Below are 56,163 nucleotides of genomic sequence, written 5' to 3'. Positions count from 1 at the left end.
GGCGCTCGGGTCGTTCGTCGCCGGGACCCTCGCCACCGTGGGCCTGACGCTGCTCGCCCCGGTGCTCGCGCAGTTCGCCGTGAATCTCGGGCCCGCCGACTACGTGGCCCTCATCGTCGTCGCCTTCGTGACGGTCGGTGCGCTGATGGGGTCCTCCGTGCCGCGCGGCCTGCTGTCGCTCGGCGTCGGCCTGTTCCTCGGCCTGGTCGGCACCGACTGGCTCTCGGGCCAGCAGCGGTACACGCTCGGCCTGCTGCCCCTGGCGGACGGCATAGACGTGGTGCTCGTGGCAGTGGGGCTCTTCGCGGTCGGCGAGACGCTGTACGTCGCGGCCCGCCTGCGGCACGGCGCGATCGACGTGATCCCCGTGTCGCGCGGGTGGCGCAGCTGGATGACGAAGGACGACTGGCGTCGCTCGTGGAAGCCCTGGCTCCGCGGCACGGCCATCGGCTTCCCGATCGGCACGATCCCCGCCGGCGGTGCGGACGTGGCGACCTTCCTGTCCTACGCGACCGAGCGCAAGCTCTCGCGCCGCAAGGACGAGTTCGGCCGTGGGGCCATCGAAGGCGTCGCGGGCCCGGAGTCGGCGAACAACGCGGCCGCCGCGGGCGTGCTCGTGCCCCTGCTCACGCTCGGGCTGCCGACGACGGCGACGGCGGCGATCATCCTCACGGCGTTCCAGACGTACGGTCTGCAACCCGGGCCGCAGCTGTTCACCGGACAGGCGGACCTCGTCTGGGCGCTGGTGGCGAGCCTCTACATCGGCAACGTGATCCTCCTCGTGCTGAACCTGCCGCTGGTGGGCATGTGGGTGAAGCTCCTGCAGATCCCGCGCCCGTATCTGTACGCGGGCATCCTCCTGTTCGCCGCCTTCGGCGCGTACGCGCTGAACTTCGCGGTCGTCGACATCCTGATCCTGCTGATCATCGGCGTCCTCGGCTACTTCCTGCGGCGGTACGGGTTCCCGGTGGCACCGCTGGTGGTGGGCATGATCCTCGGGCCGATGGGGGAGGAGCAGCTGCGGCGCGCGCTGCAGCTCAGCCAGGGCGACCTGACGACGCTCATCGCGCAGCCGTTCTCCGCGGTCGCCTACGTGATCCTCGCGCTGCTCATCGCCGGCGGGCTGTGGCTGCGGCGCCGGCAGCGCCGGTACGAGCAGGCGCTCACGGAGTCCATCGCGGTGCCCGTCAAGGCGGACTCGGAGGTCTGACCCGGCACGATTCGAGCGGGGGAGAGGCCGGGAGTAGGCTGATCCGGTGAACGATGCGACGGTCCTGAAACGCGGGCCCCGCGCCTACGCGGCATTCATCGGCATCGGCCTTCTCGCCGGCCTCCTCTCCGGTCTCTTCGGCGTCGGCGGGGGCACGGTCATCGTCCCGCTGCTGGTGCTCCTGCTCGCATTCGACCAGCGGCTGGCGGCCGGGACGTCGCTGGCGGCGATCGTCCCGACGGCGGCGGTCGGCGTCATCTCCTACGCGGCGTCGGGCTCCGTCGCCTGGATCCCGGCGCTGATCCTCGCCGCCGGGGCCGTGGTCGGCGCGCAGATCGGCACCCGCCTGCTCCCGCGGATCTCGCAGACCGCTCTCCGCTGGGGCTTCGTCGGCTTCCTCGTCGTCGTGATCGTGAGCCTCTTCCTCGTGATCCCCTCGCGCGACGCCGTCTTCGAGCTCACCTGGCTCACCGGGATCGCCCTGGTGGTCGTGGGAATCGGCACCGGCGTCCTGGCCGGGCTCATCGGCGTGGGCGGCGGCGTCATCGTCGTCCCGGTACTCATGCTCGCGTTCGGCACGAGCGACCTCGTCGCGAAGGGCACCTCGCTGCTCATGATGATCCCCACCGCGCTCTCCGGCACGGTCGGCAACCTCCGCAACCGCAACGTCGACCTCCTGGCCGCGCTGCTCATCGGCGTCTCGGCGTGCACCACCACGGCGCTCGGCGCCTGGCTGGCGACCATCGTCGATCCGACCGTCGGTAACCTCCTCTTCGCCGCGTATCTCGTCGTGATCGCGGTGCAGATGGCACTCAAGGCCATCCGCGGGCGTCGGCGCGGCTGAAGCTGCGGCCGCCGTTCCTGCGGCGCGAGCCGACCGCTGAAGCGCGGCAGGCCCGTCCCTTTCCTGACTCGCGCGAACGATTTCCGCCGCGCCTCTTTACAGGCGTCGCTGCGGTCGCTATCGTCAGTCATCACATGACGTCATATAACGAGTCATGATGTTTGATCGAAGGTCATCAGAAGGGACCATCTTGTCTGCCACCGCTCTGTTCGTCGACTCCGCCGCTATCGAGAACCAGCTCGCTGCGGCCCGCCAGGCGATCGCGACCCGAGACACCATCTCGCGCGTCGTGCTCACCGCCTGCGGCGGCTCCTTTGCCGTCATGCAGCCCATCGAGTACCTGTTCGGCACCAAGGCGGTGTCGCTCGAGGCGACCGCACTCAATGCTGCCGAGTTCACCAGCCGCGCCTCGTCGCGGGTCGACGCCGACACCCTCGTCGTACTCTGCTCGCACTCCGGCACCACGCCGGAGACGGTCGCCGCGGCGAAGCATGCACGCGAGCGCGGTGCGCTCACGGTCGCCTTCACGTTCGACCCGACGTCGCCGCTCGCCGCGGCATCGGAGCACGTGGTGGCATATCAGCACGGCGAGGGGAAGAGCGAGGCCTACGTCGGTCCCGCGCTGCTGCTGCGCCTGGCGGCCGGCATCCTGGACGACCGCGAACAGGCCGGTATCGCCAGTGTCGTAGACGAGGCCGTTGCCCAGCTGCCGACCCTCGTGCCGGCCGCGCGCGAGGCGCACTCCGCTGCCGCCGATGCCTGGGGGTACCGCCACCGTCGCGAGCCCCTGATCTACACGATGGCGGCAGGCTCCAACTACGGCTCCGCCTACTCGTTCGCCATCTGCCTGCTGCAGGAGATGCAGTGGGTGCACTCCGCCGCCATCCACGCCGGTGAGTACTTCCACGGCCCCTTCGAGATCACCGAGGAGGATGTGCCGTTCATCGCCCTGCTCGGACTCGACGAGACGCGGGCCGTCGAGCAGCGCGCGGTGGACTTCGTCACGAAGCACTCGGACCGGGCGCTCGTCCTCGACGCCCAGGAGTTCGGCCTGGACGTCGTCGCTCCGGAGGTGCGCGGCATCTTCGCCCACCTCCTCTTCAACGTCGTGCTCCGCGCGTACGCGGATGCACTCGCCGACCACCGAGGACACCCCCTCAGCGTGCGCCGCTACATGTGGCGCATGGAGTACTAGGAACGAAAGGATCGCAACGATGCGAACATCAGCCCGGATCGGCGTGGCGGCTGCGGCCGCCGCGGCCCTCGTCCTGCCCCTGGCCTCGTGCGCCGGAGGCGAGAGCGAGGCGTCGGACGGCCAGGTGGAGATTAGCTTCTTCCACCGCTGGCCCAACGAGCCGAAGAACTCGTACTACAACGACATGGTGGCGGAGTTCGAGAAGGAGAACCCCGACATCAAGGTCTCCGTCGAGAGCGTGCTCAACGACGCCTACAAGGACAAGGTGAAGGTCGTCGCGGGCTCCGCCAACGCTCCCGACGTCCTGTTCACCTGGAGCGGTTCGTTCGTGGACGAGCTCGTCTCCAATGACGCCCTGCTCGATCTCGGGCCGTGGCTCGAGGAGGACACGGACTTCCGCGACAGCTTCTACCCGAGCCAGCTGGAAGCCTTCGAGGTGGACGGCACCTCCTACGGTCTGCCGGTGGGGATGCAGTCGAAGCTGTTCTTCTACAACAAAGACGTGTTCGAGGAGCTGGGTCTCGAGCCGCCGGCGACGTGGGACGAGTTCATCGACGTCCTGGAGACGATCCAGGACGCCGGCATGACCCCGATCGAGTACGGTGCGCAGGAGCAGTGGACGATCGCGCACTACGTCGGCACGCTGAATCAGCGTGTCGTCGATCCGGAGGTGTTCGCAGCGGATCAGGATCCGGCGACCGGCGCGTTCACGGACGAGGGGTATGTCCGGGCGCTGGAGCGCTTCCAGGAACTCGCCGAGTACATGAACGACGACCTCACGGCCGTCGGTCATGAGATCGCGCGTAACGCCTGGATCGCGGGGGAGGCGCCGATCATGTACATGCAGAGCGCCGAGGTGGGGTACTTCGGCGACGCGCAGTTCGAGTACGGCACGTTCAACTTCCCTGCGGTCGAGGGAGGCAAGGGCGATCCGGCGGAGCTGACCGGGGCACCGGAGGGCTTCGCGATCTCGAAGACCACGGAGCACCCCGAGGAGGCGCAGCGGTTCCTCGAGTTCCTGCTCAGCAAGCAGAGCGGTATCGCCTATGCGGAACGCGCGGGCGAGCTGAGCCCGGTCAAGGGGGCCGTGGAGGAGGCCGACGTGCCCGAGATCTCACGGGAGCTCGCCCAGGGGATCGTCGACGCCTCGGCGATGACGACCTGGCTCGACAACGCCTACGATCCGCAGATCGTGCAGGCGTACCTGTCCGAGACTCAGCTGATGCTCAGCGGCCAGCAGACCCCCGAGGGGGTCATGGCCGCCGTGCAGGAAGCCGCGAAGCGCGTGCGCGACGCCTCCTGATCCGCACTGGGGCCGCCGGCATCCTCGGCCGGCGGCCCCTCCCACCTTTCGGAAGAGACACCGTGATGAGAACACGCTCTCGAGCCTGGTCGAACCTGCTTTACGTGCTTCCCGCGATCATCCTGATCGGGGTGTTCGTGTACTACCCGCTGGTCGCCAATGCGGCCTTCGGCTTCTTCTCCTTCAGCGCCGGCAGCGGCGAGATGCGCTTCGTCGGCCTCGACAACTTCGCGCGGCTCTTCGGTGATCCGATCATCGCGACGGCCCTGGGCAACAACATCCTGTACGCGATCGTCTCGATCGTGTGCCAAGTGGGTGGCGCCCTCGTGATCGCCGCCTGGCTGACCCGGCTGCTCGGTGCGCGCATGGGCGCATTCCTGCGCAGCGTGTACTTCCTGCCCGCCGTGATCTCGATGACCGTGATCGCGCTGCTGTTCACGTTCGTGTACAACGCCCGCGGCGGACTCCTCAACGCTCTGCTGGAGGCGATCGGACTCGGCAGCCTGCAGACGGCGTGGCTCGCCGATGTCGATACGGCGATGGGAGCGGTCATCGGCGTCTCCCAGTGGCAGAGCATCGGCTACGTCTGCATGCTCTACGTCGTCGCACTGCAGCAGATCCCGGAGGAGTACTACGAAGCCGCGTCGCTGGACGGCGCCGGACGGGTTCGCCAGTTCTTCAGCATCACCGTCCCGCAGGCCAAGGAGATGATCTTCGTCGCGATGATCCTCACCGTCTCCGGCGCTTTCACGGTGTTCAACGAGCCTTACATCCTGACCAAGGGCGGTCCGGGAAACACCACCCAGGTCCTCGCGACCTATATGTACAACCAGGGTTTCTTCCAGAACGAGATGGGCTACGCCTCGGCGATCGCGAGCCTGATCTTCGTGATCACGCTCGTGCTGTCCGTCGTGCAGATGGTCTCGTTCCGAAGCGGGAGGCAATGACATGAACAGTACCCGGCTTCGTCCGGCGGAGCGTATCCGCCGTGCCCCGGTCCAGGTGATTCTGGCCGTCTACGCCGTCGTGATCGCCTACCCCCTGCTCTGGATGGTGATCTCTTCGTTCAAGTCCTCATCCGAGATCTTCGCCGATCCGTGGGGGCTGCCGTCGGTCTGGCTCGTCCAGAACTATGCCGCCGCCTGGGATCGCGGGATCTCCGACTACTTCCTCAACTCCGTCGTCGTCACGGTCATCTCCACCGCCGCGACCGTCGCACTCGCGGCGCTGTGCGCCTACGGCATGGTGAGGCTGTCGAGCCGCGTGGCGAACGTCGTACTGATCGTGGCGATGGGCGGGCTGGTGGTGGCACCGCAGGTGAGCCTCATCCCGCTCTACCGCCTTCTCGACACGATGGGACTGCTGAACACGTACTGGGCGATGATCCTCCCTTATGTGGCGTTCCGTCTGCCGATGGCGATCCTGCTCATCCGTTCGGTCTTCCTCGGCATCCCCCGCGAGCTCGAGGACGCCGCGACCATCGACGGCTGCCGCTCGTTCGGCGTCTTCCGGCACGTCTACCTGCCGCTGAGCGCGTCCGTGCTGACGACCGCCGCCGTCCTCACCGGTTACTTCGCCTGGAATGAGTTCCTCTTCGCGATCGTCTACATCGATGCTGATGCGCTCCGCACCATCCCCGCGGGACTCATGTCGTTCCGCGACTCCCTCTCCACGGAGTGGGGTGTGCTCCTGGCAGGATTGACCATCGCGGCCCTGCCCATCGTGGTGGTGTTCCTCGCGCTGCAGCGGTACTTCGTCGCCGGCGTCGCGGCGGGGAGTGTGAAGGGATGACGATGGATACGGATCAGCTCCGGGATGCGCTCGCCGCGGTCCCACCGCCCTCGCTGGTCGGCGTCGGGGACAACGTGCTCGACTGCTATCTGCATGAGGACCTGGCCTACCCCGGGGGCAACGCCCTGAACGTCGCCGTGTACAGCCGGCTCTTCTTCGGCGGCACAGCCGGATTCGTCGGGATCATGGGAGACGACCGCTTCGCGGACCACGTGCGGGGCGTCCTCGACGAGGTCGGAGTGGACGGCGCCCGCATCAGACGCGTGCGCGGCGCGAACGGCATGGCTTTCGTCGCGTTGGACGAGGACGGCGACCGGCGCTTCGTCGCCTCGAACCGCGGGGGAGTCCAGGCCGAGCTGCGGCTGCGTTTGAGCGAGGCCGATCATGAGTACCTCTCCGGCTTCGACCGCGTGCATACCTCGGTCTACTCGTCGTTGGAGCCGGAGCTTCCGGCCATCGCGGAACGGGGGAGCCGCGTGTCGTACGACTATTCCGACGACGCGTCGCCGGACGTGATCCGGGCGACAGCTCCGCACGTCGACGTGGGGTTCTTCTCCGGAGGCCACCGCAGTGATTCCGAGATCGACGCCCTCGGCCGCTTCGCCGTGGCCTGCGGTATGGGGTCGGCCGTGGTGACACGGGGTGCCCGCGGCTCTGTCGGCTTCGACGCCACTTCCGTGCGGCGCACCGGTATCCGCGAGGTCGACGCCGTCGATGCGCTCGGCGCCGGGGACGCCTTCCTCACCGGGTTCCTCGCGGCGCGGGCGGGCGGGGCCGATCTCGCCGAAAGCCTCGATATCGCCGCCGTCAGCGGAGCGCTCGCCTGCACGTTGCGCGGGGCGTTCGGATACCCTGTGCATGCGGGGGACGACGCACGCGCGCAGATGCTGCGACGATACCCGGCGCCGTAGAGGAGGACTCCGACGTGACTCAGCTGTCGTCAGCCGTCGGTTCGACCCCGCTGCACGAACAGGTGCGAAGCCTGCTGATGCGGGAGATCGACGCCGGGACCTATGCCGAAGGCGAGCGGCTTCCGTCCGAACCCGAGCTGTGCGAGCGCTTCGGTGTCAGCCGGATCACCGTGCGGCGGGCGGTGGCCGACCTCGAGGGCCTCGGCATCGTGCGTCGGCAGCAGGGCCGTGGGACCTTCGTCGCTCCGCGACGCGAGGTGATCGGCGCCATGACCCTCGGTGGCTTCGCGGACACCGTGGTGGCAGACGGGGTCAAGTCCCGACGCATCATGCGCGCCGAGACGACCCCCGCCGACGAGAAGCGCGCGCGCCGCCTCGGCGTCCCCGTCGGCGACCCGGTGTTCCGGTTGGTACGCGTCTTCGCTCTCGACGGCATCCCGCTCTCCATCGATGACAGCCGGTATTCTCTGACGCGCTTCCCGGATTTCGATCGGCACATCGACCACGACACCTCCACGTATCAGGTGCTCCGCGACGTGTACGGCGTCGAGTTCTCGGAGATGTACCGCGAGATCGACGTCGGCTTCACCACCGCGCAGACCGCGGAGTGGCTGGCCCGTCCGGAGCATGATCCGCTCATCGTCGTCCGGAAGCGCGCACTCGACCGGGCTGGTGAGGTCGTTCACACGTCACGGGTGAAGGTCGTTCCGAGTCGGATGACGCTGAACATGGTGGTTCGCTCCCAGGGGTGAGGCCCGCCCGGGTCTCGCGATGCCGCATATCGTCCGGGTTTCCGCCGGCCCCGCCCGGACCGGACTGTCGGCGTGCCTCGGTAGGATCGACGGGTGGCAGTGAACCAAGAACTCGTCGGCCGGGAGTTCCCGCCGACCGCCCCCTACCTCGTCGGGCGGGAGAAGGTGCGCGAGTTCGCGCGCGCCGTCTTCGCCGACGCCCCCCAGCACACCGACGTCGAGGCCGCCCGTGCGGCGGGCTTCGCCGACGTCGTCGCGCCGCCGACCTTCGCGATGGTCCTGCAGGACCTCACGCTGCAGCAGCTGCTGGCCGAGCCGGATTCCGGCATCGTCCTGGCGCGGACGATCCACGCCGAGCAGCGGTTCCGCTACACCAGGCCGATCGTCGCGGGAGACGAGCTGACGGCGCAGTTGCGCGTCACCGGCATCCGCATGATGGGCGGCAACGCCATGATCACGAGCGAGGCCGAGATCACCGACGACGGGGGCGCGCACGTCGTCACCGCCACCAGCGTGCTGCTCGTCGGCGCCGAGGAGGAGGCCGCATGAGCGCGTTCACCGTGGGAGACGTGCTGGCCGAGCGCACCGTGCATCTGACGAGGGAATCGCTCGTCCGCTACGCCGGCGCCTCCGGAGACTTCAACCCGATCCACTACCGCGACGACGTCGCCGCTGCGGTGGGCCTGCCCGGCGTGCTCGCGCACGGCATGCTGACCATGGGCATCGCCTCGTCGGTGGTCGTGGCCGCGCTCGACCCGCAGACCCGGATCCTCGACTACGGCGTGCGCTTCACCAAGCCCGTGGTGGTCGATCCCGAGACCGGTGCCGACGTGCACGTCGTCGCGACGGTCGGCGCGGTGGACGAGGAGTCCGCACGCATCGACCTGAAGGTCACGGCGGGCGACACCACCGTGCTCGTCAAGGCGCAGCTGCGCGTCGCCGTCCGATGAGCGACGTCGATCCGATCCGCCTGGCCGAGCTCACGACGCTCCGCACCGGCGCCGCCCCCGCGCACATGCGCGAGGCGGCGACGACCCCGGAGCTCGTCACGGTCCTCCGGGAGACCTGGGCGGAGGGCGACCCCTGGCTGGTGCTCGGAGGCGGCTCGAACCTCTTCGTGGGTGACGAGCCGTTCGAGGGCACCGTCATCCGCATCCGCACGAGCGGCATCGAAGAGCTCCCGTCCCCGCACGCCGGCCGCATCCGCCTGCGCGCGCAGGCCGGACACGGCTGGGACGACCTGGTCTCGTACGCGGTAGAGCAGGGCTACGCCGGGCTCGAAGCCATGAGCGGCATCCCCGGCACGGTCGGCGCCGCGCCTGTGCAGAACATCGGCGCCTACGGGCAGGAGATCCAGGAGACCCTCGTCGAGGTCGAGCTGATGGACGAGGACTCGGGCGAGATCTCCACCGTTCCGGCGACGGAGCTCGGGCTCGGATTCCGCACCTCGGTGCTCAAGCACCATCACGGGAGCGAGCCGCAGCGCCGGGCCGTGATCCTGTCCGTCACGGTCGATCTGCTGGTCGCCCGCGAACGCGTGGTCCGGGGGGAGCAGCTGCGACGCGCTCTCGGGCTGACCGACGACACCCCGGTGCCGCTGGCGTGGGTGCGCGAGCGCATCCTCGCCACGCGCGCATCGAAGGGCATGCTGCTCGACGCGGACGATCCGGACACGCACGGGGTCGGCTCCTTCTTCCAGAACGCGATCGTCACGGCCGCCCAGGCCCGGTCCCTCCCGCCGGAGTGCCCGCGCTGGCCGGTCGCCCCCGACCTCGACGCCGTGACCGTCATCCCCCTCGCCTCGTACGACGGACACGTGCCGCCGACGAAGACCGAGGCCCCCGACGTGAAGGTGAGTGCCGCCTGGCTCATCGAGCAGGCCGGCATCCGCAAGGGGTTCAAGCTGCCCCGCTCGCGGGCTTCCGTCTCGACCAAGCACGCGCTGGCCCTCACCAACAGAGGTGGCGCCACGGCGGCCGAGGTCGCCGAGCTCGCCCGCTTCATTCAGAACCGCGTGCATGCCGAGTTCGGTCTGGTGCTGCAGCCGGAACCCGTGCTGGTGGGCGTCGACCTGTGACGAAGGTCGAGCGGGTGTCGCGGACGCAGGCCGTCGTGGACGGACTGCTCGACGCCATCATCGCGGGTCGGCTCGAGGCCGGACAGCCGCTGCCTCCCGAGGGGGAGCTGGCGGAGCAGTTCGGGGTCTCCCGCCTCACGATGCGCGAGGGCGTCCGTCTCCTGCAGGCGCAGGGCGTGATCGTCGCGGTACCAGGCACCCGGCACCGCATCGCGCCGACCGACGAGTGGACAGGCCTCGACGCGGTCGTCCGGCACGCCCAGAGCGCGGGTGCTCGGGAGCGCTCGTCGTTGGAGATGCTCGAGATGCGCATGATGTTCGAGACCGGGGCGGCCGAGTTCGCGGCAGGGCGGCGCACCGAGGAGCACCTCGCCGAGATGGCCGCGCTCCTCGAGGAGATGCAGGCGGCGCACGAGCGGGCCGACGTGGATGCCTTCGTGGCCGCGGACCTCGCCTTCCACGACGTGATCATCCGCGCGGCGGAGAACCGCATCCTCGTCGCCTCGATGCGCCCCCTGACGACGATGCTGCAGGCGACCCGCAGCGAGACCAGTGCGATTCCGGACATCCGCGAGCACGCGCTGGCCGAGCACGCGGCGGTGCTGGAGGCGATGCGGACCGGGTCCGGCGCAGCCGCCCGCCAGGCCATGCGCAGCCACATGCGCCAGACCCGCGACGACCTGCTGCACTACGTCCACGGTCGCTGACCGCGCGGCCCCCATCGGTTTGGAGCCGGAGTGATCGTGGGGTACGCTCATCGTTATCTGATATCGGATAACGATGCAGATCCCCGGTCCGTGGCCCCCACCACGGACCCTCTCCGGAACGAAGGAGTTCGTGTGCACATCGACGACCTGCTGGCCCCCCTGCCCGCACCCGTCGCCGTCACCGCGGCGGATGTCCGTGCCGAGGTCGACCCCACCGACGTGCTCCTCGTCCTCGACGACGACCCGACCGGCACGCAGTCGGTCGCGAACCTCCCCGTCCTCACCCGATGGGAGCGCGCCGACCTGGACGAGGCCCTCGCGACGGGCGCCGCCGCCGTGTACGTGCTCACGAACACCCGGTCCCTCGACGAGGACGCCGCCGCCGCCCGCAACCGCGAGATCGTCGACGTGGCCCTCGCCGCCGCGGACGCCCAGGGGAGGCGCGTGACCTTCGTCTCCCGGGGCGACTCGACGCTGCGCGGCCACTTCCCGCTCGAGACCGACGTCCTCTCCGCGGAGATCGGATCCCGCACCGGCCACGCCCCCGCGCTGACGCTGCTCGTGCCCGCGTTCCCCGACGCCGGCCGCATCACGGTCGACTCCGTGCACTACTGGGTCACCGACGGAGAGGCCACCCCGGTCGGCGAGACGCCCTTCGCGGCGGATGCGACCTTCGGCTACGCCTCCTCCGATCTGCGCGCGTGGGTCGCCGAGAAGACGGGCGGACGCATCCCGGCATCGGCGGTCGCGGGTCTCGACATCCGCACCATCCGCGCCGGAGTGGACGCCGTGGCCGGCTTCCTCGAGGCGCTGCCCGACGGCACGGTCGTCGCGGTCGACGTGGTCGAGGAATCGGACATGCGCGTCGTCGCGCTCGCGCTGCACCGCCTGCGGGACCGCGACGTGCTCCTCCGCGTCGGCCCGCCCTACGTGCGCGCGCACATCGGACAGGAGATCGCCGAGCCGGTCCGCGCAGAGGACATCCCGTTCGCGCATGACCGCGGTGGTCTCGTGGTCGTCGGAAGCCACGTGCCGCTGACCACCGCCCAGCTCGAAGCTCTCACGACGGCACGGCCGAACACCCGCACGATCGAGCTCGACGTGCGCGCCCTCATCGGCTCCGAGCGCGAGACCCACCTCGAAGCGCAGGCGCACGCCGTCGCCGAGGCGCTCGCCACGGGTACCGTGATCGTGCACACCACCCGCGAACTCGTCACCGGGGCCGACGGCGACGAGAGCCTCGCGATCGCCCGCCGCATCTCCAGCGGCGTGGTCGAGCTCGTGCGCCGGGTGCTCGCCATCGCTCCGCCCCGTTTCGTCATCGCGAAGGGCGGCATCACATCGAGCGACGTCGCCAGCGAGGCGCTGGAGATCCGCCGTGCCACCGTGCTCGGCCCCATGCTGCCCGGCCTCGTCTCGCTCTGGCAGCCGGAGACCGGACCCGCGGTCGGCATCCCGTACGTCGTGTTCGCCGGCAACGTCGGCGACGCGACCTCCCTCGTCACGGTCGTCGCCACCCTCGCAGGCGACGATGGAAACAACCCGGAAGGACACTCATGACATCCACCGTCGCTGTCATCGGACTCGGCGCCATGGGGCTGCCGATGGCCACCCGCCTCGCCGAGCGCTTCGCCGTGCGCGGCTTCGACATCGCCGCCGAACGCATCGCCCTCGCCGCGGAAGCCGGGGTCACGCCGGCCTCCTCGGCGGCGGACGCCGTGGACGGCGCGGATGCGGTGCTGGTCGCCGTCCGCACCGGCGCGCAGCTCGAGGCGCTGCTCTTCGGCGAGGACGGACTCGCTCCCCACCTCGCCGACGGCGCCGTCGTGATCCTCACCAGCACGGTGGGCACGGACGGCATCGACGCGATCGCCGCACAGCTCGCCGCGCACGGTGCGCAGCTCGTCGATGCCCCGCTCTCCGGCGGACCGGTCCGTGCAGGGGAGGGCGACCTCCTCATCGTCGTCGGCGCCACGCCGAGTGCTCTGGAGACGGCACGCCCCGTGCTCGACCAGCTCGCCTCCACGCTGTCCATCGTCGGCGACAAACCCGGCGACGGCCAGGCGCTGAAGACCGTCAACCAGCTCCTCTGCGGCGTGCACATCGCCGCGGCCGCGGAAGCGCTCGCGCTCGCCGACGCCCTCGGGCTGGACCGCGCCCGCACGCTGGACGCGCTGACGGCCGGTGCCGCGAACTCCTTCATGCTCGGCAACCGCGGTCCGCGCGCCCTGCAGGCCTACGACGAGGACGGCGCCGAGGTGCTCAGCCGCCTCGACATCTTCGTCAAGGACCTCGGCATCGTCGGCGACGCCGCCCGCCGTGCGCACCTGTCCACGCCGGTCGCCGCCGCGGCCGAGCAGCTGTTCCTCCTCGGCGAAGCGCAGGGCCTCGGCGCCCTGGACGACTCCGCCGTCATCCGCGTCGTCGCACCCGAACGACTGTCCTGAGCGCGACGTCGCGCCCTCACTGAAAGAAGAGATCCAGAGATGCTTCCTCTTCCGATCCTCATCCTGATCGGCCTGGCGGGCCTCGGCCTGCTGCTCCTGCTCATCATCCGGTTCAAGATGCAGGCGTTCTACGCCCTCATCCTCGTGTCGATCATCGTCGGCATCGCGGCAGGCCTCCCGCTGACCACGATCCCCGCCGACGGCGACACCCCCGAACAGCTCGGCGTCATCCAGGCGATCATCGCCGGTGTCGGCGGCACGCTGGGCTCGGTGGCCGTGCTCGTCGCCCTCGGCTCGATGCTCGGCAAGATCATCGAGCTGTCCGGCGGCGCCGATGCCCTCGCCGGCCGCTTCACCGGCTGGCTGGGCCCGAAGCGCGTCGGCATCGCGCTCGTCATCGCCGCCGGCGTCCTCGCGATCCCGGTGTTCTTCGACGCGGGGTTCATCATCCTCATCCCCATCGTGTTCGCCTTCTCGAAGGCGGCCGGTCTCAACCCGATCAAGTTCGGCCTCCCCGTGGCCGGCATCATGCTCGGGGTGCACGTCGCGGTGCCGCCGCATCCGGGCATCGTCGGCGGTTCCGCGATCCTCGGCGCCGACATCGGCTGGGTCACGATCTTCTCCCTCGCGATCTCCGTGCCGCTCGGTGTGCTGTCCTACCTCGTGGCGAAGTGGATCAACACCCGCGAGTTCGCGATGCTCGCGGCCACGAAGGAGATGTACGACAACTTCGGCACGGAGAAGTCGACGCTCACCGGCGGCCTCGGCGCGGGCGAGAAGGCGCCGGGTGCCGGCACGGTCCTCGGGCTCATCCTCCTGCCTCTCGTGCTCATCATGCTCGGCACCGCGGTCGCGCCGCTGTTCGAGGCGGGCACGTTCTGGAACGGGTTCCTCAGCATGGTCGGGCAGCCGATCTTCGCCCTCATGGTCGCGATCGCCGCCGCCATGTACCTGCTCGGCGTGCGCCGTGGCTGGTCGGCCGCGCACCTCGGCGAGGTCATGGAGTCGGCGCTGCCGGCCGCCGCGGTCATCATCCTCGTCACCGGTGCCGGTGGCGCCTTCGGCCGCGTCCTGACCGAGACCGGGATCGGTGGAGCGGTCGCCGAGGTGCTCGCCTCCAGCGGGATGCCCCTGCTGCTCGCGGCGTTCCTCATCTCCCTCATCATGCGTGCCGCCCAGGGATCCGCGACCGTCGCGATCGCCACCACCGCGGGGCTCCTGCTGCCGTCGGTCTCCGCGATGGGACTCGACACCGTGCACACTGCGCTGCTCGCGGTCGCGATCGGCTACGGAGGCCTCGGCCTCAGCCACGTGAACGACTCGGGCTTCTGGGTGGTCACCCGGTACCTCGGCCTGTCGGTGAAGGACGGTCTGCGCACCTGGACGCCGCTCACGACGGTGCTCGGCGTGGCCGGCTTCGCGCTGACCTGGATCCTCTACGCGGTGATCCCCGTCTCCTGACCGCGCTCGTACGAGCGGCCGTCGCCTCCGGGCGGCGGCCCTTCGTCGTTCCCGTCGGGTGGCCGCCGGGGCCACGGCGGACTACGCTCGCGGGATGAGCGGACTGATCCCGTACCTGCTGTTCCCCGGCAACGCCGCGGAAGCACTCGGCCACTACCGCGACGTCTTCGGCGGCGAGCTCCAGCTGATGGACTACGCGAGCGCCGGTCGTCACGACGGTCCGGGCGACGCGGTCGCGCACGGACAGCTCGTCGGCCCGGTCGAACTCGCCGGTGCCGACGCGGGAGCCGATGACGACGCGGTCCAGATGAGCGGGATGTTCCTCTCGCTCCTCGGCACCGCCGCCCCGGGGACGCTCACCCGTTGGTACGACCGCCTCGCCGCGGGGGGCCGGGTGATCGATCCGCTGCAGCAGCGCCCGTGGGGAGACGTCGACGGCACCCTCGTCGACCGCTACGGCATCCGCTGGCTGATCGGCTTCCACCCCGAGGACTGACTCCGCCTCCCACGCCGAGACCCCGGGTTCACGCCGAGACCCCCTCGTACCTGCGCAGGTACGAGGGGGTCTCGGCGGTAAAGCGGGGTCTCGGCGTCAGGAAGACGAGGAGAACAGGCGCTGCAGGCGCTGCACGCCCTCCAGGAGCTGGTCGTCGCCGAGCGCGTACGACATGCGGATGTAGCCGGACGGACCGAAGGCCTCACCGGGGACGACGGCGACCTCGGCCTGGTCGAGGATCAGGTCGGCGAGCTCGAGCGAGGTCGTCGGCGTCACGCCGCCCCAGGTGCGACCGAGCAGACCCTGCACGTCGGGGTACACGTAGAACGCGCCCAGCGGGTTCGGCACGATGAGGCCGTCGATCTTCGACAGCTCCGACACGATGAGCTGACGGCGGCGGTCGAAGGCCTCGCGCATCTTCTCGGCCTCGTCCTGCGGACCGTTGAGCGCCGCGATCGCCGCCTTCTGCGCGACGTTGTTCACGTTGCTGGTGAGGTGCGACTGCAGGTTGCCGGCGATCTTGATGGCGTCGGCCGGACCCACCATCCAGCCCACGCGCCAGCCGGTCATCGCGTAGGTCTTCGCGACGCCGTTGACGAGGATCGTCTGGTTCGCGGCCTCCGGGACTGCGTCGACGATCGAGGTCGCCTTCACGCCCTCGTAGGTGAGGTTCTGGTAGATCTCGTCGCTGATGATCCAGATGCCGTGCTCCACCGCCCACTCGCCGATGGCCTTCGTCTCCTCGGCGGTGTACACGGAGCCGGTGGGGTTCGACGGCGACACGAACACGAGGACGGTCGTGCGGTCGGTGCGCGCGGCCTCGAGCTGCTCGACCGTCACCTTGTACTCCTGGTCGGCGCCGGCGAACACCTCGACGGGGGTGCCGTCGGCGAGGCGGATGGCCTCGGGGTACGTGGTCCAATACGGCGCGGGCAGCAGCACCTCATCGCCCGGGTTCACCACGGCCTGGAAGGCCTGGTAGACCGACTGCTTCCCGCCGTTGGTGACGATGATCTGGCCGGGGGAGACCTCGAGTCCGGAGTCGCGGAGTGTCTTGGCGGCGATCGCCTCGCGCAGCGCCGGCAGCCCGGGGGCGGGGGTGTACCGGTAGCTCGCGGGGTCGGCCAGTGCCTCGGCCGCCGCATCCACGATGAACTGCGGCGTGGCGAAGTCGGGCTCGCCCGCGGCATACGAGATGACGGCCTTGCCCTCGGCCTTGAGGGCCTTGGCCTTGGCGTCGACCTTGAGGGTCGCGGACTCGGCGATGGCGGACAGCTTGCGGGAGAGAGGAGCGCGTTCGGTCACGGTTACGAGCGTACTCGGGTCGATACGACGGGTGAGGTGTGGGATGCCGCCAAGATCCGAGGTTCTTTCGGGTTCGACAGGTCAGTCGGTCGTGAGGCCGTGCGCCTGGGCGACGGCGTCCAGCGTGATGCGCCCACCCTGCACGTTGAGGCCCTTCGCGAGGGCGGCGTCCTCGGAGGCCGCCCGCTCCCAGCCCTTGGCGGCGATGGCCGAGACGTAGGGGAGCGTGGCGTTCGTCAGGGCCCGGGTCGCGGTCGTCGGCACGGCCCCCGGCATGTTCGCGACGCAGTAGTAGATCGAGTCGTGCACGGCGAAGGTCGGGTCGTCGTGGGTCGTCGGACGGGAGCCCTCGAAGCAGCCGCCCTGGTCGATCGCGATGTCGACGAGCACGGACCCCGGCTTCATGGCCGCGACCATGTCGTCGGTCACCAGCTTGGGGGCCGCGGCGCCGGGGATGAGGACCGAGCCGATCACGAGGTCCGCGGTCGTCAGCTCCTCGGCGATGTCGTACCGGCTCGACGCGCGCGTCTCCAGGGCGCCGCCGTAGCGGTGCTCGAGCTCGCGCAGGCGGGGGAGCGCCACGTCGACGACGGTGACCTTCGACCCGAGTCCGAGCGCGTTCGCGGCGGCGTGCTCGCCCGCGACGCCGCCGCCGATCACCACGGTCTTGGCCCGCGGGGTGCCGGCGATGCCGCCCAGCAGCATGCCGCGGCCGCCCTGCGAACGCAGCAGCGAGTAGGACCCCATGACGACGGAGAGGCGGCCGGCGATCTCGCTCATCGGCACGAGCAGGGGCAGCGTGCGATCCGGCAGCTGCACGGTCTCGTAGGCGACGGCGGTCGTGCCGGCCGCGACGAGCGCTTCGGTCAGCGGACGGTCGGCCGCGAGGTGGAGGTAGGTGAAGAGCGTGAGGTCGGGACGGAGGAAGCCGTACTCCTCGGCCACAGGCTCCTTGACCTTGATGAGAAGGTCGGCCTCGCCCCACGCGTCGGCGGCGGTCGCGACGATCTCCGCCCCGGCCGCGCGGTACGCGTCGTCATCGATGCTCGACCCGACGCCGGCTCCCGACTGCACGAGCACCCGGTGGCCTTCCCGCACGAGCCGATCGGCTCCGGCCGGGGTGAGGGCGACGCGGTTCTCGTTGTTCTTGACTTCGGTCGGGACGCCGATCTTCATCGATCCTCCAGGTCTCGGGGGCACAGGGTGCAGACAAGGATCGCAGAAACGTCGAGACATCGACAGATTCGATGAAGACTCTTCGGTGCGACTCCGAATCCTGAATAATGCTTCGTATGACCACCGCCTCCGCGTCGCCCGAGCCGAACAGCGTTCGGGCGCCTGCTCTCGACCCCACCGACGCGCGGATCGTGCAGCTCCTCACCGGCGACGGGCGGATGACGAACGCCGAGCTGGCCGGACGGCTGGGAGTCGCCCCGTCGACCGCGCATGCACGCCTGCGCGGGCTGATCGAGCGCGGGGTCATCACCGGGTTCCATGCGAGCGTCGACGAACGCGAGCTCGGCGCCGGACTCCAGGCGATCATCGGCGTCAGTCTTCGCCCGGCCGCACGCCGGGAGAGCATCGTCGAGTTCGCGGATCGCGTGCGTGCGCTGCCGCAGGTGATCCAGGTGTTCTTCCTCGGCGGAGACGACGACTTCCTCCTGCACATCGCGGTCGCCGATTCTTCGGAGATGCGCGAGTTCGTGCTCGAGCACCTGTCCGCGCAGAGCAGCGTGGCATCGACCCGCACGAGCATCGTGTTCGACTACCACCGCAACTCGGTCGCCGCGTCGTTCCACTGAGTCGGCGCGCGGCGACTCAGGTCTCGAACGAGGAGGGGACTGCGCAGTAGTCGGCGAAACGCCGGGTGGGATGGGCCGGATCGGTCACGTCGACCAGGGCGTTCGCCGCGGTGTGCGGGGGCTCGTCTCCGGCGAGCTGCCAGAGGACGTAGTTCCACATCCCGCGTGCGCTCGGCGACACGATCGCACCCGGTCCGGACACGAGGAGCACGGTATCGCTGTCGGTGGCGCGGAACGGCCCCACGACGTCGGCGCGGAGGGCGGCTTCCTCCCCGTCTGCGGTGTGTGCGCGCTCGACGGTCTGGCCGGCAGCGCTGAGAGCGGCGGCCAGGCCATCCGCGGCCACGCGCGAACGCTCGGCGTCGGCCCCGGCGACCGCGACCAGCCGTCGCCCCCGCGGATAGAGGTGCAGGAACTCCTCGGCGATGCTGTCCCAGACGGCGCTCATGGCTCCAGGCTACGCCCGGCGGGGAGCGTGCGGGCCGGGTGGGACGTGAGGATGCCGCGGACCCGACGGCCCGCGGCATCCCGGCGTCGTCAGTCCTCGTCGACCAGGAACCGGCTGTAGGCGCCCAGGGTGAGGAAGGTCGGGAACTCCTCGCGGAGGGCGACCTCGCGGAAGATCTCGGCGGCGTCGTCGAAGCGGTCGCCCTCGCGTCGCTCGACCTCGTCCAGCACCTCGGCGATCAGCCCTTCGACGTACTCGACCGTGATGGGGGTGCCGTCCTGCGTGGTGCGGTCCTGATGGATCCACTGCCACACCTGCGAGCGGCTGATCTCCGCGGTCGCGGCATCCTCCATGAGGTTGTCGATCGCCACGGCGCCGAGCCCGCGCAGCCAGGCCTCCAGGTAGCGGATGGCGACCGACACGTTGTCCCGCACGCCCTGCGCCGTGATCGGCCGACCGATGTGCAGGTCGAGCAGGTCGCGCGCCTCCACGTGCACGTCGTCGCGCTGACGGTCGATCTGGTTCGGACGGTCGCCGAGCACGGCGTCGAACTCGGCCTGCGCCGTGGGGATCAGGTCCGGGTGGGCGACCCAGGTGCCGTCGAAGCCGTCGCCGGCCTCGCGCTTCTTGTCGGCAGACACCTTCTCGACCGCGCGCGCCGTCACCTCGGGGTCGCGGCGGTTCGGGATGAACGCGCTCATGCCGCCGATCGCGAAGGCGCCGCGCTTGTGGCACGTCTGCACGAGCAGCTCGGTGTAGGCCCGCATGAACGGCACCGTCATCGTGACCTCGCTGCGGTCGGGGAGCACGAAGCGCGCGCCGCGGCCGCGGTAGTTCTTGATGATGGAGAAGATGTAGTCCCAGCGCCCGGCGTTCAGGCCCGCGCAGTGGTCGCGCAGCTCGTACAGGATCTCGTCCATCTCGAACGCCGCGGGCAGGGTCTCGATCAGCACGGTCGCGCGGATGGTGCCGTGCGGGATGCCGATGTACTCCTCGCTGAACGAGAAGACGTCGTCCCACAGCTTCGCCTCTTCGCTCGACTCCAGCTTCGCGATGTAGAAGTACGGTCCGCGTCCGCCCTCGATCAGCGCCTGCGCGTTGTGCAGGAAGTAGAGGCCGAAGTCGACCAGGGAGCCGGACGCCGAGGTGCGGCGGCCGGAGCGGTCGATGAAGGCGAGGTGCTTCTCCGGCAGATGCCACCCTCGCGGACGCATCACGATCGTCGGGGTGCGCTCGGCCGTGACGCGGTACTCCTTGCCCTCGGGGGAGGTGAAGGAGAGCTCGCCGCGGATCGCGTCGCGGAGGGACAGCTGCCCCTCGATGACGTTCTTCCAGGTCGGGCTCGTGGCGTCCTCCTGGTCGGCGAGCCAGACGCGAGCCCCGGAGTTCAGGGCGTTGATGGTCATCTTCGGGTCGGTGGGTCCGGTGATCTCGACGCGGCGGTCCTCGAGCCCGGGGCCGGCGCCGGCGACCCGCCAGGTGGTGTCCTGGCGGATGTGCGCCGTGTCGTCGCGGAACTGGGGGTCGTGCCCGTTGCCGATCTCGAAGCGGCGGCGCATCCGGTCGGCCAGCCGGTCGTGGCGGCGGGAGGCGAACCGGTGGTGGAGTTCGGTGAGGAAGGCGATCGCCTCCGGGGTGAGGATCTCGTCGTAGCGGTCGCGGATGGGCCCGGTGATCTCGATCGCGGGCCCCTGCCGGGTCGTCTGAATCGGTGCGGTGGTCATGATCTTTGTCCTTTGCCTTATGCCGAGCCCCCGGGTTGTCGTCGAGACCCCGGGATTCCGGCGTGTGCGGGGCGGGGTCTCGACGAGAACCGGGGGTCTCGGCGGAAGTGGGGGAGAAATACTGGGTCAGTGGAACTGGGCGGTCTCGGTGGAGCCGGCGAGGGCCAGGGTCGCGCTGTCGGGGTTGAGCGCGGTCGAGATGACGTCGAAGTAGCCGGTGCCCGCCTCGCGCTGGTGCTTGGTGGCGGTGTAGCCGTCGGCCTCGGCGGCGAACTCGGCCTCCTGCAGCTCGACGTAGGCGCTCATGGCGCGCTCGGCGTAGCCGCGGGCGAGGTCGAACATGGAGTGGTTCAGGGCGTGGAACCCGGCCAGGGTGATGAACTGGAACTTGTAGCCCAGGTCTGCCAGCTCCTGCTGGAACGTCGCGATCTCGGCGTCCGACAGGTGGCGCTTCCAGTTGAAGCTCGGCGAGCAGTTGTAGGCCAGGAGCTTACCGGGGAACTGTGCGTGGATCGCCGCGGCGAACTCCCGCGCCAGCGCGATGTCCGGCTCCCCGGTCTCGACCCAGAGCAGGTCGGCGTAGGGGGCGAACGCGAGGCCGCGGCTGATGACCGACTCGATGCCCGGGCGGATCCGGTAGAAGCCCTCCGAGGTGCGCTCGCCGGTGGTGAACTCCCGGTCCCGCTCGTCGACGTCGCTCGTGAGCAGGTCGGCCGCGAGGGCATCGGTGCGGGCGATGATGACGGTCGGCACGCCGGCGACGTCCGCCGCGAGGCGGGCCGCGTTCAGCGTGCGGATGTGCTGCTGGGTGGGCACCAGCACCTTGCCGCCGAGGTGGCCGCACTTCTTCTCGCTCGCGAGCTGGTCCTCCCAGTGGATGCCGGCGGCACCGGACTGGATGAGGGACTGCGCGAGCTCGTAGGCGTTGAGCGGTCCGCCGAAGCCGGCCTCGGCGTCGGCGACGATGGGGGCCAGCCAGTCCTGCGTTGTCTCGCCTTCGGCGTGCTCGAGCTGGTCCTGACGGAGGAGTGCGTTGTTGATGCGGCGCACGACGGCCGGCACCGAGTTCGCCGGGTAGAGCGACTGGTCGGGGTAGGTCTGACCCGCGAGGTTGCCGTCGGCGGCGACCTGCCAGCCGGAGAGGTAGATGGCCTTCAACCCGGCGCGCACCTGCTGCACGGCCTGGCCGCCGGTGTAGGCGCCGAGGGCCCGGACGTAGTCCTCCGTGTGCAGGAGGTTCCAGAGGTTCTCGGCACCGCGGTGGGCGAGGGTGGCGTCCTCGCGGACCGAGCCGCGGATGCGGATGACGTCGTCGGCCGTGTAGGTGCGCTCGACGCCGTCCCACCGGGGGTCGGTGTCCCAGATCTCCTGGAGCTCGGCGGCCGTCTGAACCTGGTCGCCGGCTCGCAGACCGGCGGGGCGGGGCGTCGGGGTGTTGGCGGTGTTCGTCATGGTGTCTCCTCGGTGGATCCGGCTGCGGTGCCGGAGTGGCGTGTACCCACTGTGTGTGAAGTTCGGGGTATCCGATGACCGATCACCGGGAGAAGATCGAGGGAAATTCTGTTTCTGTGACAGAATCGGCCGCATGAGCCCTTCGACCAGCTCAGGGATCCAGACCTCTGAGGCAGAAGAGACCGATGCCCTCACGATCGGCCGACGCATCCGACAGCTCCGGACGGCCAGAGGCATGACGCTCGACGATCTGGCTTCCGCCGTGGATCGGGCGCCGAGTCAGATGTCGATGATCGAGACCGGCAAGCGCGAGCCGAAGCTGACGCAGCTCCAGGCCATCGCCCGCGCGCTCGGCGTCACGATCGATGCCCTGTTGGAGGGCGAGCCGCTCGATGAGCGCAGCGCCATCGAGATCGCCCTGGAGCGGGCGATGAAGGGACAGACGTTCCAGGCGCTGGGCATCGATCCGTTCCGCATCGCCAAGAGCGTGCCGACGGAGGCGCTGAAGGCGCTGCTCGCCCTGCACGGCGAGATCGACCGCCTCAAGGACGAGCGCGCGGCGACCCCGGAGGAGGCGCGACGTGCCAACGTGGAGCTCCGGCACCTGATGCGGCGACAGGACAACCACTTCGCCGACCTCGAGGCGAAGGCGGGCGAGATCCTCGCGGCCGTCGGTCATCCCGGGGGACCGCTGACGCAGCGCACCGCCTCCGAGATCGCGGCGTACCTCGGCTTCACCCTGCACTACGCGCCCGATCTGCCGCAGACCACCCGCAGCGTCGCCGACCTCGCCAACGGCCGGCTGTATCTGTCGAGCAGCGTGCCGGCGAAGGGGGATGCCCGCACCGCGGTGCTGCAGGCGCTGTCGAGTCGCATCCTGGGGCACTCCGAACCGCGCAGCTACGCCGAGTTCCTCCGGCAACGCGTCGAGACGAACTACCTCACCGGCGCCCTGCTCATCCCGGAGGCGCACGTCGTCCCCGCGTTGCAGGACGCCAAGCAGCGGCGCGCCATCTCCATCGAAGACCTGCGTGACGCGTACTCGGTGTCGTACGAGACGGCGGCGCACCGCTTCACGAACCTCGCGACGCGGCACCTCGACATCCCCGTGCACTTCCTCAAGGTGCACGAGTCGGGCACCATCACCAAGGCGTACGAGAACGACGACGTGAACTTCCCGACCGACCGGCTCGGCGCCATCGAGGGGCAGATGTGCTGCCGGCGATGGACCTCGCGGGTGGTGTTCGACGAGGACGACCGCTTCAACCCGTACTACCAGTACACCGACACCGGCAACGGCACCTACTGGTGCACCGCCCGCGTGGAGGCGTCGAGCGAGGGCCTGCACTCGGTCAGCGTGGGCGTGCGGTTCGACGACACGAGGTGGTTCGTGGGCAGGGACACCCCGCACCGCGGCGTCTCGAAGCACTCGGTCGAGGTCTGCTGTCGTCGAGCCCCCGCCGAGCTGGAGGAGCGGTGGCGCGAGAACTCCTGGCCCAACGTGAAGACCCCGCGCACGTTGCTGGCGACTCTGCCCACGGGGGCGTTCCCCGGCGTGGACACCACCGACGTGTACGAGTTCCTGGAGGCGCACGCGCCGCGGTGATCCGGCTCGATACGCTCGGTCGATGAGCAGTGCTGTCTTTCCCGGTCCCCTCGGCCCGATGCCCGAGGCGGGTGCCGCCGCGATCCTGTGGATGCCCCCGCAGGCGGATGCCCCAGGGCCGGTCCGGTTCGTCGACGGCTTCGAGCCCTTCGCCGAGTTCGCGCGGGACCGCGGGGTCGATCCCGCGCTGCTCGCCGACGATCTCGGGGCGACGTGGGACGTCATCGCCGGTCACCCGGAGGTACTGGACAGCGAGACGCTGGCCACGGCGGCGGCGCGGTTCGTGGGGAACGTCATCGCGGTCGTGCACCCGGCCGCGACATGGCGGATGACGAATGAGCCGGAGATCGGGACCAACACCCTCTCGATCCCGGTCACGGGTCTCGTGCAGGGAATGGTGCAGCAGCCCGACCAACGGGATGCGTTCCTGCAGATGCTCGCGTCGTGGGAGCAGGACGACATCGACGACGAGGAGATGAGGGCGCTGTCCGCGGAGGATTCCGCTCCTCCGGTCGTCGTCGTCCCGCGGCGCGCGTACGTCCGGCCCGCTCTCCCGCCCCTGACCTTCGCTGACGAGAGCGGTGAGGTCATCCCCTACGGGCGCCGCTGGCCCGACGGCATCGCGCCGGAGGAGTCGTACTCCCGGGAGTCCCACCCGGAGCGCTTCGCACCGCTGTCCCTCGTGGTCGAGGCGCTCGTCGCGCACCTCCGCCGCGAGTACGCGGTCGAGGTGCGGCGAGAGGCGGGGGAGGGCGGGCCCGAGCGCGTCGTGCTCGAACCGGCGCGCGGTGCGCGAGTCGTCATCACGCCGGCCGTTCCCTCCGTCCGCATCGAGGCGGGCGCCCACTTCCACGCGATCGTGCCGTCGTGCATCTGCGACGCCTGCGACGAGACCGCCGAGACCGCGGCGGACGAGCTGGAGCGGATCCTGCTCTCGGTCGCCGCCGGGGGCTTCCGGGAGAAGTACCCCGTCGGTCGCCGTGCGTGGCTGTACACGGAGATCCGGTCGGCGGACGGCGAGCGGCGGGAGAGCAGCTCAGGCGCCGCCCCGGAGGTGCCCGAGGAGGCGCGAGAGCGCGCGGCCGTCCTGCTGCGCGGGCTCGACGACGGCTGGTGGCCTGCTTGGCCGCTCCGCTCGACCCCATGAACTTAGTTTGATCTTGCTTAGTCAAGATTGACTATGTTACTTTCATCGAGCCATCAATGACGAACGGCCGAGAAGGGACCCTCATGGCTACTTCCTCTGCGGAAACCCGATTCCGCACCACTGCCACCCTGACGTGCGTTCTCGCCGCCACGCTGACGCTCGGAGCATGCTCCTCGCCGGCGCCCGGCGGCGATACCGCCCCCACGAGCGCGGGCGGCAGCGACGCCTGCCAGCGCAACCAGGATGCCGGCACCATCACCTACATCTCCGGCTACGGCTACTCCGCCAGCGCCGGGCAGCTCGACGTGTTCCTGGCGAAGGAGCTGGGCTACTTCGACGACCTCTGCCTCGACGTGGAGATCAACGCCTCCGGCGCGAACGGGCAGCAGCTCGTCGCCTCGGGGCAGGCGCAGTTCACCGCTCTCGGCTCCGCCTCCGACGTGATGCTCGCCGCGGCGAACAGCAAGAACCTCACCGCCGTCGCCACCTACGGCACGACCCCGCCGTTCTCGATCTTCGGCAACGAGAAGCTCGACGACCTCACCGACCTCGAAGGCGGCTCGCTGGGGTACTTCATCAACCTCACTCCCATCGCCTCGGCCATGCTCGACGAAGCCGGGGTCGACGTCTCGAAGGTCGAGATGGTGAAGATGACCAACTACGACCCGACCGTCGTGGTGCGCGAGCAGGTCGACGCGATCGTCGGCTACGCCTCCAACCAGCCGCAGACCCTCAAGGCACAGGACCTCCCGTTCAGCGAGTTCCTGCCCTCCGACCTCGGCGTCGAGGGCACGTACAACGTCATGGAGGTGAACTCGCGCTTCCTCGACGAGCACCGCGAGGTGGCCGCCGACTTCATGCGTGCGAGCCTCAAGGCCCTGCAGTTCTGCCTCGACGAGGCGGACGAGTGCATCGACATGCTGGCGGCCCTGGCGGAGGAGAACGGCCAGGGCGCGGCGTTCCCCCGCGATCAGCTCGCCCGTACGTGGGAGGTCGAGTCGGCCTGGGTGCGCGAGAGCGCGGGCGGCAACCCCGGCGTGCAGACCGAGGACATGTGGCAGCCCGAGTACGAGATCGTGCAGGAGTACGGCGACGTCAAGGACCTCCCCGCCATCGCCGACATGATGGACCCGGACCTCGTGGCCGACCTGTACGACGGCGACGCCCTCATCTGGGCGGAGAAGTGATGGCCGCGGCACAGGGCGCGGGCGTCGAGGTCACGAACGTCTCGAAGTCCTTCGGCGTCGACGGGGCGAAGGTCACCGTGCTCGACGACGTCAGTCTCACGATCGGCATGGGCGAGTTCGTGTCGGTGATCGGGCCCAGCGGCTGCGGCAAGTCCACGCTGCTCAAGGTGGTCGCCGGACTCCTCGACGCCGACTCCGGCACCGTCACGATCGACGGCGAGAGCGTCACGGCGGCCTCCCGCGACAAGAAGATCGGCCTCGTCCCGCAGTCCCCGGCGCTGCTGCCGTGGAAGACGGTGCGCGAGAACGTCGAGCTCCCCGTGCGGATCAACCGCGGGGCCAACGGCGACCGCGCCCTCCGCGACCCGGCCGAGCTGCTGTCGACCTTCGGGCTCGGCCATGCGCTGAAGAAGTACCCGGGGCAGCTCTCCGGCGGCATGCAGCAGCGCGCCGCGATCGCCAGGGCCTTCGTGTTCGACCCGGCGATCATGCTGATGGACGAGCCGTTCTCCGCCCTCGACGAGATGAACCGCGACCTGCAGCGGATCGCCCTGCTGGACTTCTGGCAGTCGAACCGCAAGGCCGTGATGTTCGTCACGCACTCGGTGCCGGAGGCGATCATGCTCTCCGACCGCATCGTGGTCATGGCGGCCCACCCCGGCCGCATCGCCGAGGTGATCGACGTGAACCTGCCGCGGCCGCGGACCGAGGAGGCGTACGCGACGGACGAGTTCCGCGACCTGGAGGCAGTCGTGCGCGGTGCGCTGCGCGCGCAGACGGAGAAGGCCCATGTCTGAGCTGACGATGAGAGACACCACCGCCACCCTCGCCACCGCCCGGCTGAAGGCGCAGCCGCGCCGCGGCATCCCCGGGTGGCTCCGCTGGGGTTCCTGGGTGCCGACCCTGATCACGTTCGTGATCGCTGCCCTGCTCTGGCAGATCGTGGCGTGGACCAACCCGTACGTCCTCCCGACGCTGGAGGCCATCGGCGCCAGCCTCGTCGAGGACGCGGGGATGTACTGGTCGAACTTCCTCGTGACGCTGCTCGAGGTCGTCGTCGGCGCCTCGGCCGGCATCCTGGCGGGTTTCCTCCTGGCGGTCGTGATGGCCGAGTTCCAGATCATCGAGCGCGCCGTCATGCCGCTGGTCATCATCGTGATGGTGACGCCGATCGTCGCGATCGCCCCGGCGCTCGTCGTCGCCTTCGGGTTCGGCATGGTGCCGAAGTTCATCGTCACCGGCCTCGTGGTGTTCTTCCCGATGCTCGTGAACTCGCTCGCCGGTCTCCGCGACGTGGACCAGAAGGCCATGGACGTGTTCAAGACGCTGCACGCCTCGCGATGGGAGATCTTCCGCGAGCTGCGGTTCCCCGGCAGCATGCCCTACGTGTTCGCCGGTCTGCGGATCGCGCTGCCCCTCGCCGTCGTCGGCGCGGCCGTGGCCGAGTTCGTCGCGGCAGGACAGCAGGCCGGTCTCGGCTCCCTCGTCACCACGTCGGCCGCGCAGGCGAATCTGCCCGTGACCTGGGCGAGCATCGCCCTGCTCTGCCTGCTCGGGGTGCTGCTCATCGTGCTCCTCGCGGTCGTGCGCCGGCGCGTCCTGTGGTGGAGCGACGGCGAGGTCACCGCGAAGGGCTGACCGTACGACCCCCCGGTCCCGGGGGCGCGACCCCTGCGCCCCCGGGTTCCCCCGGCGTGCCCGGAAACTCCGAACGACACCATCCCCCACTCCCAGGAAGGCATCCGCCATGACCGCTCAGCACCCCGTGAAGACCCTGCGGCTCGGACTCTTCGAGAACGCCCAGGCGAACGATTCCGGCACCGCGACCTGGCGCCACCCCGACAACCGGCGCTACCTCTTCGACAAGCTCGACTACTGGCGCGACACCGCGCGCCTGGTCGAGGACGCGGGCTTCGACTTCCTCTTCCTCGCCGACGCGTGGGGCTGGGCCGACGTCGCCGGCGAGCGCCCGGACATCTGCTCGGTGGAGGGCCTGGACCTGCCGCGGCTCGACCCGGCGATCATCCTCGCCGCGCTCATCCCGGAGACCACCCGCCTCGGCCTCGTCGCCACCGGGTCGACCCTGCTCGAGCCTCCCTACTCCTTCGCCCGACGCCTGGCCACCCTCGACATCCTGTCCGGCGGCCGGATCGGCTGGAACGTCGTCACCACCGGCACCGCCGACACCGCGGTGCAGGGCTTCGGTGTGCCGATGGTCGGGCACGACGAGCGCTACCTGATGGCGGACGACTTCATGCAGGTCGTCTACAAGCTGTGGGAGGAGGCCTGGGAGGAGGGCGCCCTGGAGCGCGACAAGGCCGGCCGCTTCGCTGACCCCTCCAAGGTGCACCGCATCGCGCACGACGGGCCCTACTTCCGCTCGCACGGCTACGGCAACACGCAGCGCTCGCCGCAGGGCACGCCGGTGCTGTTCCAGGCCGGGGCGTCGCCCGCCGGACGCGAGTTCGGCGGCAAGCACGGCGAGGCGATCTTCGTGGGGAGCGGCTCGGTCGAGCAGCTCCGTGGGCACTCCTCGGCGATCCGCGAGGAGGCGGTGAAGAACGGCCGCGGCGCGCACGAGGTGAAGATCATGTCGGCGTTCGCCGCGGTCGTCGGCAGCACCGAGGAGGAGGCGCGCCGCACCTACGCGGAGGTCGCCGACGCGCAGAACCCCGAGGTCACCGTGGCGTCCTACGCCTGGTTCACCGGGCTCGACCTGTCGTCGTACGATCCGGGCACGCCGATGTCCGAGCTCAGCACCGAACTCTCGCAGACGCAGGTCGCCCGCTTCGCCGACAAGACCGTCGGCGACGTCCTGGGCGACTGGCACGCTCACGGGGTAGGAGCCCGCCCGATCGTGGGCACGCCGGAGCAGGTCGCGGACCGGATGATGGAGCTCGCCGACGGCGCGGACCTCGACGGCTTCCTCTTCGCCCCGGTGATCCCGCCGGCGTCGACCGCCGACTTCATCGAGCACGTGCTGCCGATCCTCAAGGAGCGCGGGGCGATCACCGACCCCGCCGCCGAGCCGGAGTCGCTGCGGGAACGCCTGATGGGCACCCCGACGCCCGCGCTCGCCGAGTCCCACGTGGGCTCGTCGTTCCGGCAGTCGATGGCCCGTGTCTGAGACCCTCGCCGGCGTCGCGGTCGTGGGAAGCGCGAATCTCGATCTCGTGGTCGAGGTCTCGCGCCCACCCCGCGTCGGCGAGACGCTGCTCGGTCGGGCTGGGGGACGCTTCCCCGGCGGCAAGGGCCTCAACCAGGCCGTCGCGGCGGCGCGCACGGGAGCCGCGACGCGGTTCTGCGGTGTCGTCGGAGCGGACGAGGCGGGAGCCGTGCTGGAGGCGGCGCTGACGGAGGCGGGCGTGGACGCCGCGCTCCGCCGCTCCGCGTCCGCGCCGACCGGGGTCGCGCATGTGCTGGCCTTCGACGACGGCGACAACAGCATCCTCGTGGCGGCCGGCGCGAACGGCGAGCTCACTCCGGAGGACGCCCTGCCCGGGATCGACGGGGCGGCCGTCGTGCTCGCTCAGCTCGAGGTGCCCTCCGCGGTGGTCGCCGCCGCCCTCGTGGCCGCTCGGGGCGCGGGGGCGCGCACGATCCTCAATGCGGCCCCCGCGCACGAGGCGGCGGTCGAGCTGCTCCCGGAGGTGGACGTGCTGGTCGTGAACGAGACGGAGTGCGCGGAGCTCGGCGGCGTCGAGCGGCTCCTCGGCGCCGGTGCCGGAGCGGTCGTGCTCACGGAGGGGGCCGCGGGCGTGACGCTGCACCGGCCGGGACGACCCGGTGTGCACGTGGCGGCCTTCCGCATCGACGCCGTCGACACGACGGGGGCCGGGGACGCCTTCTGCGGTGCGCTCGCCGCGGGGCTCGCCCAGGGTCACGACATCGAGCACGCTCTCGTGCGCGCCTGTGCCGCGGGGGCGATCGTGGCCCGGCATCGCGGCGCGACCACTCCGGCGCTGTCCGTCGCCGCCCTGGAGGCTTTGGTGGCCGGACGCTGAGTCCCGCCGTGCGCCCTGCGGGTCAGCGCAGGGGAGCGGGTTCCGTCTCCGTCGCCTCACCGGCGAACGTGTACGCCCCGGCACGGAGCCGCTCCAGCAGCGTCAGGAGCCACTCCTTCTCGGCGGTGAGTCGGGCGGTGGAGAGGTCGAAGATCTCGCGGACGTACTCCGGGGTCGTCTCCGAGCGCAGGGTGTCCTGCACGTCGAAGCCGTTCTGCGTGATGATCGCGTCGCTCTTGATGAGCCGATGCTCGAGCCCGGCGATGACCTCCTGCCGGCTGAGGACGAACATGAACGACGCCACGGTCATGATCGCCTGGGTGTCGAAAGCCGCGACATTCCACAGGTTCTCGCGCAGCATGCGCTGCAGCTCCACCTCGCCGGCCGGCGTGATGCGGTAGGTGGTGCGCGCCGGGCGCTTGCCCTCGGTCTCGGTGCCGCTCTCCGCCACGTACCCGTCGACCTCGAGTGCGCGGAGGGCGTTGTAGATCGAGCCGGGCTGGATGTGCGCCCATTCGTCGACGTGCCAGGTCATGAGCTCGCGGCGGAGGAAGTAGCCGTGCACGGGCTGGAACTGCTTGACGGCGCCGAGGACGACGAGGCGGGTGGTCGACATGCGCTTCATGCTAACGGCTCGGTGTCGCGAAACCTGTTGTTTGCATGGTCAAAAATGCATATGATTCAAACTAGTCAAAGTTGACTAACGAAAGGACCTCGTGATGACCACTGCCGTGACCGACGCCCTGCCGCGGGACCGCGCTCTCCGTCGCGCCTTCTCCGTCTACCCGACCGGTGTGGTCGCGCTGGCCGCCCACGTCGAGGACCGCGCCGTCGGCATGGCGGTCAACTCCTTCACCTCGATCTCGCTGGAGCCCGCGCTCGTCGCCGTCAGCGCCGCCCGCACCTCGAAGACGTGGCCCGTGCTGCGCGCCGTCCCCGAACTGGGGATGAGCGTCCTCGCCGCGCACCACGAGCCGCTCAGCCGCTCGCTGTCCGCACGCGAAGGGGACCGGTTCGGCGGCCACGGCTGGCATCGCTCGGAGGGTGGGGCCGTGTTGATCGACGACGCCGCGCTCTGGCTCACCTGCCGTCTGCACAGCACGTTCGACGGCGGCGACCACGAGATCGCGCTCTACGAGATCCAGGACGTGACGCTCTTCGACGGCGTCGAGCCGCTCGTGTTCCATCAGAGCCGCTACCGCGCGATCTCGCCCACCGGAGACGTGTGAGCGGACCGGCGCTCCCGGTGCTCTCCGGCCTGGTCGTCCCCGGCGACGGCCGTGGGCGGCTGCTCGGCTTCCCGACCGCGAACCTCGCCCTGCCCGAGCGGCTGCTGCCCGACGACGGCATCTATGCGGCCTGGGCGCGGCTGCCCGGCGACGACCGGCGGTGGGAGGCGACCGCGAGCGTCGGCGTCAATCCCACGTTCTGCGGCGACCGGGCGCGGCGTCTCGAGGTGCACCTGCACGACGTCGACCGCGACCTCTACGGACAGCGGCTGTCGGTCGAGCTCGTGGCGCTGCTCCGGCCGACGCTGCGCTTCGACGCGGTCGAGGAGCTCGTCGCCCGGACCGCCGCCGACATCGCGGCGTCCCGCCGGCTCCTCGCCGGCTGAGCGCCGTCGACGCGGGTTCTGGGGCCGGGTCAGTCGCGCGCGGTCTGCAGGAGGGCCCACACCTCGGCCCGGGCGGGGAAGGTCGTCAGGTCGGCCCCGAGGAGGGCTCCGGCGTGGGAGACCCGGGAGCGGAGGGTGTGCCGGTGGATGCCCAGGGCGGCCGCGGCCTGCTCGGCGCGCGCGTCGTGGTCGAGCCAGGTGCGCAGCGCGTGTTCGAGCGCGGTGCCGTGGGCGGCGTCGTGCTCCCGGAGCGGGGCGAGCCGCGACTCCGCGACGAGCCGGGCCTCATCCGTCGCCAGGGCCGTGAGCAGGCTGGATCCGACCGTGTCGGCGTAGCGGACGGCACCGCTCGTGCCCGGCTGCCGGAGGGCGACGAGGGCCTGCGCGTGGGCTCGGGAGAAGGCGTCGTACCCCTCCGGCGCGGAGATGCCGACCCGGGCGCTGAAGCGGGCGGCCACGTCGTCGAGGAGCGACTCGTCGGTCGCGGAGACGCAGATGACCACCCCGTCCTCGGAGTCCGCGAGGAAGGCCGGGGTCCCGTGCTCGAGGCGTCGGCGCTCCCACCAGTCGAGGAGCGGTTCCGCCGGGGCGTCTCCTGTCACGGCGACCACCACGGGGGCGGGCGGAAGGCTGCCGAGCACCCGGCGGGCGAGGCCGGGGTCGTCGCCCAGGAGCGAGCGCAGCAGCTGCGTGTGCAGCCGGCGTCGGCCGCGGGCGAGCTGCTCGCTCTGCTCCCGCGCGAGCCCCGCCATCGCGATGACCGAGGTGACGACGGCCCTGGCCTCCTGGTCGAGGGCGTCCGCCTCCACGGCGAGGACGCCCCGCAGGTGCCCGCCGCGTCCCACGGTGAAGAGCATGAAAGTGTGCGTATCGAGGGTGAGGGACTGCCCCGCCTCGAGTCCGCGGTCGAGGATCTCCTGGACCCGCGTCCCGAGCTCCTCCCGGACGCCTGCGGAGAGGGCGTCCCGGGGGTGGGTGACGAGGAGGTCGCCCGTCGCGTCGAACATCCCGGCCCACGCGTCGAGCCGACGGCCGAGCTCGGTGATGATCGCCTCGAGCCCGCGCGGCCGGAGCGCGGCGAGGGCGAGGGCGCGCTGCGTGTCCAGCGCCCAGGTGCGTCGGGCGTACGCCTGCGCCGCGATCGCCTCGGAGTGCGCGCGGGCCACGGCGATGAACGGCGTGCGGTACGGCACCTCGAACAGAGGGATGCCCTGTGCGGCGCACGCCGCGATCAGCTCCTCCGGGGTGCCGGAGCGGTGCACGTCCGTGCCGAACCCGAGGCCCAGCACGCCGCGCTCGGCGAGACGCACGACGTAGGGGGCGATGTCGTCCGCATCGTCGAACTGGGTGCCGGTCGTGAGCAGGACGAGGTCCTCCGCGAGGAACGGGGTCGGGTCCGCGAGATCCGAGCTGTGCACCCAGCGCAGCGGCCGGTCGAGGGCGCCGTCCGGCAGGTCGGCGACGGCGGAGACGAGACGCAGGTCGAGATCCCGACGCCGCAGCAGGGCGGACAGCGTGGAGGGCTCGGTAGGAGGCATGCGATCTCCGGTTGTACGGGACGGCGAAATCAATTCTCCGATTGTACAAGCGGGCGAATGCGGCCGTCTTCGCCGTCGCCGTACGCTCGCGGCATGGCTCTCCTCGACACCGCAGCACCCGCAGTCCCCCTCGGCGGCCCCGACCTCCCGCAGGAGCGTCGCCTCGTCACGGAACTCCCCGGCCCGCGGTCGGCCGAGGTCCTCGCCCGCAAGGCGGACGCGGTCGCCGCCGGTGTGGGCCACACCGTGCCCGTCGCTGCCGTCGCGGCCGGGGGAGGGGTGGTCGTCGACGCCGACGGCAACTCGCTCATCGACCTCGGCTCCGGCATCGCCGTCACCACCGTCGGCAACGCGCACCCGAAGGTCGCCGCCGCCGTCGCCGCGCAGGCCGCGCAGTTCACGCACACCTGCTTCATGATCTCGCCGTACGAGTCGTACGTCGGCGTCGCCGAGGCGCTCAACCGCGTCACCCCCGGCGACTTCGCCAAGAAGAGCGCCCTGTTCAACTCCGGCGCGGAGGCCGTCGAGAACGCGATCAAGATCGCCCGCAAGCACACCGGTCGTCAGGCCGTCGTCGCGTTCGACCACGGCTACCACGGCCGCACGAACCTCACCATGGCGCTGACCGCGAAGTCGATGCCGTACAAGAGCGGCTTCGGTCCGTTCGCCCCCGAGGTCTACCGCGCGCCGATGTCGTACCCGTTCCGGGACGGGCTCGAGGGCACGGAGGCCGCGGCGCGCGTCATCCTGCAGCTCGAGAAGCAGATCGGTGCCGACAACCTCGCGGCCGTCATCATCGAGCCCATCCAGGGCGAGGGCGGCTTCATCGTCCCCGCAGACGGCTTCCTCCCCGCGATCGTCGACTGGTGCCGCGCGAACGGCGTCGTCTTCATCGCCGACGAGGTGCAGACCGGCTTCGCCCGCACCGGCCACATGTTCGCCAGCGAGATCTTCGGCATCGAGCCCGACCTCATCACCACCGCCAAGGGCATCGCGGGCGGGCTCCCGCTCGCGGCCGTGACCGGCCGCGCCGAGATCATGGACGCCTCGCACTCCGGCGGTCTCGGAGGCACCTACGGCGGCAACCCGATCGCCTGTGCCGCGGCGCTGGCGGCGATCGACGTGTTCGAGAACGACGGCGTCATCGAGCGTGCCCGCGAGATCGGCGAGATCCTCATCGGACGGCTCACCGCCCTCCAGGCCGAGGACGCCCGCATCGGCGACGTCCGTGGTCACGGCGCGATGGTCGCCGCCGAGTTCGTCGACCCGGAGACCAACGCTCCGGACGCCGCGCTTACGGCTGCTGTGGCCAAGGCGTGCATCGCGCAGGGCGTCATCGTCCTCACCTGCGGCACGTACGGCAACGTCATCCGCTTCCTGCCGCCGCTGTCCATCGGCGACGAGCTGCTGAACGAGGGCCTCGACGTCGTGGCCGAGGCGCTCGCCGGCGCCTGACATCTGTCCGGTCGCGTCCCCGGATCGGGGGATTTCGGGACGCGACCGGTACTTCTTTCCCCCGCATCCCCCGACGACGAAGGAGTTGCAGATGGCTGAGATCACGCGCGACGTGCTGATCGTGGGCGCCGGAGCCGCAGGGCTCACGGCGGCCAACGACCTGCGGAAGGCCGGACTGTCGGTCGCCGTGCTGGAGGCCCGCGACCGCGTGGGCGGCCGGCTGTGGACCGACGTGATCGACGGTGCGATGCTGGAGATCGGCGGCCAGTGGGTCTCGCCCGACCAGGACGCGCTCAAGGACACGATCGAGGAGCTGGGCCTTGAGACCTACAGCCGGTACCGCGAGGGCGACAGCGTCTACGTGGGCCCGGATGGCCAGGCCCACCGCTTCACGGGCGAGATGTTCCCCGTGTCGGCGGAGACCGAGGCCGTGATCGCCCGCATCACCGGCATCCTCGACGCCCTCGTCGCCGAGATCGACCCGGACCGGCCGTGGGAGCACCCGAACGCGGCGGAGTGGGACTCGATCTCCTGGGACGCCTGGCTGCGCGCGCAGACCGACGACGACGAGGCCGTGCGCAACCTCGCCTTCGCGACCGGCTCGGCGATGCTGACCAAGCCGACTCACGCGTTCTCGCTGCTGCAGTCGCTGCTCATGGCGGCGTCCGCCGGCTCGTACTCGAACCTCGTCGACGCCGACTTCATCCTCGACAAGCGCGTCGTGGGCGGTCTGCAGCAGGTGCCGCTGCGCCTCGCCGAGCGCCTGGGAGACGACGTGCTGCTGAACCAGCCCGTCCGCAGCCTGGAGTGGTCGGATGACGGGGTCGTAGCGACCACCGACGACCTCACGGTCCGGGCGCGGTACGCGATCCTCGCGCACGCCCCCATCCTCTACAACCGCATCTCCTTCGTCCCGCCGTTGCCGCGTCGCCAGCACCAGCTGCACCAGCACCTGTCGATGGGCTTCGTCATCAAGGTTCATGCGGTCTACGACCGCCCGTTCTGGCGCGAGCAGGGCCTGAGCGGCACGGCCTTCAGCCCGTACGAGCTCTCGCACGAGGCGTACGACAACACCAACCACGGCGACGAGCGCGGCACCCTGGTCGGCTTCGTGTCCGACGCGAACGCCGACGGCGTGTTCGAGCTGTCGGCCGAGGAGCGCAAGGAGCGCATCCTCGAGTCGCTCTCGCACTACTACGGTCCCGAGGCGAAGAACCCCGTCGTCTACTACGAGAGCGACTGGGGCAGCGAGGAGTGGACCCGCGGCGCGTACGCCGCGAGCTTCGACCTTGGCGGACTGCACCGCTACGGCGCCGACCTGCGCACGCCGGTCGGACCGATCCACTTCGCCTGCAGCGACATGGCCGGAGCGGGTTACCAGCACGTCGACGGGGCGATCCGCATGGGCCATCTCGTCGCGGCGAACATCGTCGACGCCCGTCGCGAGACCGGCGCTCCCGAGAGCATCGGCTGATGACCGGCTCGGTCGTCGTCGGCTACACGGCGACGGATGCGGGGGCGGACGCGGCGGCGCTGGGCGCGCGACTGGCGCGCAGCATCGGCGCGACCCTGCACCTCGTGATCGTGCTGCCGACCGAGGGCACCCGGAGCGCCGCCGTGCCGCCGGAGCGCGCCTACGAGGACGTCATCCGGAAGCAGGCGCGGAGCTGGCTGCAGGACGCGGTCGTGCGTCTGCCGCAGGAGCTCGTGCGCAGCGGCCACGTGCGCTTCTCGGAGTCGTTCGCCGAGGGACTCATCGCCGCCGGTGAGGAGTTCGACGCCAGCGTCATCGTGATCGGCACCGCCGGGGGAGGTCTCTTCGGCCGGCACCGCCTGGGCAGCGTCGCATCGGAGCTGCTGCACTCCTCGCCGATCCCGGTGGCTCTCGCGCCGGCCGGTCTCGCGCAGCAGGACGACCACGTGCTCCCGCGCGTCACCGTCGCCGTCGGCACCCGTCCCGGCGCGGAGGGCGTGCTCGACCAGGCCGTCGCCCTCGCCGGCGCCGCCGAGGTGAGCCTCCGACTGGTCTCCCTCGTGCCGTTCGACGTGCCGCCGGGGCTCGACACCGGCGCGATCCGCCTCGCCGGCAGCGAGCACGCGCACAAGGTGCTGGCCGTGGCCGCCGAGCGGCTGCCGGACGGTCTCGGCGCCGTCGTCGAGGAGGCCCCCGGCGAGACGGTGGAGGACGCCGTCGCCGGGCTCTCCTGGCTCCCCGGTGAGGTCGTGCTCGTCGGCTCCAGCCGGCTGGCGCAGCCGCGCCGACTCTTCCTGGGCTCCACGGCGGCGAAGATGCTGCACGAGCTGCCCGTCCCCATGATCGTCGTCCCGCGTACCCGCGATGAAGCAGGAGACCGCTGATGAGCAGCACCAATCGGGCGACGGAGCCCGCATCCGGCGTCACGACCGGAATCTCGACGAAGGGCCTGAGCGCCGGCACCGTCGGCCTGATCGGCGCCGTCGTGATCGGCATCTCGTGCATCGCCCCCGCCTACACCTTCACGGCCGCCGTCGGCCCCACCGCGTCCGAGGTCGGCGCGCAGATCCCGGCGATCATCCTCGTCGGCTTCATCCCGATGCTCCTCGTGGCCTTCGGCTACCGCGAGCTCAACAACCGCATGCCCGACTCCGGCACCTCGTTCACCTGGGCCGCCAGGGCGTTCGGGCCGTGGGTGGGCTGGATGGCGGGCTGGGGCCTCGTGGTCGCCACGATCCTCGTGCTGTCCAACCTCGCCGGGGTCGCGGTCGACTTCCTGTTCCTGCTGCTGTCGCAGATCACGGGCAACGCGGAGATCGCCGATCTCGCCGGCGTCACCTGGATCAACATCGGCGTCTGCCTGCTCTTCATGCTCGGCGCGACGTGGGTGTCGTACCGCGATATGCAGACCACGCAGAAGCTGCAGTACTGGCTGGTCGGATTCCAGATCCTCGTGCTCGTGTTCTTCGCGGTCGCCGCGATCGTGCAGGCCGTGGGCGGCAACGGCTTCGACTACCAGCCGTTCGACCTCAACTGGTTCAACCCGTTCGCGATCTCGTCGTTCAGCGCCGTCGCCGCCGGTCTGTCGCTGTCGATCTTCATCTTCTGGGGCTGGGACGTCACCCTCACGATGAACGAGGAGACGAAGGACCCGGAGAAGACCCCGGGGCGCGCGGCCACCGTCACCGTGCTCACGATCGTCTCGCTCTACCTGCTCCTCGCCGTCGCGATGATCATGTTCGCGGGCGTCGGCACGGGGGAGCTCGGCCTCGGCAACGGCGACATCCAGGAGAACGTGTTCTTCCACCTCTCCGGGCCGATCCTCGGGCCGCTCGCGTTCCTCGTCTCCCTCGCGGTGCTCACGAGCTCCGCGTCGTCGCTGCAGTCGACGTTCGTCGGTCCGGCCCGTACCCTGCTCGCGATGGGCCACTACGGCGCGCTGCCGAAGTCGTTCGCGAAGGTGAGCCCCCGGTTCTTCACCCCGGGCTACGCCACCATCGTGTCGGCCATCGTGGCCTCCGCGTTCTACGCCGTGATGCGCGTGGTCAGCGAGGACACGCTGTGGGACACGATCCTCACGCTCGGCATGATGATCTGCTTCTACTACGGGATCACGGCGTTCGCCTGCGTCTGGTACTTCCGCAAGCAGTGGTTCGACTCGGCGCGCAACGTCTTCTTCACCTTCCTGTTCCCGCTGGTGGGCGGCATCATCCTGGCGATCCTGTTCTTCACCACGCTGATCGACTCCATGGATCCGGCCTACGGCTCCGGGTCGGAGATCGGCGGCATCGGCATCGTCTTCATCCTCGGCATCCTCATCATCGTCGTCGGCGTCGCCGTGATGATCTGGAACGCCATCCGCCGCCCCGCCTTCTTCCGCGGTGAGACGCTGGGTATGGACGCTCCGCCCAGCCGCCGCCGTCGTCCCACGTCCGTCTGAAAGAGAGAGAATCCATGAGCACTCAGAACGAGCAGGCGCTGCTCGACAGCATCCCCACCGGCCTCTTCATCGGCGGGGAGTGGATCGAGGGGGAGACCGGCGCGACCTTCGACGTCAAGGACCCCTCGACCAACCAGGTGATCCGCACGATCGCCGACGCCACCCCCGCGGACGGCATCCGGGCGCTCGACGCCGCGGTCGCCGCGCAGGACGAGTGGGCAGCGACGGCGCCGCGCGTGCGCGGCGAGATCCTCCGCCGGGCGTTCGACCTCGTGCAGGAGCGCAAGGAGGACCTCGCGCTGCTGATGACGCTCGAGATGGGCAAGCCCCTCGCCGAGGCCCGTGGCGAGGTCGCCTACGGCGGCGAGTTCCTCCGCTGGTTCAGCGAGGAGGCCGTGCGCATCAGCGGCCGCTACGGCCTCAACCCCGAGGGCACCGGTCACATGATCGTGTCGCAGCGCCCGGTGGGACCGTCGTTCTTCGTCACGCCGTGGAACTTCCCGTTCGCGATGGCCACGCGCAAGATCGCCCCGGCCCTCGCCGCCGGCTGCACCGTGGTGATCAAGCCCCCGGCACTCACGCCGCTCACGACCATCTTCTTCACGACGCTGCTCGAGGAGGCCGGTCTGCCGAAGGGCGTCGTCAACGTCGTGCAGACCTCGAAGTCGAGCGCCCTGTCCGCGCCGATCATCGCCGACCCGCGCCTGCGCAAGCTGTCCTTCACCGGGTCCACCGAGGTCGGTCGCAAGCTCATCGCCCAGGCGGCTGAGGGCGTGCTGCGGGTGTCGATGGAGCTCGGCGGCAACGCCCCGTTCGTCGTGTTCGACGACGCCGACCTGGACAAGGCCGTGGAGGGCGCGCTGGCCGCGAAGTTCCGCAACATCGGTCAGGCCTGCACGGCGGCGAACCGCTTCATCGTGCACAAGGACGTCGCGGGCGAGTTCGCCAAGCGCGTCACCGAGCGTGTCAACGGCATGAAGATCGGCCGCGGCACGGAGGAGGGCGTGGCGATCGGCCCGCTCATCGACGAGGACGCTGTGGCCAAGGCCGGCGAGCTCGTGGACGACGCCGTCGAGCGCGGCGCGACCCTGCTCGCGGGCGGCAAGGCGCTCGAGGGCACCGGCACGTTCTACGAGCCCACGGTCCTCACCGACGTCGTCCCCGGTTCCGCGATCCTCCGCGAGGAGATCTTCGGCCCGGTGCTCGCGATCGCGACCTTCGAGACCGAGGATGAGGCCGTGCGCCTCGCGAACGACACCGAGTACGGCCTCGTCTCATACGTCTTCACCGAGAACCTGCAGCGCGGTCAGCGCATGATCGACGCGCTGGAGACCGGCATGATGGGGCTGAACGTGGGTGTCGTCTCGAACGCGGCGGCTCCCTTCGGTGGCGTCAAGCAGTCCGGCGTCGGCCGCGAGGGCGGCTTCGAGGGCATCCACGAGTACCTGTCCACCAAGTACACGCTGATCCCGGTCTCCTGACCGGCACGGCAAGAGGAGGAGAGACATGACCGACTACGCCGTCGTCAACCCCGCCACCGGCGAGACCCTGGCGTCGTACGACACGTTCACCGACGCCCGGATCGAGGAGGCCGTCGCAGCCGCCGACGAGGCGCACCGCGAGTGGTCGCGCTCCACGACGGTCGCCGACCGTGCCGCGCTGCTGCGCCGTGCGGCCGAGCTGCACCGGGAGCGCCGCGAGGAGCTGGCCGACATCTTCGTGCGCGAGATGGGCAAGCCGCGGGAGGCCGCGCTCGGCGAGGTCGACTTCGCCGCCGACATCGCCGAGTACTACGCGGACCAGGCCGAGGACATCATGGCCGACCAGCCCATCAAGATCCTCGGGGAGGGATCGGCGATCATCCGCCGTTCCTCGCTGGGGCCGCTCGTGGGCATCATGCCGTGGAACTTCCCGGCGTACCAGATCGTGCGCTTCGCCGCGCCGAACCTGATCGTCGGCAACACGATCCTCCTGAAGCCCGCGCCGCAGTGCCCGGAGTCGTCGAGCGCGATCGAGGCGATCTACCACGACGCCGGCTTCCCGAAGGGCGCGTACCAGAACGTGCTCGCCACGAACGACCAGATCGCGGCGATGATCGCGGACTGGCGGGTGCAGGGCGTGTCGTTGACCGGGTCCGAGCGCGCCGGCGCCGCGGTCGCCGAGGTCGCGGGGCGCAACCTCAAGAAGGTCGCGCTGGAGCTCGGCGGGTCCGACCCGTTCCTCGTGCTCTCCACCGACGACCTCGACGCCACCGTGCAGGCGGGTGTGGATGCGCGGCTCGACAACAACGGTCAGGCCTGCAACGGCGCCAAGCGCTTCATCATCGTCGACGACCTCTACGACGCGTTCGTGGAGAAGTTCACGGCGGCGATGGCGGCCGTCGAGGCGACCGATCCCACGCTCGACGACACGGTCCTCGGTCCGGTCTCGTCGGAGGCGGCGGCGGAGAACCTGCAGAAGCAGATCGACACCGCCGTGGCCCAGGGCGCGACCCTGCTCACGGGCGGCACGCGGGACGGGGCGTTCTTCGCACCGACCGTGCTCGCCGACGTGACGCCGGAGATGGACGTCTACCGCGAGGAGCTGTTCGGCCCCGCGGCGGTCGTGTACCGCGTCGCGGACGAGGATGCGGCGGTCGCGCTGGCCAATGACACCACGTTCGGTCTCGGCTCCTACGTCTTCACGACGGACGAGGCGCAGGCGGAGCGGGTGGCCGACCGGATCGAGGCCGGCATGGTCTACGTGAACCTCGTGCTCGCCGACAGCCCCGAGCTCCCGTTCGGCGGCATCAAGCGCAGCGGCACGGCCCGCGAGCTCGGCCACCTGGCCGCCGACGAGTTCGTCAACAAGAAGCTGATCCGCATCGGCTGACCGTCGACCCACCCCCTTGCGGCCGAGCGGCCCCCTTGCGTACGCACGCAAGGGGGCTGCTCGCACGAGAGGGGCCGGGTCGACGGGGTGCGCGTCGAGGACGGACGAGGCACAATGGCGGCATGAGTGCGCACACGGATCCGGTCCAGTCCCTCACCGCGGAGCAGAGCTGGGAGCACCTGCGCAGCCAGGAGCTCGGGCGGCTCGTCACGAGGGTCGGCGAGACCATCGACATCTTCCCCGTGAACTACGCCGTCGACGGCGAACGACTCCTGTTCCGCACGGCGCCCGGGAGCAAGCTGTTCGAGCTGACGGTCAACGCCGACGTGCTCTTCGAGGTCGACGACCACACGGACACCGCCGCCTGGAGCGTCATCGTGCGCGGGCGTGCGGAGGCTCTGGAGACCGACGCCGACATCGAGCGGGCGGAGGCGGCGGGTCTGCGCCCGTGGATCCCGACCGACAAGCGCGTGTACGTGCGCATCGCCCCGGCATCGGTGTCCGGCCGCGCGTTCCGACGCGATCCCGAGCCCGACCGGGACGGCCCGCAGGAGTACTGAGCCCGGCCCGGGGAGGCCGGGGCGGGCGTAGGGTCGGGGTATGGCCAACGTCGCTGAGAACATCGTCAAGACTCTGAACGCCAACGGAGTCGACCGGGTCTACGGCATCCCGGGCGACTCCCTGAACGGACTCACGGACGCCCTCCGCAAGGACGGCCGGATCCGGTGGGTGCACGTGCGCCACGAGGAGTCCGCGGCCTTCGCCGCCGCGGCCGACGCCGGCACCACCGGCGACCTGGCCGTCGTGGCGGGCTCGTGCGGCCCCGGCAACCTGCACCTCATCAACGGCCTGTACGACGCGCAGCGCTCCCGGGTGCCGGTGCTCGCCATCGCCGCGCACATCCCGACCGTCGAGATCGGCACCGGGTACTTCCAGGAGACCCACCCGCAGGAGCTGTTCCGCGAGTGCAGCGTGTACGTCGAGTACGTCGCTGACCCGTCGCAGATGCCGCGGCTGATGGAGATCGCGATGCGCGCGGCCATCGAGCAGCGCGGCGTCGCCGTCCTCGTGATCCCCGGTGACGTGGCGCTGTCCGAGATCGCGCACGACCGCGCCGTGGTGATCGAGCGCACCCGCCCCCTGATCCAGCCCAGTGGCCCGGAACTGGAGAAGGCCGCGACGATGCTGAACGCCGCCAAGAAGGTCACCATCCTGGCCGGGGCCGGCGTGGAGGGCGCGCACGACGAGGTGATCGCGCTCGCCGACGCGCTCGGAGCCCCCATCGTCCACGCGCTGCGCGGCAAGGAGTTCATCGAATACGACAACCCGTTCGACGTCGGGATGACCGGGCTGCTCGGCTTCGCGTCGGGATACCGGGCCATGGAGGCCGCCGACACGCTCCTCGTCCTCGGCAGCGACTTCCCGTACGAGCAGTTCTACCCGGATCACGCGACCACCATCCAGGTCGACATCCGCGGGTCCCAGCTCGGCAAGCGCCACCCGCTCGACCTCGGCCTCGTCGGTGACGTGAAGGCGACCGCCGAAGCCCTGCTGCCCCGCATCGCCCGGAAGGACGACCGCGGCCACCTCGACGACGCCGTGGCCCACTACCGGAAGACGCGGAAGAAGCTCGACGAGCTCGCGGTGCCGGCGAAGGGCGCGCGCCCCATCCACCCGCAGTACCTGGCACGCCTGCTGGACGAGTACGCCGCCGACGACGCGATCTTCACCGCCGACGTGGGCTCGCCGACCGTCTGGGCCGCGCGGTACCTGTCCATGACCGAGGGGCGCCGGCTGATCGGATCGTTCACGCACGGCTCGATGGCGAACGCCCTGATGCACGGCATCGGCGCGCAGGTCGCGCATCCGGATCGTCAGGTCGTGGCGCTCGCCGGCGACGGCGGCCTCGCGATGATGCTCGGCGAGCTGCTCACGCTCACCCAGAACGGACTCCCGGTCAAGACGATCGTGGTGAACAACTCATCGCTGAACTTCGTGGAGCTGGAGATGAAGGCCGCCGGCTTCGTCACCTACGGCACGGGGCTCGACAACCCCAGCTTCGCCGCGATCGCCGAGGCCATGGGGATCTTCGCGCGTCGGGTGGAGCGCAGCGAGGATCTGCCGGAGGCCGTCCGCGAGGTCCTCGCGCACGACGGTCCCGCGCTGCTCGACGTCGTGACCGAGCGGCAGGAGCTGTCCATGCCGCCCGCGATCGAGGCCGCGCAGGTCAAGGGCTTCGCGCTCTACGCGATCCGCACGGTCATGTCGGGTCGCGGAGACGAGCTGCTCGACCTCGCACGGGCGAACTGGCGTCAGCTCTTCTGACGCGGCCCTCCGCCACGTGACGCCGGCCCGGGACCCTCTGCGGATCCCGGGCCGGTGTCGCCTCAGCTCTCGACGAGAGCCCTGACCTCGGTGGCCTCGGCGTGCCGCCCCAGCGCCTCCAGCACATCGCCGAGTTCCAGCGCCGTCACCTGACGCAGCGGCGGGAAGCTCTCGGCATGGTCCAGGGCGCTCCGGTACACGGGCACGGCGTCGGCCGGACGGTCGTTCCCCGCGAGGACGCGCCCCGCGAACAGCTCCGAGCTGCCGGCCGCCCCCTGATCGCCCAGCGCGGCGAAGCCGTCCGCCGCGGTGAGGGCGGCGGCGACGGCTTCATCGATCCGGCCCAGCTCGGCCAGCGCCCGGCCGCGGGAGTCGGTCACATCGGCGAGCAGCCAGTCGGCTTCGTGCTGCTGGGCCAGGGCGGCGACTTCGTCGAAGAGGGGGAACGCGCGCTCGTCGCGGCGGCCGGCGTAGGCCTGCCCGAGACTGTGCAGCACCTCGGACAGCGCGCCGACGGCCTCCGGAGCGCGACGCACGATGTCCGCAGCGCCCTCCAGCAGCCGGACGGCGTCGTCGTGCTCCTCGAACCGGGCGAGGATCTTCGCCTGCTCCGTCATGGCCATGGCCTGGTCGGCGTGCGCCTCCGCCTGCCCGAACAGCTCGGCCGCGTAGCCGTGCGCTCCGACCGCCTGTCCGTACTCTCCGGACTCGGCGAGCGACCGCGCCAGGAGGGAGGCGGTCATGGCGCGGGAGCCGGCGGGGGTCTCGGCGACCTCCTCGCGCTGGAGCACGTCGCCGAAGAGCTCCGCGGCCTCTTCCGCGTCTCCCGCGCGGAGCATCGCCCTGGCCAGCCGGAAGTCCACACCGGTGCGATCGCTCTCGTCCTGGAGCCGGGCGGCCAGACGGTAGCGCGTGACGGCCTTCTCGGGCTGCTCGGCGTCCTCCCAGAGCGCCCCCGCGAGCACGTGCGCGTCGGCGAGAGCACGGGTGGCGCCGAGTTCGGCGAGCAGGCGGCACACCTCGTCGGCGTCGACGGCCCCGTCCTGGTACGCACCCGTGCCGCCGCGCACGCGGGCCCGGGTCTGCAGCGCGTGGGCCCGATGGCCGGCGGAGAGGTCGTCCTGGGCGAGGAACCGGTCGAGGAGCGTGCGGCCGGCGTCGAGGTCGCCCTTGCTCAGCACCGCGCCGATCGCCACGAGGGTCGTGGTGTTGGACAGCCGGGTGTCCTCGGCCTCCGCGAACGAGCGGGCGGCGAGTTCGGCGAGGTCGAGCGCCGCATCCGGCTCCTCCGCCCGGAGGTGCAGCGATGCGCGGCTGATCGCCAGGTCGCCGCGCGACCACGCGGGAAGACGGTCGGCCTCGGCCAGTTCCTCTTCGAGCGCCGCCATGGTCTCGTCGGTGTGCAGGCCGAACGTCGCCAGGCCCAGACGCTCCTCGAGGTCGGCCTGCGCGTCGTTCCCGGCGGCCCGCAGCGCGGCGATCCGGTCGGGAAGCAGGCGCTCGGCCTCTTCCACGCGGTCGAGCGCGACGAGGATGCCGAGGTGCATCGACAGGAGCTGCGCGCGCTGGGTGTCGTCGTCGGTCTCCAGGGCGTGCGGGAGGGCCGCGAGGGTCTCCTGCTCGGCGCCGAACTGCGCGAGCTGCATCGCCCGCTCGTACCAGGCCTGCGGATCCGCCGGAGCGGTGGCCGGAGCCGGAGCGACGAACGCGTCGGAGCGGATCGGGACGTCGTAGCTCTCGTCGGCGAGAGCACGCATCCGGGCGAGGCTGCGGGCGTGGCCGTCGGTGCCGTCCCGCTCGTCGAAGTCCGCGCCGATGCGCTCCGCCGTCGACCAGGCGGTCGCTGCCAGGTCGGCCGCGCTCCACGGGCCGTCGTGCGCACCGAGCAGCGACACGAGCGCGGGGGCGTCGGCACCGCGGACCGGGGTGTCGCCGTGACCGGCGGCGGTGACGCGGTCGAGGGCGACGGCGAACGCGGTGAGGGCGGCGAAGTGCGCGTCGACGTTGAGGCCGTCGTGGGCGAGCCACGCGATGTGCTTCTCGATCAGGGCCAGTGCCCGCGCCTCGTTGCCGGTGATCGCGGCGAACACGATGTTGTTGGCCACGATGCGCAGGTTGTCGGGGTTGTCCTTCGCCAGGCGGTAGCTGCGCAGGTGCGCGGTCTTCGCCTCCTCCGTGCGGCCGGCGCGGAGGTACGGGAGGAGGACGCGGGAGAGCGCATGCTCCGGCTCCTCGCCGCAGGAGAAGCCGCCTTCGATCATCTCCTCGACGAGGCGGATGGCCTCGGCGTCGCGATCGGTCTCCGCGAAGAATCCTGCGAACTGGCTGCGGCTGCACGCGTCGCAGTGGCTGTGCTCGTCGCGCGGCGTGGCCTCGAGCTGCACGCGCAGGGCTTCGGCGGCGTCGAACCGGCCCGCGTCCCAGGCGTCCTCGAAACGCGCGGTCAGCACGCCGCTGAGGCCGAGACCTGCGGCGCGGTAGTGCGCCTCCATGTCATCGAGCACCGCGGCGATCTGCTCCTGCGAGAAGGCGGGGGAGGAGCGCAGGGACGACGCCATCCACTTGAACTGCCACATGAGGTCGGCGCCGCCGTTGTCGAGGTCGGCGGGGAACCGCTGCGGGTCGGCGTCGTGGTGCGCGAGGCACCAGGCGAAGGAGTTGAGCATGACGTCGGTGGCCCCGACCATGTTCGCCGACGCGGTCTGCCGCATCCGGGCCTCGTACTCCAGCCGTTCGTCGCCGATCTCGACGGCCAGCGCCACCGCCTCCGCCACGAGTGCCTGCTCCGCCGGGCCCCACGGGGTGCGGTCGATCTCCTCGATGAGCTGCTGGAAGCGCTTCTTCGGACGTGCCATGGAGGGCCCTTTCGGGTAGTCGGGGGTGTCAGCGCGCGTCGAAGGGGAGCGTGTCCCCCTCGATGCCGGCGGAGAGCGAGACGAGGTCGGAGAGGGCGCTGGTCATGAGCGCCCGGTCGGCGTCGGAGAGGGGGTGGTGTCCTGCGAGGAGCGCCTGGATGTAGAGGAGTTGGACCGTACGCGCGAACACGGCGTCGTCCTCGACACGGACGAGGGCGCGGACGACGCGGTTGGACCAGTTCAGGCACAGCCGGGCCGTGAGGTCGTCGTCTCGCGCGGAGGTGAGCGTCTGGTCGATGCGGTCGAGCACCCCTCCCCAGAGCGTGCTCGCGATGCCCTTGGTGCGTCCGCGATCGATCGTCCGCAGCACCTCGGGGTCCGCCACGTACAGTCCGGTGAGCTCGGGGCGATCGATCGCCCTCACCACGACGCTGCAGTCGGAGGCGGCGAGCACGGCGCCGGCGCGGGACTCCAGCGCCATCGCGATGTCCCGGTCGTCGAGCGGCGGCGGGTCGAGGCGATCGAGCTCCCCGGTCACGTCGACCTTCTCCACCGTGACCTGCGGGTACAGGTCGGGGAGCAGGCGGATCAGATCCGCGTCATAGAGATAGCCGCCGTTGACGAGCACCTCGTCCGAGGGGGAGATGCCCGCCACCTGGCGGAACTCGTCGACGGTCTGGGCGTAGCGCACGTGCGGGTAACGCTCCACGAGCTCGCCGATCCGCAGCGTGCCGTGCGTCGTCTCCACGGTGAGCCAGCGGGTGATGAAGCGCGCGAGCTCCTCGTCGTGGCGCACCAGGGACTTGAGTCCGACCTCGTGCACGGCGACGAACTGCGCGAGACGATGCGGTTCGCGCAGCCCGAGTTCGAGCACCCAGCGGCGGATCCCGGCGCCGAGCTGCTCCCGGACGTGCTCCAGGGCCGTGTCCTCGACGAGGGATTCGCGGCTCGCGGTCGGCGCGAGGCCGGTGGAGTCGACGACGGCGCGCACGAAGAAGGCCCAGTCGGGCAGCACGTCGTCGACGCGCTCGGACAGGAGCATGCGCCCGAGGTACATGCGGGTCGCCTGCCGGGCGCCGGGCGGGGGAGCGAAGGGCAGCACGTAGGCCAGGCCCTGCGTTCCCGTCGCCGGCTCGCTCAGCGGGATCACGTCCAGCGGGGCGGCCCCCAGCAGGTCGCGACCGTACTGCACGGCCGCCTCGACGTCGGCGGCGGGGTCGAGGAAGGGGGGCTCGCGGGTGACGTCGATGTCCCCACCGGGTGCGTCGATGGTCACCCGCACCGGCAGGAACTCCCCGAACGTGGTCGCGAGCTCGTGCACGGCCGCCGGCCGCAGCAGCTCGTCGGCGTCGAAGCGGGGGACGAGGTGCACGCTGGTGCCGATCGGCAGCTCGTCGTCGATCACCGCGACGCGGAACGTGCCGTCCGCGCTGCCCGTCCACTCCACCGCGGATCCGCCTCTGGCGCTGCGGGAGCGGATGACGATGGTGTCGGCGACCATGAAGCAGCTCAGCAGCCCGATGCCGAACTGGCCGAGGAAGTCGCTCCGGGGGAGGTCGAAGATGTCCCGCTTGGAGCTGCGTCCGACGGTCGCGAGCAGATCGGCGACCTCGGCTGCGGTCAGCCCCACCCCGTCGTCGCGGAGCACGAACTCACCGGTCTGCGCGGTGAGCGGCGTGATGCGGATGCGGCTCCCGCCCCCGTCGACCTCACGGCGTGCCGCGATCGCGTCCCTCGCGTTCTGGAGCAGTTCCCGAAGATAGACCCGGGGACTGGAGTAGATGTGCCGGCTGAGCAGATCGACGACTCCGCGCAGATCCACCTGGAACTGCTGCACATCCCCACTCACATGCGTCCCTTCCTGCTTCGTCCGCCCGCCGAGCCTAGCAACAACGCGGGTTCCGCTTCCTGTTCGGCACCACCGGATCGATGCCGTATGCTTGGTGAGCAGTTGTTCTCTGCATTCTTTCGCCGTGCCTGGCGTCTACGACATCGGCCGGTGGCAGGGTGGGGAGGGCATCCCCGAGACCTCCGGGTCTCTAGGGCGGTAGCTCAATTGGCAGAGCAGCGGTCTCCAAAACCGCAGGTTGCAGGTTCGATTCCTGTCCGCCCTGCGCGTCAGCGCACGCTGACACACGAAAGGTACATTCAGGATGGATCAGGACGAACCGCGCGGCGACGTCGTCGCGGCCGGCGCCACGCGCCAGAAGAAGGGCAACCCCTTCTCCCGGTTCTTCGGGGGCATCGCCCTGTTCATCCGCCAGGTCATCGCCGAACTGCGCAAGGTCGTCACCCCGACCCGCAAGGAGCTTTTCAAGTTCACGGGTGTGGTGCTCGTCTTCGTCCTGATCGTCATGGGCATCGTCTACGGTCTCGACTACGTCTTCGGGCTCCTGACGCACTACGTGTTCGGAATCCCTGGCTGATGACCCCCGCGGCGACCGCCGCAGCTATGGAGAAGAAGCAACGTGTCTGAACGATATTCCGACGACGCCGACTGGGCGACCGCCGCAGAGCAGTCCAGCGAGGAGGACGAGGCCCAGGAGGGCAACGTGCTCGCCGCCGAGGAGCTCTCGGTCACCTCTGCCGAGCACGTCGCGGTCCACGTCGAGGACGAGGACGGCGAGCAGGAGACGGAAGACATCGACATCGACATCGACGACCCGGAGGCGGACGCCATCGTGAACGACGCTCTGAACCTGGACGAAGCCGCGGAGTCCGAAGCCGCCGCCGAGGTCCTCAACGATTCCGTGGCCGAAGAGGTCGCGGAGCAGGAGGCCGAGGCGGCCGACGAGGTCACCCCGTACGAGGGGCCCGACGTGAACGGCGAGGACGACCGTCCCGCCGCCGAGTCCGACGAGGACGAGTCGGCTTCCGAGGAAGACCCGTACGAGGCCTTCCGCATGGACCTGCGCATGCTCCCGGGCAAGTGGTACGTCATCCACTCGTACGCCGGCTTCGAGCGCAAGGTCAAGGCGAACATCGAGCAGCGCAAGTCGACGCTCGAGGTCGAGGACGAGATCTACCAGGTCGAGGTCCCGATGGAGGACGTCGTCGAGATCAAGAACGGCCAGCGCAAGATGGTCACCCGCGTGCGCATCCCCGGCTACGTGCTGGTGCGCATGGAGCTCACGGAAGACACCTGGTCCGTCGTGCGGCACACCCCCGGCGTCACCGGCTTCGTGGGCAACGCCCACAACCCGACGCCGCTGCGCTTCGAAGAGGCCTTCAACATGCTGAAGTCCCTCGTCGAGGTCAAGGACGTCCCGACCGCCAAGAACATCGCGGCCAAGGGCGGCGTCGCCGTCGCCCGCCCGCTTCCCGCCGAGGTCGACTTCGAGGTCGGCGAGACCATCACGATCAAGGAGGGCTCGTTCGCGGGTCTTCCCGGTTCGATCAGCGAGATCAAGCCGGAGAGCGGCAAGCTCACGGTCCTCGTGTCGCTCTTCGAGCGCGAGACCCCGGTCGAGCTGTCGTTCGACCAGGTCACCAAGATGATCTGACACTGTCACGAGAACGGCCGCCTCTTCCGGGGCGGCCGTTCTGCGTTGGCGTCACGGGTCGTCCGCAGATCAGGTAGACTTGTGTGGTTTGTGCGACAGCCCGCATGGGTCCCTGAGCTTGTCGAAGGGCGCGCAGACGACCACGGGCCGGAGAGGCCGGAGCCGTGGGAGAAGCGGATGCTCGCATCCGCCTCGAGGAAAGGAAAGAGAATGGCACCGAAGAAGAAGGTGACCGGCCTGATCAAGCTTCAGATCAACGCCGGTGCCGCCAACCCGGCGCCGCCGATCGGCCCCGCGCTCGGTCAGCATGGCGTCAACATCATGGAGTTCTGCAAGGCGTACAACGCCGCGACCGAGTCGCAGCGCGGCAACGTCATCCCCGTCGAGATCACCGTCTACGAGGACCGCAGCTTCACCTTCGTCCTGAAGACCCCGCCGGCGGCGGAGCTCATCAAGAAGGCGGCCGGCGTGCAGAAGGCTTCGGCCACCCCGCACACCGTCAAGGTCGGCAAGATCACCAAGGACCAGGTCCGTCAGATCGCCGAGCAGAAGCAGGCCGACCTGAACGCGAACGACATCGAGGCCGCCTCGAAGATCATCGCCGGCACCGCCCGTTCCATGGGCATCACGGTCGAGGGCTGAGGAGAATAATCATGGCTACCAAGTCCAAGGCTTACAAGGCTGCCGCCGAGAAGATCGAGGCAGACCGTTTCTACACGCCGTCCGAGGCCGTCGCGCTCGCGAAGGAGACCGGTTCGGCGAAGTTCGACTCGACCGTCGAGGTCGCGCTGAAGCTCGCCGTCGACCCCCGCAAGGCGGACCAGATGGTGCGCGGCACCGTCATCCTGCCCCACGGCACCGGTAAGACCGCCCGCGTCATCGTGTTCGCCACCGGCCCCGCGGCCGAGGCTGCGATCGCCGCCGGCGCCGATGAGGTCGGCGGCGCCGAGCTCATCCAGAAGGTCGCCGACGGCTGGACCAACTTCGACTCCGCGGTCTCGACCCCGGAGCTCATGGGCCAGGTCGGCCGTCTCGGCAAGGTGCTCGGTCCCCGTGGCCTGATGCCGAACCCGAAGACCGGCACCGTGACTCCGAACCCGGCCAAGGCCGTCGAGGAGATCAAGGGCGGAAAGATCGAGTTCCGCGTCGACAAGCACGCCAACGTGCACTTCGTCATCGGCAAGGCCTCGTTCTCGGCCGAGCAGCTGAACGAGAACATCGACGCCGCTCTCGAGGAGATCGTCCGCCTCAAGCCGTCCAGCGCCAAGGGCCGTTACATCCAGAAGGGTGCGGTGTCGACCACGTTCGGCCCCGGCATCCCGCTGGACGTCAACGCCATCTGACGCGTCGACGGGTCTCGCACCCGTCGCACCGAACGCCCCCGGGTCCGCCCGGGGGCGTTCTGCATTCCCGGGGCCGTTCGGCCCGCGACATCCGGCGTCATCCGATGCGGGCAAGGTCGGAGGCGACGCGTACTGTGGGGGAGTTCCCGCGGTCGTCGCGTAAACTCGCACCCGCGCTTTCTCACCCCAGGAGGGTCCATGTCCCGTCGTCTCATCGCCGTCACCGCACTCGTCGTCGCCGCCGCGCTGACCGCCTGCAGCGGGTCCAGCACGCCTGCGAGCAGGGACGGCGAGAGCGCCGCGGGCTCCGACTTCGGCCTGGTCAAGGACGGCACGCTGACGGTCGCGACCGAGGGCACCTACCGCCCGTTCAGCTTCCACGGCGACGGCGGCTCCGGCGACCTCACCGGCTACGACGTCGAGATCATCCAGGCCGTCGCCGACGAGCTCGGCCTGAAGGTCGAGTTCCAGGAGACGCAGTGGGACGCGATCTTCGCGGGCCTCGACGCGGGCCGCTTCGACGTGATCGCGAACCAGGTGTCGATCAACGACGAGCGCGAGGCGAAGTACCTCTTCAGTACCCCGTACACGGTGTCGCCCGGCGTGATCGTGGTGAAGGAGGACGACGACTCCATCTCGTCCTTCGACGACCTCGAGGGCAAGACGACGGCCCAGTCCCTCACGAGCAACTGGTACGAGCTGGCCACCGAGTCCGGCGCCAAGGTCGAGGGCGTCGAGGGCTGGGCGCAGGCCGTGGAGCTCCTCCGCCAGGGGCGGGTGGACGCGACCGTCAACGACAAGCTGACCTTCCTCGACTACGAGACGACCAACAGCCCGACGGGCCTGAAGATCGCCGCGGAGACCGACGACGCCGGGGAGCAGGCCTTCGTGTTCACGAAGGACAAGGAGGCGCTCGTCGATGCCGTCGACGAGGCGCTCGACAAGCTCCGTGCCGACGGCACCCTGGCCGAGATCAGCGAGAAGTACTTCGGCGAAGACGTCTCGCAGTAGGCGATGCAGAATCCCTGGGAGCTCTTCTTCTCCTCGCTCGGGCCGATCGCCTGGGCGGGGCTGACGGCGACGATCCCCCTCGCCCTGGTGTCGTTCGTCCTGGGGCTCGTGATCGCGATCGGCATGGCGCTGATGCGGATATCGGTGCATCCGGTGGTGTCCGGCATCGCGCGGTTCTACATCTCGGTGATCCGCGGCACGCCGATGCTCGTGCAGCTCTTCGTGATCTTCTACGGCCTGCCCTCCGTCGGGGTGACCCTCGATCCGTGGCCGAGCGCCATCATCGCGCTCTCGCTCAACGTCGGCGGTTACGGTGCCGAGGTCGTGCGGGCGGCGATCCTCTCGGTGCCGAAGGGGCAGTGGGAGGCCGCCTATACGGTCGGGATGAACCGCACCCGCACGCTGACCCGTATCATCCTCCCGCAGGCTGCCCGGGTGTCGGTGCCGCCGCTGTCCAACACGTTCATCTCGCTCGTGAAGGACACCTCCCTCACCTCGCTGATCCTCGTGACGGAGCTGTTCAAGGTGGCGCAGCAGATCGCCTCCACCACGCTCGAGTTCATGGTGCTGTATCTGGCTGCGGCGCTGGTCTACTGGGTGATCTGCCTGGTGCTCTCCTTCGGGCAGAGCGCCCTGGAGAGGAGGCTCGACAGTCGTGTCGCGCACTGACCCCACGGCCGAACCGCTGCTCACCGCACGGGGCCTGCACAAGAGCTTCGGCACCACCGAGGTGCTGCGCGGTTTCGATCTCGCCCTGCACCGCGGCGAGGTCGTGGTGCTCATCGGGCCCAGCGGCTCGGGGAAGACGACCGTCCTGCGCGCCCTGAACGGTCTGGAGACCCCGGACGCCGGCACCATCTCGATGGCCGGGGGCCCGGAGATCGACTTCGCACCGGAGGTCCGCCCGAAGCCCCGCGTCGCGAAGCAGCAGCGGCTCGCCTTGCGCGACCGGTCGGCGATGGTGTTCCAGCATCACAACCTCTTCCCGCACCTGACCGTGCTGGAGAACGTGATCGAAGGGCCGTGGCGGGTGCAGGGCCGTCCGAAGACCGAGGTCGTCGCCGAGGCGCAGGCGCTGCTTGCCCGGGTCGGTCTCGCCGACAAGGCGGACGCGCGGCCGCATCAGCTCTCCGGCGGGCAGCAGCAGCGGGTGGGCATCGTGCGGGCGCTGGCCCTGCAGCCGGACCTGCTGCTGTTCGACGAGCCGACGAGCGCGCTCGACCCGGAGCTCGTGGGAGAGGTGCTGCTCGTCATCAAGGAGCTCGCCGATGAGGGATGGACGATGGCCGTCGTCACCCACGAGCTGAGCTTCGCCCGCGAGGCCGCAGACCATGTGCTCTTCCTGGACGGCGGCGTCGTCGTCGAGCAGGGGCCGCCCGCCGAGCTGTTCAGCGCTCCGCAGCATGAGCGCACGCAGCGGTTCCTCACCCGCATCCTCCGGCCCCTCGACGGCGCGTGAGCCCTCGACCCCGCGGGCGATCGGTGGCAGGATGCGGTGCGTGGGCACCATCGACGACTACCTGACCGATCTCGACGCCGCAGACCGTGCGGCGATCGATCGCCTCTACACGATCGCCGGGGAGGAGGTGCCGGATGCGGAGCAGGGCAAGGGCTACGGGATGCCGGCCCTCGTGTACGACGGCAAGCCGCTGCTCTCGGTGATGCGTGCGAAGAAGCACATCGGCGTCTACCCGTTCAGCCCGGAGGCGGTCGCTGCTGTGGCGGGCCTTCTCGACGGTCATCCCGAGATCAGCGTCGACAAGGGCACGATCCGGTTCCAGCCGGAGCACCCCCTGCCGGAGGAGGCGGTCCGCGCCCTCATCCGGGCGCGGGTGTCGCAGATCGACGCGGCGTGAGCGGCTAGGCGCCCAGCACCGGGAGCACCAGGCTCACCGCCAGCGTGAGCATCACGACCGCGATCACCGCGTCGAGGACGCGCCAAGAGCGCGGGGTGCGCAGCCACCGTCCGAGGTAGCGGGCACCGAAGCCGAGGGCGGTGAACCAGAGGAGGCTCGCCGCGACCGCCCCCGCCGCGAACAGCCACCGCTCCTCGCCGTGCGTCGCCGCGATGGAACCGAGCATCAGCACCGTGTCGAGGTACACGTGCGGGTTCAGCCACGTCAACGCCAGCGTCGTGAGGATCACCGGGGCGAGGCGGGTGCGGGTGAGCGTGCCGGTGCCTCCGGACGCCTCCAGGACCGGTGCGTCGCCCCCGTCGACCACCAGCTCCTCGCCGCCACGCCAGGCCCGCCGCGCCGCGAGCAGTCCGTACCCGAGCAGGAACAGTGCTCCCGCCCAGCGGGCCACGACGACGAGCCAGGGAGCGGCGGACAACACGAAGCCGAGCCCGGCGACGCCGGCGATGATCAGCACGGCGTCGGAGAGCGCGCAGACGACCACGACGGCGAGGACGTGCTCGCGCCGGATGCCCTGGCGCAGCACGAAGACGTTCTGCGCGCCGATCGCGACGATGAGCGACAGGCCGAGGCCGAGACCGGCGAGAACAGGGATCATGGTTCGAGCCTACGAGCGTGAGACATGAGCTGCAGTGAAGATTCCTTTCGCACCATTAGCATCGCTGATGTGAGGATCGACCCGGAGCTCGCCGCCACGCTCGCCGCCGTCGCGGACGAGGGGACCCTCGATGCCGCCTCCCGCCGGCTGCGCGTCACCCCCTCCGCCGTCAGCCAGCGGCTCAAGGTGCTCGAGGAACAGCTCGGGCGGATCCTGCTCGTGCGCAGCAAGCCCGTCCGGCTCACCGAGGCCGGGGAATCCGTCGTGCGCCTTGCCCGGCAGATCGCGCTCCTCGAGCAGGACGCGCTCGCCGGGGTCGGCATCGAGGAGGGCGGTGGAGGACACCGCATCACGGTGCCCCTGGCCGTCAACGCGGACTCCCTCGCGACCTGGTTCCTCCCTCCGGTGGCCCGGCTCTCGGCCGTGCACGACATCGACCTGGATCTTCATCGCGACGATCAGAACTTCACCGCCCGTCTGCTCGAATCGGGCACGGTCATGGCGGCGGTGACGAGCGAGGCCACGGCGGTCGCGGGGTGCACGGTCACGCCCCTCGGCGTGCTCGAGTACCGGGCCATGGCCGAACCGGCGTATGCCCGTCGATGGTTCCCGGACGGGGTGACCGCCGACGCTCTGGCGAAGGCGCCGTTCGTCGACTTCGACCGACGGGACACCCTGCAGCACGAGTGGCTCGCCGCGCGGGGAGTGACCGCCGCCGGCGTTCCCCGGCACTACGTCCCCGCTTCGCACGACTATGCGCTCGCGGTCGGTCTCGGCCTCGGCTGGGGGATGGTCCCCCGACTGCAGGAGGTGCCGGGTCTCGTGGCGCTCGGCGGCCCGACCCTGCGCGTCGCGCTGTACTGGCAGCAGTGGAACCTGCGCTCCGCGCTCCTCGACACGATCGCGTCCGAGGTCGCGGGGGAGGCGCGTCGGGTGCTCGCTCGCGAACCCTGACGGGGAGTGGTCGTCCCGGCGGCTCGGGGGCTTCCCGGTCGGTTCAGTCGGCGAGGGCGAGGGCGCGGAAGGCGTCCCGCTCGCGGAGCTGCTCCCGGCGGCTGTCCACGGGGGAGGCGGACCGCGTCGGCACCGCACGTCCTGTCGTCCGGCGGTACAGCTCGTCGATGAGGTCGGTGGCGAGCCCGACGAGCTTGGCGATCTCACGGTCGTCACGGTCGATCCACACGCAGCGGGGCTCGTCGTGGATGGGGGAGAAGTCGACGTGCTCCTCCCAGACGAACAGGGTGCGCTCGGCGCCCAGCACGTGCTGCTGCCACCACACCTGCCGCAGATAGGTGCGCGGGATGCCGCGGAACGCCTTGTTGGTGGTCTTGATCTCCGCGAGGCTGACGC

54 protein-coding genes and 1 tRNA gene (2 of these 55 only partly in view) are annotated in these 56,163 nt (G+C 70.3%); 44 read left to right on the top strand and 11 right to left on the bottom strand.

Features of this window, described 5'->3' with window-relative positions; genetic code table 11:
* The 16 genes from ACIQID_RS15270 to ACIQID_RS15195 form a co-directional block, all read left to right on the top strand.
* A protein-coding gene (locus ACIQID_RS15270) for a tripartite tricarboxylate transporter permease (RefSeq protein WP_085606370.1) crosses the window boundary here: on the top strand, positions 1-1,210 show its 3' portion. The gene continues 338 nt to the left of window position 1, outside the view; the window shows 1,210 of its 1,548 coding nt (coding positions 339-1,548); its start codon lies beyond the left edge, outside the window; the stop codon is at positions 1,208-1,210.
* A gap of 46 nt (positions 1,211-1,256) precedes the next feature.
* A complete protein-coding gene (locus tag ACIQID_RS15265; protein WP_331202030.1) occupies positions 1,257-2,054 on the top strand; it encodes a sulfite exporter TauE/SafE family protein in 798 nt (265 codons plus the stop codon).
* A gap of 190 nt (positions 2,055-2,244) precedes the next feature.
* Positions 2,245-3,249 carry an SIS domain-containing protein gene (locus ACIQID_RS15260; RefSeq protein ID WP_400286656.1) on the top strand — a complete coding sequence of 335 codons (1,005 nt, stop codon included), beginning with the start codon at positions 2,245-2,247 and terminating at the stop codon, positions 3,247-3,249.
* Positions 3,250-3,268: 19 nt separating this feature from the next.
* Positions 3,269-4,552: an extracellular solute-binding protein gene (locus ACIQID_RS15255; RefSeq protein WP_400286653.1), complete on the top strand. Its 1,284-nt coding sequence runs from the start codon at positions 3,269-3,271 to the stop codon at positions 4,550-4,552.
* A gap of 65 nt (positions 4,553-4,617) precedes the next feature.
* Complete coding sequence (locus ACIQID_RS15250; RefSeq protein ID WP_400286650.1) at positions 4,618-5,499, top strand: carbohydrate ABC transporter permease; 882 nt, start codon at positions 4,618-4,620, stop codon at positions 5,497-5,499.
* 1 nt (position 5,500) lies between these two features.
* The gene (locus ACIQID_RS15245) at positions 5,501-6,343 is read left to right on the top strand and encodes a carbohydrate ABC transporter permease (RefSeq protein WP_312675609.1); all 843 of its coding nucleotides are present in this window, start codon (positions 5,501-5,503) and stop codon (positions 6,341-6,343) included.
* Complete coding sequence (locus ACIQID_RS15240) at positions 6,340-7,254, top strand: PfkB family carbohydrate kinase (RefSeq protein ID WP_400286646.1); 915 nt, start codon at positions 6,340-6,342, stop codon at positions 7,252-7,254. Before ACIQID_RS15245 ends, ACIQID_RS15240 begins: the two co-directional genes overlap by 4 nt.
* A 14-nt stretch (positions 7,255-7,268) precedes the next feature.
* On the top strand, positions 7,269-8,006 hold the full coding sequence (locus ACIQID_RS15235) for a GntR family transcriptional regulator (RefSeq protein WP_025102374.1): 738 nt from the start codon (positions 7,269-7,271) through the stop codon (positions 8,004-8,006).
* Between the two features lie 93 nt (positions 8,007-8,099).
* Complete coding sequence (locus tag ACIQID_RS15230) at positions 8,100-8,555, top strand: MaoC family dehydratase N-terminal domain-containing protein (protein WP_062632842.1); 456 nt, start codon at positions 8,100-8,102, stop codon at positions 8,553-8,555.
* Complete coding sequence (locus ACIQID_RS15225) at positions 8,552-8,956, top strand: MaoC/PaaZ C-terminal domain-containing protein (RefSeq protein WP_312675604.1); 405 nt, start codon at positions 8,552-8,554, stop codon at positions 8,954-8,956. The genes ACIQID_RS15230 and ACIQID_RS15225 overlap by 4 nt, the downstream gene beginning before the upstream one ends.
* The gene (locus ACIQID_RS15220; RefSeq protein ID WP_400286641.1) at positions 8,953-10,083 is read left to right on the top strand and encodes a UDP-N-acetylmuramate dehydrogenase; all 1,131 of its coding nucleotides are present in this window, start codon (positions 8,953-8,955) and stop codon (positions 10,081-10,083) included. The genes ACIQID_RS15225 and ACIQID_RS15220 overlap by 4 nt, the downstream gene beginning before the upstream one ends.
* Positions 10,080-10,790, top strand: a complete 711-nt coding sequence (locus ACIQID_RS15215; RefSeq protein ID WP_312675600.1) for a FadR/GntR family transcriptional regulator — start codon at positions 10,080-10,082, stop codon at positions 10,788-10,790. Before ACIQID_RS15220 ends, ACIQID_RS15215 begins: the two co-directional genes overlap by 4 nt.
* A gap of 132 nt (positions 10,791-10,922) precedes the next feature.
* Positions 10,923-12,350: a four-carbon acid sugar kinase family protein gene (locus ACIQID_RS15210; protein WP_400286637.1), complete on the top strand. Its 1,428-nt coding sequence runs from the start codon at positions 10,923-10,925 to the stop codon at positions 12,348-12,350.
* Complete coding sequence (locus ACIQID_RS15205; protein WP_312675598.1) at positions 12,347-13,237, top strand: NAD(P)-dependent oxidoreductase; 891 nt, start codon at positions 12,347-12,349, stop codon at positions 13,235-13,237. The genes ACIQID_RS15210 and ACIQID_RS15205 overlap by 4 nt, the downstream gene beginning before the upstream one ends.
* A gap of 39 nt (positions 13,238-13,276) precedes the next feature.
* Positions 13,277-14,698, top strand: a complete 1,422-nt coding sequence (locus tag ACIQID_RS15200; RefSeq protein WP_400286633.1) for a GntP family transporter — start codon at positions 13,277-13,279, stop codon at positions 14,696-14,698.
* A gap of 94 nt (positions 14,699-14,792) precedes the next feature.
* The gene (locus ACIQID_RS15195) at positions 14,793-15,194 is read left to right on the top strand and encodes a VOC family protein (protein ID WP_331202026.1); all 402 of its coding nucleotides are present in this window, start codon (positions 14,793-14,795) and stop codon (positions 15,192-15,194) included.
* A gap of 96 nt (positions 15,195-15,290) precedes the next feature.
* On the opposite strand, the gene ACIQID_RS15190 is transcribed toward ACIQID_RS15195, so the two are convergent.
* A complete protein-coding gene (locus ACIQID_RS15190; RefSeq protein ID WP_400286628.1) occupies positions 15,291-16,499 on the bottom strand; it encodes a pyridoxal phosphate-dependent aminotransferase in 1,209 nt (402 codons plus the stop codon).
* Positions 16,500-16,580: 81 nt separating this feature from the next.
* Positions 16,581-17,675: an alanine dehydrogenase gene (ald, locus tag ACIQID_RS15185; protein ID WP_331202024.1), complete on the bottom strand. Its 1,095-nt coding sequence runs from the start codon at positions 17,673-17,675 to the stop codon at positions 16,581-16,583.
* 107 nt (positions 17,676-17,782) lie between these two features.
* Here ald and ACIQID_RS15180 point away from each other — a divergent pair, with 107 nt between their 5' ends.
* Complete coding sequence (locus tag ACIQID_RS15180) at positions 17,783-18,301, top strand: Lrp/AsnC family transcriptional regulator (protein ID WP_400286624.1); 519 nt, start codon at positions 17,783-17,785, stop codon at positions 18,299-18,301.
* Between the two features lie 16 nt (positions 18,302-18,317).
* On the opposite strand, the gene ACIQID_RS15175 is transcribed toward ACIQID_RS15180, so the two are convergent.
* The 3 genes from ACIQID_RS15175 to aceA all read right to left on the bottom strand — a co-directional run bounded on the left by ACIQID_RS15175 (position 18,318) and on the right by aceA (position 21,925).
* Positions 18,318-18,749, bottom strand: a complete 432-nt coding sequence (locus ACIQID_RS15175) for a hypothetical protein (protein WP_400286621.1) — start codon at positions 18,747-18,749, stop codon at positions 18,318-18,320.
* Positions 18,750-18,838: 89 nt separating this feature from the next.
* Complete coding sequence (gene aceB, locus ACIQID_RS15170) at positions 18,839-20,473, bottom strand: malate synthase A (RefSeq protein WP_400286618.1); 1,635 nt, start codon at positions 20,471-20,473, stop codon at positions 18,839-18,841.
* Between the two features lie 126 nt (positions 20,474-20,599).
* A complete protein-coding gene (gene aceA / locus ACIQID_RS15165; RefSeq protein WP_400286615.1) occupies positions 20,600-21,925 on the bottom strand; it encodes an isocitrate lyase in 1,326 nt (441 codons plus the stop codon).
* Between the two features lie 133 nt (positions 21,926-22,058).
* Here aceA and ACIQID_RS15160 point away from each other — a divergent pair, with 133 nt between their 5' ends.
* The 7 genes from ACIQID_RS15160 to ACIQID_RS15130 all read left to right on the top strand — a co-directional run bounded on the left by ACIQID_RS15160 (position 22,059) and on the right by ACIQID_RS15130 (position 29,869).
* Positions 22,059-23,531, top strand: a complete 1,473-nt coding sequence (locus ACIQID_RS15160; RefSeq protein WP_312675585.1) for a helix-turn-helix domain-containing protein — start codon at positions 22,059-22,061, stop codon at positions 23,529-23,531.
* Between the two features lie 22 nt (positions 23,532-23,553).
* The gene (locus ACIQID_RS15155) at positions 23,554-24,678 is read left to right on the top strand and encodes a DUF6226 family protein (RefSeq protein WP_400286609.1); all 1,125 of its coding nucleotides are present in this window, start codon (positions 23,554-23,556) and stop codon (positions 24,676-24,678) included.
* Between the two features lie 83 nt (positions 24,679-24,761).
* Positions 24,762-25,865: an ABC transporter substrate-binding protein gene (locus tag ACIQID_RS15150; RefSeq protein WP_331202018.1), complete on the top strand. Its 1,104-nt coding sequence runs from the start codon at positions 24,762-24,764 to the stop codon at positions 25,863-25,865.
* Positions 25,865-26,662, top strand: a complete 798-nt coding sequence (locus tag ACIQID_RS15145) for an ABC transporter ATP-binding protein (RefSeq protein ID WP_136052597.1) — start codon at positions 25,865-25,867, stop codon at positions 26,660-26,662. Before ACIQID_RS15150 ends, ACIQID_RS15145 begins: the two co-directional genes overlap by 1 nt.
* Positions 26,655-27,503 (top strand): ABC transporter permease, encoded by an 849-nt coding sequence (locus ACIQID_RS15140; protein ID WP_136052596.1) that lies wholly within the window; start codon positions 26,655-26,657, stop codon positions 27,501-27,503. Before ACIQID_RS15145 ends, ACIQID_RS15140 begins: the two co-directional genes overlap by 8 nt.
* A 109-nt stretch (positions 27,504-27,612) precedes the next feature.
* Complete coding sequence (locus ACIQID_RS15135; protein WP_400286603.1) at positions 27,613-28,992, top strand: NtaA/DmoA family FMN-dependent monooxygenase; 1,380 nt, start codon at positions 27,613-27,615, stop codon at positions 28,990-28,992.
* The gene (locus tag ACIQID_RS15130; protein WP_400286600.1) at positions 28,985-29,869 is read left to right on the top strand and encodes a ribokinase; all 885 of its coding nucleotides are present in this window, start codon (positions 28,985-28,987) and stop codon (positions 29,867-29,869) included. The genes ACIQID_RS15135 and ACIQID_RS15130 overlap by 8 nt, the downstream gene beginning before the upstream one ends.
* 22 nt (positions 29,870-29,891) lie before the next feature.
* On the opposite strand, the gene ACIQID_RS15125 is transcribed toward ACIQID_RS15130, so the two are convergent.
* Positions 29,892-30,485 carry a PadR family transcriptional regulator gene (locus ACIQID_RS15125; RefSeq protein WP_400286597.1) on the bottom strand — a complete coding sequence of 198 codons (594 nt, stop codon included), beginning with the start codon at positions 30,483-30,485 and terminating at the stop codon, positions 29,892-29,894.
* A gap of 103 nt (positions 30,486-30,588) precedes the next feature.
* Here ACIQID_RS15125 and ACIQID_RS15120 point away from each other — a divergent pair, with 103 nt between their 5' ends.
* Both ACIQID_RS15120 and ACIQID_RS15115 read left to right on the top strand, forming a co-directional pair.
* Positions 30,589-31,098 carry a flavin reductase family protein gene (locus ACIQID_RS15120; protein ID WP_400286594.1) on the top strand — a complete coding sequence of 170 codons (510 nt, stop codon included), beginning with the start codon at positions 30,589-30,591 and terminating at the stop codon, positions 31,096-31,098.
* A complete protein-coding gene (locus tag ACIQID_RS15115) occupies positions 31,095-31,484 on the top strand; it encodes a riboflavin kinase (protein ID WP_331202012.1) in 390 nt (129 codons plus the stop codon). Before ACIQID_RS15120 ends, ACIQID_RS15115 begins: the two co-directional genes overlap by 4 nt.
* Before the next feature lie 29 nt (positions 31,485-31,513).
* Here the strand turns inward: ACIQID_RS15115 and ACIQID_RS15110 are convergent, their stop codons facing one another.
* Positions 31,514-33,022 carry a PucR family transcriptional regulator gene (locus ACIQID_RS15110; RefSeq protein ID WP_400286590.1) on the bottom strand — a complete coding sequence of 503 codons (1,509 nt, stop codon included), beginning with the start codon at positions 33,020-33,022 and terminating at the stop codon, positions 31,514-31,516.
* Between the two features lie 93 nt (positions 33,023-33,115).
* On the opposite strand from ACIQID_RS15110, the gene gabT reads away from it, so the two are divergent.
* The 8 genes from gabT (at position 33,116) to poxB (ending at position 43,587) form a co-directional block, all read left to right on the top strand.
* Positions 33,116-34,477 (top strand): 4-aminobutyrate--2-oxoglutarate transaminase, encoded by a 1,362-nt coding sequence (gene gabT, locus ACIQID_RS15105; protein ID WP_400286587.1) that lies wholly within the window; start codon positions 33,116-33,118, stop codon positions 34,475-34,477.
* A gap of 91 nt (positions 34,478-34,568) precedes the next feature.
* Positions 34,569-35,951 (top strand): NAD(P)/FAD-dependent oxidoreductase, encoded by a 1,383-nt coding sequence (locus ACIQID_RS15100; RefSeq protein ID WP_071328920.1) that lies wholly within the window; start codon positions 34,569-34,571, stop codon positions 35,949-35,951.
* A complete protein-coding gene (locus tag ACIQID_RS15095; RefSeq protein WP_071328919.1) occupies positions 35,951-36,835 on the top strand; it encodes a universal stress protein in 885 nt (294 codons plus the stop codon). Before ACIQID_RS15100 ends, ACIQID_RS15095 begins: the two co-directional genes overlap by 1 nt.
* The gene (locus ACIQID_RS15090) at positions 36,835-38,391 is read left to right on the top strand and encodes an APC family permease (RefSeq protein WP_400286582.1); all 1,557 of its coding nucleotides are present in this window, start codon (positions 36,835-36,837) and stop codon (positions 38,389-38,391) included. The genes ACIQID_RS15095 and ACIQID_RS15090 overlap by 1 nt, the downstream gene beginning before the upstream one ends.
* A gap of 14 nt (positions 38,392-38,405) precedes the next feature.
* Complete coding sequence (locus ACIQID_RS15085; protein WP_312675566.1) at positions 38,406-39,872, top strand: NAD-dependent succinate-semialdehyde dehydrogenase; 1,467 nt, start codon at positions 38,406-38,408, stop codon at positions 39,870-39,872.
* Positions 39,873-39,897: 25 nt separating this feature from the next.
* Complete coding sequence (locus ACIQID_RS15080; RefSeq protein ID WP_400286578.1) at positions 39,898-41,262, top strand: NAD-dependent succinate-semialdehyde dehydrogenase; 1,365 nt, start codon at positions 39,898-39,900, stop codon at positions 41,260-41,262.
* A 122-nt stretch (positions 41,263-41,384) separates the two neighbouring features.
* Entirely contained in the window at positions 41,385-41,822 is a 438-nt protein-coding gene (locus ACIQID_RS15075) for a pyridoxamine 5'-phosphate oxidase family protein (RefSeq protein ID WP_400286575.1), read from the top strand.
* 40 nt (positions 41,823-41,862) lie between these two features.
* Positions 41,863-43,587 carry a ubiquinone-dependent pyruvate dehydrogenase gene (poxB, locus tag ACIQID_RS15070; RefSeq protein ID WP_400286572.1) on the top strand — a complete coding sequence of 575 codons (1,725 nt, stop codon included), beginning with the start codon at positions 41,863-41,865 and terminating at the stop codon, positions 43,585-43,587.
* A 62-nt stretch (positions 43,588-43,649) separates the two neighbouring features.
* Here poxB and ACIQID_RS15065 read toward each other — a convergent pair whose 3' ends face one another.
* A complete protein-coding gene (locus tag ACIQID_RS15065; RefSeq protein ID WP_400286569.1) occupies positions 43,650-46,442 on the bottom strand; it encodes a hypothetical protein in 2,793 nt (930 codons plus the stop codon).
* A 28-nt stretch (positions 46,443-46,470) separates the two neighbouring features.
* Positions 46,471-48,291, bottom strand: coding sequence for an HSP90 family protein (locus ACIQID_RS15060; RefSeq protein ID WP_400286566.1), 1,821 nt, complete (start codon positions 48,289-48,291; stop codon positions 46,471-46,473).
* A 192-nt stretch (positions 48,292-48,483) separates the two neighbouring features.
* Between ACIQID_RS15060 and ACIQID_RS15055 the strand changes: the two genes are divergently transcribed.
* The 9 genes from ACIQID_RS15055 (at position 48,484) to ACIQID_RS15015 (ending at position 54,155) form a co-directional block, all read left to right on the top strand.
* Positions 48,484-48,556: transfer RNA gene (locus tag ACIQID_RS15055), tRNA-Trp, on the top strand.
* A 39-nt stretch (positions 48,557-48,595) separates the two neighbouring features.
* Entirely contained in the window at positions 48,596-48,868 is a 273-nt protein-coding gene (gene secE / locus ACIQID_RS15050; RefSeq protein ID WP_025102339.1) for a preprotein translocase subunit SecE, read from the top strand.
* A gap of 42 nt (positions 48,869-48,910) precedes the next feature.
* Positions 48,911-49,945, top strand: coding sequence for a transcription termination/antitermination protein NusG (nusG, locus tag ACIQID_RS15045; RefSeq protein WP_025102338.1), 1,035 nt, complete (start codon positions 48,911-48,913; stop codon positions 49,943-49,945).
* A 210-nt stretch (positions 49,946-50,155) separates the two neighbouring features.
* Positions 50,156-50,587 (top strand): 50S ribosomal protein L11, encoded by a 432-nt coding sequence (gene rplK, locus ACIQID_RS15040; protein WP_025102337.1) that lies wholly within the window; start codon positions 50,156-50,158, stop codon positions 50,585-50,587.
* Positions 50,588-50,598: 11 nt separating this feature from the next.
* Entirely contained in the window at positions 50,599-51,288 is a 690-nt protein-coding gene (rplA, locus tag ACIQID_RS15035) for a 50S ribosomal protein L1 (protein WP_025102336.1), read from the top strand.
* Between the two features lie 198 nt (positions 51,289-51,486).
* On the top strand, positions 51,487-52,299 hold the full coding sequence (locus ACIQID_RS15030; RefSeq protein ID WP_400286559.1) for an amino acid ABC transporter substrate-binding protein: 813 nt from the start codon (positions 51,487-51,489) through the stop codon (positions 52,297-52,299).
* 3 nt (positions 52,300-52,302) lie between these two features.
* The gene (locus ACIQID_RS15025) at positions 52,303-52,968 is read left to right on the top strand and encodes an amino acid ABC transporter permease (RefSeq protein ID WP_187662191.1); all 666 of its coding nucleotides are present in this window, start codon (positions 52,303-52,305) and stop codon (positions 52,966-52,968) included.
* Positions 52,955-53,758 (top strand): amino acid ABC transporter ATP-binding protein, encoded by an 804-nt coding sequence (locus tag ACIQID_RS15020; protein WP_400286556.1) that lies wholly within the window; start codon positions 52,955-52,957, stop codon positions 53,756-53,758. Before ACIQID_RS15025 ends, ACIQID_RS15020 begins: the two co-directional genes overlap by 14 nt.
* A gap of 40 nt (positions 53,759-53,798) precedes the next feature.
* Positions 53,799-54,155, top strand: coding sequence for an iron chaperone (locus ACIQID_RS15015; protein WP_400286553.1), 357 nt, complete (start codon positions 53,799-53,801; stop codon positions 54,153-54,155).
* Positions 54,156-54,159: 4 nt separating this feature from the next.
* Here ACIQID_RS15015 and lysE read toward each other — a convergent pair whose 3' ends face one another.
* Positions 54,160-54,813, bottom strand: a complete 654-nt coding sequence (lysE, locus tag ACIQID_RS15010) for an L-lysine exporter (protein ID WP_331202004.1) — start codon at positions 54,811-54,813, stop codon at positions 54,160-54,162.
* A 69-nt stretch (positions 54,814-54,882) separates the two neighbouring features.
* Here lysE and ACIQID_RS15005 point away from each other — a divergent pair, with 69 nt between their 5' ends.
* Positions 54,883-55,767: a LysR family transcriptional regulator ArgP gene (locus ACIQID_RS15005; RefSeq protein WP_400286548.1), complete on the top strand. Its 885-nt coding sequence runs from the start codon at positions 54,883-54,885 to the stop codon at positions 55,765-55,767.
* Between the two features lie 43 nt (positions 55,768-55,810).
* Here the strand turns inward: ACIQID_RS15005 and ACIQID_RS15000 are convergent, their stop codons facing one another.
* Positions 55,811-56,163 carry the 3' portion of a YqaJ viral recombinase family protein gene (locus tag ACIQID_RS15000; RefSeq protein WP_312675549.1) on the bottom strand. The gene runs 328 nt beyond the window's last position, so the window shows 353 of its 681 coding nt (coding positions 329-681); the start codon falls outside the window, past its right edge; it ends in the stop codon at positions 55,811-55,813.

The sequence above is a fragment of the Microbacterium sp. NPDC091676 genome (genome assembly GCF_044756645.1).
GTDB lineage: Bacteria > Actinomycetota > Actinomycetes > Actinomycetales > Microbacteriaceae > Microbacterium > Microbacterium paraoxydans_D.
Note: the sequence above shows the minus strand (reverse complement) of the source record. Positions and strands in the feature narration are given on the sequence as shown.

Coding starts and splice junctions, on each gene's coding strand:
- ACIQID_RS15125 (WP_400286597.1), bottom strand. CDS start 30,485: ATGTCGACCACCCGCCTCGTCGTCCTCGGCGCCGTCAAGCAGTTCCAG.
- aceB (WP_400286618.1), bottom strand. CDS start 20,473: ATGACCACCGCACCGATTCAGACGACCCGGCAGGGGCCCGCGATCGAG.
- ACIQID_RS15160 (WP_312675585.1), top strand. CDS start 22,059: ATGAGCCCTTCGACCAGCTCAGGGATCCAGACCTCTGAGGCAGAAGAG.
- ACIQID_RS15120 (WP_400286594.1), top strand. CDS start 30,589: ATGACCACTGCCGTGACCGACGCCCTGCCGCGGGACCGCGCTCTCCGT.
- ACIQID_RS15095 (WP_071328919.1), top strand. CDS start 35,951: ATGACCGGCTCGGTCGTCGTCGGCTACACGGCGACGGATGCGGGGGCG.
- ACIQID_RS15110 (WP_400286590.1), bottom strand. CDS start 33,022: ATGCCTCCTACCGAGCCCTCCACGCTGTCCGCCCTGCTGCGGCGTCGG.
- ald (WP_331202024.1), bottom strand. CDS start 17,675: ATGAAGATCGGCGTCCCGACCGAAGTCAAGAACAACGAGAACCGCGTC.
- ACIQID_RS15075 (WP_400286575.1), top strand. CDS start 41,385: ATGAGTGCGCACACGGATCCGGTCCAGTCCCTCACCGCGGAGCAGAGC.
- ACIQID_RS15220 (WP_400286641.1), top strand. CDS start 8,953: ATGAGCGACGTCGATCCGATCCGCCTGGCCGAGCTCACGACGCTCCGC.
- ACIQID_RS15150 (WP_331202018.1), top strand. CDS start 24,762: ATGGCTACTTCCTCTGCGGAAACCCGATTCCGCACCACTGCCACCCTG.
- ACIQID_RS15065 (WP_400286569.1), bottom strand. CDS start 46,442: ATGGCACGTCCGAAGAAGCGCTTCCAGCAGCTCATCGAGGAGATCGAC.
- gabT (WP_400286587.1), top strand. CDS start 33,116: ATGGCTCTCCTCGACACCGCAGCACCCGCAGTCCCCCTCGGCGGCCCC.
- ACIQID_RS15205 (WP_312675598.1), top strand. CDS start 12,347: ATGACATCCACCGTCGCTGTCATCGGACTCGGCGCCATGGGGCTGCCG.
- ACIQID_RS15240 (WP_400286646.1), top strand. CDS start 6,340: ATGACGATGGATACGGATCAGCTCCGGGATGCGCTCGCCGCGGTCCCA.
- ACIQID_RS15225 (WP_312675604.1), top strand. CDS start 8,552: ATGAGCGCGTTCACCGTGGGAGACGTGCTGGCCGAGCGCACCGTGCAT.
- ACIQID_RS15145 (WP_136052597.1), top strand. CDS start 25,865: ATGGCCGCGGCACAGGGCGCGGGCGTCGAGGTCACGAACGTCTCGAAG.
- ACIQID_RS15135 (WP_400286603.1), top strand. CDS start 27,613: ATGACCGCTCAGCACCCCGTGAAGACCCTGCGGCTCGGACTCTTCGAG.
- lysE (WP_331202004.1), bottom strand. CDS start 54,813: ATGATCCCTGTTCTCGCCGGTCTCGGCCTCGGCCTGTCGCTCATCGTC.
- ACIQID_RS15175 (WP_400286621.1), bottom strand. CDS start 18,749: ATGAGCGCCGTCTGGGACAGCATCGCCGAGGAGTTCCTGCACCTCTAT.
- poxB (WP_400286572.1), top strand. CDS start 41,863: ATGGCCAACGTCGCTGAGAACATCGTCAAGACTCTGAACGCCAACGGA.
- aceA (WP_400286615.1), bottom strand. CDS start 21,925: ATGACGAACACCGCCAACACCCCGACGCCCCGCCCCGCCGGTCTGCGA.
- ACIQID_RS15250 (WP_400286650.1), top strand. CDS start 4,618: ATGAGAACACGCTCTCGAGCCTGGTCGAACCTGCTTTACGTGCTTCCC.
- ACIQID_RS15030 (WP_400286559.1), top strand. CDS start 51,487: ATGTCCCGTCGTCTCATCGCCGTCACCGCACTCGTCGTCGCCGCCGCG.
- ACIQID_RS15255 (WP_400286653.1), top strand. CDS start 3,269: ATGCGAACATCAGCCCGGATCGGCGTGGCGGCTGCGGCCGCCGCGGCC.
- ACIQID_RS15080 (WP_400286578.1), top strand. CDS start 39,898: ATGACCGACTACGCCGTCGTCAACCCCGCCACCGGCGAGACCCTGGCG.
- ACIQID_RS15155 (WP_400286609.1), top strand. CDS start 23,554: ATGAGCAGTGCTGTCTTTCCCGGTCCCCTCGGCCCGATGCCCGAGGCG.
- ACIQID_RS15245 (WP_312675609.1), top strand. CDS start 5,501: ATGAACAGTACCCGGCTTCGTCCGGCGGAGCGTATCCGCCGTGCCCCG.
- ACIQID_RS15100 (WP_071328920.1), top strand. CDS start 34,569: ATGGCTGAGATCACGCGCGACGTGCTGATCGTGGGCGCCGGAGCCGCA.
- ACIQID_RS15090 (WP_400286582.1), top strand. CDS start 36,835: ATGAGCAGCACCAATCGGGCGACGGAGCCCGCATCCGGCGTCACGACC.
- ACIQID_RS15025 (WP_187662191.1), top strand. CDS start 52,303: ATGCAGAATCCCTGGGAGCTCTTCTTCTCCTCGCTCGGGCCGATCGCC.
- ACIQID_RS15085 (WP_312675566.1), top strand. CDS start 38,406: ATGAGCACTCAGAACGAGCAGGCGCTGCTCGACAGCATCCCCACCGGC.
- rplA (WP_025102336.1), top strand. CDS start 50,599: ATGGCTACCAAGTCCAAGGCTTACAAGGCTGCCGCCGAGAAGATCGAG.
- ACIQID_RS15180 (WP_400286624.1), top strand. CDS start 17,783: ATGCTTCGTATGACCACCGCCTCCGCGTCGCCCGAGCCGAACAGCGTT.
- ACIQID_RS15140 (WP_136052596.1), top strand. CDS start 26,655: ATGTCTGAGCTGACGATGAGAGACACCACCGCCACCCTCGCCACCGCC.
- rplK (WP_025102337.1), top strand. CDS start 50,156: ATGGCACCGAAGAAGAAGGTGACCGGCCTGATCAAGCTTCAGATCAAC.
- ACIQID_RS15195 (WP_331202026.1), top strand. CDS start 14,793: ATGAGCGGACTGATCCCGTACCTGCTGTTCCCCGGCAACGCCGCGGAA.
- secE (WP_025102339.1), top strand. CDS start 48,596: ATGGATCAGGACGAACCGCGCGGCGACGTCGTCGCGGCCGGCGCCACG.
- ACIQID_RS15200 (WP_400286633.1), top strand. CDS start 13,277: ATGCTTCCTCTTCCGATCCTCATCCTGATCGGCCTGGCGGGCCTCGGC.